This is a genomic window from Nonomuraea muscovyensis (assembly GCF_014207745.1).
GTDB lineage: Bacteria > Actinomycetota > Actinomycetes > Streptosporangiales > Streptosporangiaceae > Nonomuraea > Nonomuraea muscovyensis.
On sequence record NZ_JACHJB010000004.1, the window covers coordinates 849,304 to 906,344 of the forward strand.

The 57,041-nt window shown below is 72.3% G+C and carries 53 protein-coding genes, 1 tRNA gene and 2 riboswitches (2 of these 56 only partly in view); of the genes, 28 read left to right on the plus strand and 26 right to left on the minus strand.

Going from position 1 to position 57,041, the window contains the following annotated elements; translation table 11 throughout:
* Together FHU36_RS41710 and FHU36_RS41715 are read right to left on the minus strand one after the other, a co-directional pair.
* Positions 1-84 carry the start of a DUF742 domain-containing protein gene (locus FHU36_RS41710; RefSeq protein WP_185089596.1) on the minus strand. 285 nt of this gene lie to the left of the window's left edge, so 84 of the gene's 369 nt are visible here — the first part of the coding sequence; its start codon is at positions 82-84; its stop codon lies beyond the left edge, outside the window.
* 12 nt (positions 85-96) lie between these two features.
* Positions 97-2,757 carry a sensor histidine kinase gene (locus tag FHU36_RS41715; protein WP_185089597.1) on the minus strand — a complete coding sequence of 887 codons (2,661 nt, stop codon included), beginning with the start codon at positions 2,755-2,757 and terminating at the stop codon, positions 97-99.
* Positions 2,758-3,100: 343 nt separating this feature from the next.
* On the opposite strand from FHU36_RS41715, the gene FHU36_RS41720 reads away from it, so the two are divergent.
* From FHU36_RS41720 to FHU36_RS41740, 5 genes are read left to right on the plus strand one after another with little or no spacing between them, the layout of a single operon-like run.
* Positions 3,101-4,174 carry a quaternary amine ABC transporter ATP-binding protein gene (locus FHU36_RS41720; RefSeq protein WP_312892203.1) on the plus strand — a complete coding sequence of 358 codons (1,074 nt, stop codon included), beginning with the start codon at positions 3,101-3,103 and terminating at the stop codon, positions 4,172-4,174.
* Entirely contained in the window at positions 4,171-6,102 is a 1,932-nt protein-coding gene (locus FHU36_RS41725) for an ABC transporter permease (protein ID WP_185089598.1), read from the plus strand. The genes FHU36_RS41720 and FHU36_RS41725 overlap by 4 nt, the downstream gene beginning before the upstream one ends.
* Positions 6,102-7,067, plus strand: a complete 966-nt coding sequence (locus tag FHU36_RS41730) for an ABC transporter substrate-binding protein (RefSeq protein ID WP_185089599.1) — start codon at positions 6,102-6,104, stop codon at positions 7,065-7,067. The genes FHU36_RS41725 and FHU36_RS41730 overlap by 1 nt, the downstream gene beginning before the upstream one ends.
* A gap of 51 nt (positions 7,068-7,118) precedes the next feature.
* The gene (locus FHU36_RS41735; RefSeq protein WP_185089600.1) at positions 7,119-8,051 is read left to right on the plus strand and encodes an ABC transporter substrate-binding protein; all 933 of its coding nucleotides are present in this window, start codon (positions 7,119-7,121) and stop codon (positions 8,049-8,051) included.
* A gap of 32 nt (positions 8,052-8,083) precedes the next feature.
* A complete protein-coding gene (locus FHU36_RS41740) occupies positions 8,084-8,881 on the plus strand; it encodes a TetR/AcrR family transcriptional regulator (protein ID WP_312892204.1) in 798 nt (265 codons plus the stop codon).
* A gap of 49 nt (positions 8,882-8,930) precedes the next feature.
* On the opposite strand, the gene FHU36_RS41745 is transcribed toward FHU36_RS41740, so the two are convergent.
* The 10 genes from FHU36_RS41745 to FHU36_RS41790 form a co-directional block, all read right to left on the minus strand.
* A complete protein-coding gene (locus FHU36_RS41745; RefSeq protein WP_185089602.1) occupies positions 8,931-9,785 on the minus strand; it encodes a hypothetical protein in 855 nt (284 codons plus the stop codon).
* Positions 9,786-9,899: 114 nt separating this feature from the next.
* Positions 9,900-10,478: a GTP-binding protein gene (locus FHU36_RS41750; RefSeq protein ID WP_185089603.1), complete on the minus strand. Its 579-nt coding sequence runs from the start codon at positions 10,476-10,478 to the stop codon at positions 9,900-9,902.
* Entirely contained in the window at positions 10,459-10,821 is a 363-nt protein-coding gene (locus FHU36_RS41755; RefSeq protein WP_101790383.1) for a DUF742 domain-containing protein, read from the minus strand. Before FHU36_RS41755 ends, FHU36_RS41750 begins: the two co-directional genes overlap by 20 nt.
* A 26-nt stretch (positions 10,822-10,847) precedes the next feature.
* Positions 10,848-11,270, minus strand: coding sequence for a roadblock/LC7 domain-containing protein (locus tag FHU36_RS41760; RefSeq protein ID WP_113700549.1), 423 nt, complete (start codon positions 11,268-11,270; stop codon positions 10,848-10,850).
* A 25-nt stretch (positions 11,271-11,295) separates the two neighbouring features.
* Entirely contained in the window at positions 11,296-14,295 is a 3,000-nt protein-coding gene (locus tag FHU36_RS41765; RefSeq protein ID WP_185089604.1) for a sensor histidine kinase, read from the minus strand.
* A gap of 135 nt (positions 14,296-14,430) precedes the next feature.
* Entirely contained in the window at positions 14,431-16,680 is a 2,250-nt protein-coding gene (locus FHU36_RS41770) for a [protein-PII] uridylyltransferase (RefSeq protein WP_185089761.1), read from the minus strand.
* A gap of 13 nt (positions 16,681-16,693) precedes the next feature.
* Positions 16,694-17,032 (minus strand): P-II family nitrogen regulator, encoded by a 339-nt coding sequence (locus tag FHU36_RS41775; protein WP_185089605.1) that lies wholly within the window; start codon positions 17,030-17,032, stop codon positions 16,694-16,696.
* Positions 17,029-18,339: an ammonium transporter gene (locus FHU36_RS41780; protein ID WP_185089606.1), complete on the minus strand. Its 1,311-nt coding sequence runs from the start codon at positions 18,337-18,339 to the stop codon at positions 17,029-17,031. The genes FHU36_RS41775 and FHU36_RS41780 overlap by 4 nt, the downstream gene beginning before the upstream one ends.
* A 338-nt stretch (positions 18,340-18,677) precedes the next feature.
* The gene (locus FHU36_RS41785) at positions 18,678-19,619 is read right to left on the minus strand and encodes a sigma-70 family RNA polymerase sigma factor (RefSeq protein ID WP_185089607.1); all 942 of its coding nucleotides are present in this window, start codon (positions 19,617-19,619) and stop codon (positions 18,678-18,680) included.
* A 151-nt stretch (positions 19,620-19,770) separates the two neighbouring features.
* A complete protein-coding gene (locus FHU36_RS41790; RefSeq protein WP_185089608.1) occupies positions 19,771-20,457 on the minus strand; it encodes an SDR family oxidoreductase in 687 nt (228 codons plus the stop codon).
* A 54-nt stretch (positions 20,458-20,511) separates the two neighbouring features.
* On the opposite strand from FHU36_RS41790, the gene FHU36_RS41795 reads away from it, so the two are divergent.
* From FHU36_RS41795 to FHU36_RS41805, 3 genes are read left to right on the plus strand one after another with little or no spacing between them, the layout of a single operon-like run.
* Complete coding sequence (locus FHU36_RS41795) at positions 20,512-21,045, plus strand: PadR family transcriptional regulator (RefSeq protein WP_185089609.1); 534 nt, start codon at positions 20,512-20,514, stop codon at positions 21,043-21,045.
* A gap of 11 nt (positions 21,046-21,056) precedes the next feature.
* The gene (locus FHU36_RS41800; RefSeq protein ID WP_221497317.1) at positions 21,057-22,010 is read left to right on the plus strand and encodes an ATP-binding cassette domain-containing protein; all 954 of its coding nucleotides are present in this window, start codon (positions 21,057-21,059) and stop codon (positions 22,008-22,010) included.
* Positions 22,007-22,753: an ABC transporter permease gene (locus tag FHU36_RS41805; RefSeq protein WP_185089610.1), complete on the plus strand. Its 747-nt coding sequence runs from the start codon at positions 22,007-22,009 to the stop codon at positions 22,751-22,753. Before FHU36_RS41800 ends, FHU36_RS41805 begins: the two co-directional genes overlap by 4 nt.
* Positions 22,754-22,755: 2 nt before the next feature.
* Here the strand turns inward: FHU36_RS41805 and FHU36_RS41810 are convergent, their stop codons facing one another.
* Positions 22,756-23,589 (minus strand): MurR/RpiR family transcriptional regulator, encoded by an 834-nt coding sequence (locus tag FHU36_RS41810; protein WP_185089611.1) that lies wholly within the window; start codon positions 23,587-23,589, stop codon positions 22,756-22,758.
* Positions 23,590-23,638: 49 nt separating this feature from the next.
* On the minus strand, positions 23,639-25,345 hold the full coding sequence (locus tag FHU36_RS41815; RefSeq protein WP_312892205.1) for an ABC transporter ATP-binding protein: 1,707 nt from the start codon (positions 25,343-25,345) through the stop codon (positions 23,639-23,641).
* A gap of 187 nt (positions 25,346-25,532) precedes the next feature.
* On the opposite strand from FHU36_RS41815, the gene FHU36_RS41820 reads away from it, so the two are divergent.
* Both FHU36_RS41820 and FHU36_RS41825 read left to right on the plus strand, forming a co-directional pair.
* Positions 25,533-26,108, plus strand: coding sequence for a PadR family transcriptional regulator (locus FHU36_RS41820; protein ID WP_185089612.1), 576 nt, complete (start codon positions 25,533-25,535; stop codon positions 26,106-26,108).
* The gene (locus FHU36_RS41825; protein ID WP_185089613.1) at positions 26,105-26,881 is read left to right on the plus strand and encodes an SGNH/GDSL hydrolase family protein; all 777 of its coding nucleotides are present in this window, start codon (positions 26,105-26,107) and stop codon (positions 26,879-26,881) included. The genes FHU36_RS41820 and FHU36_RS41825 overlap by 4 nt, the downstream gene beginning before the upstream one ends.
* A 26-nt stretch (positions 26,882-26,907) precedes the next feature.
* Here the strand turns inward: FHU36_RS41825 and FHU36_RS41830 are convergent, their stop codons facing one another.
* Complete coding sequence (locus tag FHU36_RS41830) at positions 26,908-27,642, minus strand: nucleotidyl transferase AbiEii/AbiGii toxin family protein (protein ID WP_246503248.1); 735 nt, start codon at positions 27,640-27,642, stop codon at positions 26,908-26,910.
* A gap of 3 nt (positions 27,643-27,645) precedes the next feature.
* On the minus strand, positions 27,646-28,401 hold the full coding sequence (locus FHU36_RS41835) for a hypothetical protein (protein ID WP_185089614.1): 756 nt from the start codon (positions 28,399-28,401) through the stop codon (positions 27,646-27,648).
* 121 nt (positions 28,402-28,522) lie between these two features.
* On the opposite strand from FHU36_RS41835, the gene FHU36_RS41840 reads away from it, so the two are divergent.
* On the plus strand, positions 28,523-30,544 hold the full coding sequence (locus FHU36_RS41840) for a DUF2264 domain-containing protein (protein ID WP_221497318.1): 2,022 nt from the start codon (positions 28,523-28,525) through the stop codon (positions 30,542-30,544).
* Between the two features lie 106 nt (positions 30,545-30,650).
* Here FHU36_RS41840 and FHU36_RS41845 read toward each other — a convergent pair whose 3' ends face one another.
* Positions 30,651-31,355 carry a FadR/GntR family transcriptional regulator gene (locus tag FHU36_RS41845; protein WP_185089765.1) on the minus strand — a complete coding sequence of 235 codons (705 nt, stop codon included), beginning with the start codon at positions 31,353-31,355 and terminating at the stop codon, positions 30,651-30,653.
* 146 nt (positions 31,356-31,501) lie between these two features.
* Positions 31,502-32,947, minus strand: coding sequence for an ethanolamine permease (gene eat, locus FHU36_RS41850; RefSeq protein WP_185089615.1), 1,446 nt, complete (start codon positions 32,945-32,947; stop codon positions 31,502-31,504).
* Between the two features lie 237 nt (positions 32,948-33,184).
* On the opposite strand from eat, the gene FHU36_RS41855 reads away from it, so the two are divergent.
* From FHU36_RS41855 to FHU36_RS41885, 7 genes are all read left to right on the plus strand, one after another.
* Positions 33,185-34,528: a glutamine synthetase family protein gene (locus FHU36_RS41855; protein ID WP_185089766.1), complete on the plus strand. Its 1,344-nt coding sequence runs from the start codon at positions 33,185-33,187 to the stop codon at positions 34,526-34,528.
* A gap of 9 nt (positions 34,529-34,537) precedes the next feature.
* Positions 34,538-35,881, plus strand: coding sequence for an aldehyde dehydrogenase family protein (locus FHU36_RS41860; protein ID WP_185089616.1), 1,344 nt, complete (start codon positions 34,538-34,540; stop codon positions 35,879-35,881).
* Between the two features lie 5 nt (positions 35,882-35,886).
* On the plus strand, positions 35,887-36,651 hold the full coding sequence (locus tag FHU36_RS41865; RefSeq protein WP_185089617.1) for a 3-oxoacyl-ACP reductase: 765 nt from the start codon (positions 35,887-35,889) through the stop codon (positions 36,649-36,651).
* Positions 36,652-36,667: 16 nt separating this feature from the next.
* A complete protein-coding gene (locus FHU36_RS41870) occupies positions 36,668-37,357 on the plus strand; it encodes a gamma-glutamyl-gamma-aminobutyrate hydrolase family protein (protein WP_185089618.1) in 690 nt (229 codons plus the stop codon).
* A gap of 75 nt (positions 37,358-37,432) precedes the next feature.
* A riboswitch (glycine riboswitch) is annotated at positions 37,433-37,530 on the plus strand.
* Positions 37,531-37,626, plus strand: a riboswitch (glycine riboswitch).
* A 34-nt stretch (positions 37,627-37,660) separates the two neighbouring features.
* Entirely contained in the window at positions 37,661-38,746 is a 1,086-nt protein-coding gene (gcvT, locus tag FHU36_RS41875; RefSeq protein WP_185089619.1) for a glycine cleavage system aminomethyltransferase GcvT, read from the plus strand.
* Positions 38,743-39,132: a glycine cleavage system protein GcvH gene (gene gcvH / locus FHU36_RS41880; protein ID WP_185089620.1), complete on the plus strand. Its 390-nt coding sequence runs from the start codon at positions 38,743-38,745 to the stop codon at positions 39,130-39,132. The genes gcvT and gcvH overlap by 4 nt, the downstream gene beginning before the upstream one ends.
* A gap of 52 nt (positions 39,133-39,184) precedes the next feature.
* Positions 39,185-40,561, plus strand: a complete 1,377-nt coding sequence (locus tag FHU36_RS41885) for an L-serine ammonia-lyase (protein ID WP_185089621.1) — start codon at positions 39,185-39,187, stop codon at positions 40,559-40,561.
* On the opposite strand, the gene FHU36_RS41890 is transcribed toward FHU36_RS41885, so the two are convergent.
* Both FHU36_RS41890 and FHU36_RS41895 read right to left on the minus strand, forming a co-directional pair.
* Positions 40,548-41,093 (minus strand): hypothetical protein, encoded by a 546-nt coding sequence (locus tag FHU36_RS41890; RefSeq protein WP_185089622.1) that lies wholly within the window; start codon positions 41,091-41,093, stop codon positions 40,548-40,550. The genes FHU36_RS41885 and FHU36_RS41890 overlap by 14 nt on opposite strands.
* A gap of 118 nt (positions 41,094-41,211) precedes the next feature.
* Positions 41,212-41,811: a DUF6286 domain-containing protein gene (locus tag FHU36_RS41895; RefSeq protein ID WP_185089623.1), complete on the minus strand. Its 600-nt coding sequence runs from the start codon at positions 41,809-41,811 to the stop codon at positions 41,212-41,214.
* Positions 41,812-41,948: 137 nt separating this feature from the next.
* On the opposite strand from FHU36_RS41895, the gene FHU36_RS41900 reads away from it, so the two are divergent.
* Positions 41,949-43,142 (plus strand): amino acid deaminase/aldolase, encoded by a 1,194-nt coding sequence (locus FHU36_RS41900; protein WP_185089624.1) that lies wholly within the window; start codon positions 41,949-41,951, stop codon positions 43,140-43,142.
* Between the two features lie 39 nt (positions 43,143-43,181).
* Here FHU36_RS41900 and FHU36_RS41905 read toward each other — a convergent pair whose 3' ends face one another.
* Positions 43,182-43,523, minus strand: a complete 342-nt coding sequence (locus tag FHU36_RS41905; protein WP_185089625.1) for a DUF3618 domain-containing protein — start codon at positions 43,521-43,523, stop codon at positions 43,182-43,184.
* Positions 43,524-43,675: 152 nt separating this feature from the next.
* Between FHU36_RS41905 and bcp the strand changes: the two genes are divergently transcribed.
* The 7 genes from bcp to FHU36_RS41940 all read left to right on the plus strand — a co-directional run bounded on the left by bcp (position 43,676) and on the right by FHU36_RS41940 (position 50,395).
* The gene (gene bcp / locus FHU36_RS41910) at positions 43,676-44,149 is read left to right on the plus strand and encodes a thioredoxin-dependent thiol peroxidase (protein ID WP_185089626.1); all 474 of its coding nucleotides are present in this window, start codon (positions 43,676-43,678) and stop codon (positions 44,147-44,149) included.
* A 110-nt stretch (positions 44,150-44,259) separates the two neighbouring features.
* Complete coding sequence (locus tag FHU36_RS47015) at positions 44,260-44,781, plus strand: HNH endonuclease (RefSeq protein WP_185089767.1); 522 nt, start codon at positions 44,260-44,262, stop codon at positions 44,779-44,781.
* A tRNA-Leu gene (locus FHU36_RS41920) sits at positions 44,735-44,807 on the plus strand. Before FHU36_RS47015 ends, FHU36_RS41920 begins: the two co-directional genes overlap by 47 nt.
* Before the next feature lie 358 nt (positions 44,808-45,165).
* The gene (locus FHU36_RS41925; protein ID WP_312892207.1) at positions 45,166-46,347 is read left to right on the plus strand and encodes a sensor histidine kinase; all 1,182 of its coding nucleotides are present in this window, start codon (positions 45,166-45,168) and stop codon (positions 46,345-46,347) included.
* Positions 46,348-46,378: 31 nt separating this feature from the next.
* Entirely contained in the window at positions 46,379-47,029 is a 651-nt protein-coding gene (locus tag FHU36_RS41930; RefSeq protein WP_312892208.1) for a response regulator, read from the plus strand.
* A gap of 107 nt (positions 47,030-47,136) precedes the next feature.
* Positions 47,137-47,889 (plus strand): ABC transporter ATP-binding protein, encoded by a 753-nt coding sequence (locus FHU36_RS41935; protein WP_312892209.1) that lies wholly within the window; start codon positions 47,137-47,139, stop codon positions 47,887-47,889.
* Position 47,890: 1 nt separating this feature from the next.
* A complete protein-coding gene (locus FHU36_RS41940) occupies positions 47,891-50,395 on the plus strand; it encodes an ABC transporter permease (protein WP_185089629.1) in 2,505 nt (834 codons plus the stop codon).
* Positions 50,396-50,554: 159 nt separating this feature from the next.
* Here the strand turns inward: FHU36_RS41940 and FHU36_RS41945 are convergent, their stop codons facing one another.
* Both FHU36_RS41945 and FHU36_RS41950 read right to left on the minus strand, forming a co-directional pair.
* The gene (locus FHU36_RS41945; RefSeq protein WP_185089630.1) at positions 50,555-50,824 is read right to left on the minus strand and encodes an SUKH-4 family immunity protein; all 270 of its coding nucleotides are present in this window, start codon (positions 50,822-50,824) and stop codon (positions 50,555-50,557) included.
* Entirely contained in the window at positions 50,821-51,471 is a 651-nt protein-coding gene (locus FHU36_RS41950) for a toxin glutamine deamidase domain-containing protein (RefSeq protein WP_312892210.1), read from the minus strand. Before FHU36_RS41950 ends, FHU36_RS41945 begins: the two co-directional genes overlap by 4 nt.
* Positions 51,472-51,790: 319 nt before the next feature.
* Between FHU36_RS41950 and FHU36_RS41955 the strand changes: the two genes are divergently transcribed.
* Positions 51,791-52,090, plus strand: coding sequence for a hypothetical protein (locus FHU36_RS41955; protein ID WP_185089773.1), 300 nt, complete (start codon positions 51,791-51,793; stop codon positions 52,088-52,090).
* Between the two features lie 1,122 nt (positions 52,091-53,212).
* On the opposite strand, the gene FHU36_RS41960 is transcribed toward FHU36_RS41955, so the two are convergent.
* The 3 genes from FHU36_RS41960 to rph form a co-directional block, all read right to left on the minus strand.
* Complete coding sequence (locus tag FHU36_RS41960) at positions 53,213-54,964, minus strand: molybdopterin-dependent oxidoreductase (protein WP_312892211.1); 1,752 nt, start codon at positions 54,962-54,964, stop codon at positions 53,213-53,215.
* 71 nt (positions 54,965-55,035) lie between these two features.
* The gene (rdgB, locus tag FHU36_RS41965; RefSeq protein WP_185089631.1) at positions 55,036-55,629 is read right to left on the minus strand and encodes an RdgB/HAM1 family non-canonical purine NTP pyrophosphatase; all 594 of its coding nucleotides are present in this window, start codon (positions 55,627-55,629) and stop codon (positions 55,036-55,038) included.
* On the minus strand, positions 55,626-56,345 hold the full coding sequence (gene rph / locus FHU36_RS41970) for a ribonuclease PH (RefSeq protein ID WP_185089632.1): 720 nt from the start codon (positions 56,343-56,345) through the stop codon (positions 55,626-55,628). Before rph ends, rdgB begins: the two co-directional genes overlap by 4 nt.
* Positions 56,346-56,413: 68 nt before the next feature.
* Here rph and FHU36_RS41975 point away from each other — a divergent pair, with 68 nt between their 5' ends.
* Positions 56,414-57,041: the 5' portion of an MFS transporter gene (locus FHU36_RS41975; protein ID WP_185089633.1), read on the plus strand. It continues 614 nt past the right edge of the window; 628 of the gene's 1,242 nt are visible here — the first part of the coding sequence; the start codon lies at positions 56,414-56,416; its stop codon lies beyond the right edge, outside the window.

Below are 57,041 nucleotides of genomic sequence, written 5' to 3' on the forward strand. Positions count from 1 at the left end.
CGCCGTGCGCCCCCCGGTGACGGCGTACATCCGGACCAGCGAGCTGCGCTCGGGCTCCGGCTCGCCGTCATGCCATGATGCCAACGTCCCCTCCTCTCACGCGTCCTCCTGCAGCTCGGCACGGCCCTTGCGGACGCCCTGCTGGTAGCTGGCCAGCCTGCTGCGCAGCCGGTCCGGCGACACCAGGGGCGGTCCGGCGGGCGCGGCGGGCGCGGCGGACCCAGCGGGCGCCGCCGAACCGGGCACCAGGTTGGCCTTCGGCGTCCGCTTGGGCAGCCCGGAGGACGTGGTGCCACCGCGCACCGGCTCGCCGGCCGCGTCGGCGGCCTGCCACCCGCTGTCGGCCGGCGACGACCAGGTCTGGTCGCGCTGGTCGGGGGTGGCCGACGGCTTGCTGAACCAACTGCTCGACTCCATGGAGGAGTAGACCGGCAGGAAGTCGTCCGTCGCCTCGGGGGCGGGCATCGGCAGCTCGACCGAGTGCGTGTGGTCCGTGGTGAACCAGGACGACTCCTCGCCGGGGGCGACGCCGTCGAACGACGGGTGCCCGTAGCCGGGCATCGACGGGGTGGGGACCAGCGCCATGGGCGCGTAGGGCGAGGTCTCGGAGGGGCTGCTCACCAGGTCGGGCGCGCCGCCGTGCTCGGGGGCGTACGGCGGCCCCTGCCTCGGGCCGTCGACGGGCCCGTGCGGCGAACCGTGCCTGGGGCCGTGCCGGGGACCCTGCATCGGGACCTGCACCGAACTTTGCATCGGGACCTGTGCCGGGCCTTGGGCGGCCGCCGGGGGCATGGCCCCGGGCATCGGCGTGAGCAGCGTCTCCGGCAGGAGCACCATCGCGGTCAGCCCGCCCACGTCCTGGCGGCGGAGCTGGACCCGGATGCTGTGCCGCAGCGCCAGCCGGCCGACCACGAACAGGCCCATCCGGCGGGACACGGACACGTCCACGACGGGCGGGTTCGCCAGGCGGTGGTTGGCCTGGGCGAGCTCCTCCGGCGTCATCCCGATGCCGTGGTCGGTGACCGCGAGCATCAGCCCGCCGCCGTCGATGTGGTTGCTGGAGACGATGACCTTGGTGTCGCTGGAGGAGAACGAGACGGCGTTCTCCACCAGCTCGGCGAGCAGGTGCACGACGTCCGTGACCGCCTGGCCGACGATGGCGGCCTCCGAGCGCACCTGGATGCTCACGCGGTCGTAGCTCTCGACCTCGCCGAGCGCCGCGCGGACGACGTCGTGCAGCTCGACCGGCTGGCTCCACTTGCGCGCGGCCTCCTGGCCGGCGAGGACCAGGAGGTTCTCGCTGTTGCGGCGCATGCGGGTGGCCAGGTGGTCGAGCTTGAACAGGTCGCCCAGCCTGGTGTCGTCGCGCTCGCCGCGCTCCAGCCGTTCGATGAGCGTGAGCTGCCGCTCGACCAGGGTCTGGCTGCGCCGTGACAGGTTGACGAACATCGCGTTGACGTTCGAGCGGAGCCTGGCCTCGTCGCCCGCCAGCCGTACGGCCTCGCGGTGGACCTCGTCGAAGGCGCGCGCCACCTCGCCGACCTCGTCCCGGGAGAAGATGCCGATCGGCGGGATCTCCACCTCCACCGCGCCGTCGCGGGCCTCGCGCAGCCGCTGGACGAACTGCGGCAGCCGGTGCCCGGCGATCTCCAGGGCCTCGCCGCGCAGCCGTCGCAGGGGGCGTACCAGCGACCTGGCCACGCCGGTCGTGATCAGCAGGACGGCCACGAGGAGCGCGAGCACGGCCGCGGCGATGACGTAGGCGCGCTGCTGCTCGGCCGCGCTGAGCGCCTGGCTGCGGGCGACGATGCCGGCGGCCTGGCGACGCTCGACCGTCCGCATCGCGTCGACGATCACGCCGGCCGCGTCGGACCATTCGCGCGCGTCGTCGCGCTTGGCGAGGTCGAGGCCGCGCAGCGGCTGCCCGGCCGTGGCCCGGATCAGCACCAGCTCGCGCAGGAACAGCATGCGGTCGGCGGAGCGGCCGTTGACGGTCTCGTCGAAGAAGCGGCGCTCGGCGGCGGTGGCCTCGGCGGCGAAGCGCCTGCGCTCGGCCTGCTCGCGCGAGATCTCGCCGAGGAAGCCCTGGAGCTGCTGGGCGTCGAAGGCGCCCGCCACCAGGACGGTGGCGACCAGGGCCTGCTGCACCGAGACGCTCTCCTTGGCGCGGGCGAGCGCGTCGAGCATGCGGGTCTGGCGGAACAGCTCGTCGTCCTGGCTGCCCTTGACCAGCTCGGTGTGGATGGACAGCAGGTCGCGGAGGATCGTCGTGTACAGGTCCACGGCCGCCGCGGGCAGCAGGTCGCCGTCGAGCGCCTGGTCGCGCAGGCCGCCGAGGTCGCCGAACCTGCTGACCATGGCCTCGAGCTGGTCGGCGGTGCGGCCCGTGACCGCGCCCCGCAACTGGTCGGCGCCGTTTCTGACCTGCTGGATCGACTCGTCCACCTCGGACGTGCGCTCGCGCACGGCGCGCAGCCCGCCGGCGGGACGACCCCGGGCGATGTACCAGGCGACCTGGGCCCGCTCCGCCGACAGCGCGTGGGTGAGCCCGCCCACCTGCTCCGACAGCCGGGCGAGCTGGTTGGTGCGGTCGTAGTCGGCCGCGGCGCCGATCGAGGCGAAGACCTGCGCGCCGCCGAGCAGGACGGCCGCGGCGGTCGGGACGAGGATGAGGGCGACGAGGCGGGCGCGGACCCGCCAGTTGCGCAGGCGCCAGCTCCCCCCGTGCGCCTGCCGCACGTCTGATTGTGTACTCACCGAACGCAACCCCTCGCCCGATATGGCGTATGTGAAGGCCCTGGGACTCCTGAGAAAAAAGCAACAGGTCCGGGCAATTGGAGCACATTCCTCCCGCTTCAGCCAAGGATCAAAAAGTGACAAAAGTTAACTGGCGTCTCGCAGGCATCCAAGGTTGGAGCTCCACCTTCTTGATCACTTTGCCGCTGGGAGCGGCGAGGAAAGCCGTTGCCCTCCCTCTCTGGGCGGATAAATACGGTTGTCCGATAACACGGGTGAAGCGGGAGGGTCGCGGGAGAGTCACGGCGTTGAGATTTGCGTTATCCACCCCATATGTTGAGCCCCGATCAACGAGGAGGCGAGTGTGGGGGATTCTCCCGACAGTGCGGCCATCGAGGTCGACGGGCTGTGGAAGATCTTCGGCCCGAAGGCGGAACGGGTGCTGGAACGCGAGGACAGGTTCCTCGACCCCGCCGCGCTGCGCGAGAGGACCGGCTGCACCGCCGCCGTCAGGGACGTCGGCTTCACCGTGCGGCCCGGCGAGGTGTTCGTGGTCATGGGCCTGTCGGGCAGCGGCAAGTCGACCCTGGTCCGCTGCCTCATCCGGCTGATCGAGCCGACGGCCGGGCGGATCAGGATCGACGGCGAGGACATCGGCCAGGCCTCCCCCGCGCGGTTACGCGACATCCGGCGCCACCAGGTCAGCATGGTGTTCCAGCACTTCGGCCTGCTGCCGCACCGGCGGGTGATCGACAACGTCGCCTACGGCCTGGAGATCCAGGGCATGGCCAGGGCGGCCCGGCACGCCAGGGCCGCGGAGATCCTGTCGCTCGTCGGCCTCGACGGCCACGCCGGGTCCTACCCCGACCAGCTCTCCGGCGGCATGCAGCAGCGGGTCGGCCTGGCCAGGGCGCTGGCCGTCGATCCCCGCGTCATGCTGTTCGACGAGCCGTTCAGCGCGCTCGACCCGCTGATCCGCCGCGACATGCAGGCCGAGGTGATCCGGCTGCACCGCGAGGTCGGCAAGACCATGGTCTTCATCACCCATGACCTGTCGGAGGCGCTCAAGCTGGGCGAGCGCATCGCGATCATGCGGGACGGGCGGATCGTGCAGGTCGGCACCCCGGAGGAGCTCGTCGGCGCCCCCGCCGACGACTACGTGGCCGACTTCGTCCGCGACGTGCCCCGCAGCCACGTGCTGACGCTGCGCTGGATCTGCCGCGACCCCGAGCCCGGCGAACCGCTCGACGGCCCCGAACTGCCCGCCGCCACGCTGGTCAAGGACGCCATCGCCGCGGCCTCGGCCTCCTCCCGCCCCATCAGGGTCGTCGACGGCGACCGGCTGGCGGGGGTGGTGGACCGGGTGGACCTGCTCACCTTCCTGTCAGGCGTCTCGGACCACGGCACGGACACCGGTCAGGTCCGGGCGAGCGCATGAGCACCGCGGCCGTCTCCACCCCCTCCCGCCCGCACCTGCCGAGGTGGGCCGCACCCGCCGGGGTCGCCGTCCTGTTCGCCGTCGCCTACCTGGCCTTCCGCGGCACGGCGACGCTGCCCCACGACGACGAGGCCGCGCCGTTCGTGGCGATCACCGAGCTGCGCGAGAGGGTGGACGCCAACAAGAACTCCAGCCCGCTCTTCCTCTACTTCGTCAACTACGTCCGCCTGCTGGTCGGCTCGATCTACGTCGCCTTCGCCGGAGCGCTGCACGGGCTCGGCTGGCCGGGACTGATCGGTCTCATGGGCGCCGTGGGCTGGGCGGCCGGCGGCTGGCGGGTCGGCCTGCTGGGCGTGGCCGGCTTCGCCGGGTTCGGCATGCTGGGCGTGTGGGAGTCGAGCGTGGACACGCTCGCCCTGGTCGGCACGGCGGTGCTGCTGTCGCTGCTGGCCGGTCTGCCGCTGGGCGTGTGGGCGGGGCGCTCGCCCCGGCTGCGCCGGGCGCTCAACCCGGTGCTGGACGTCATGCAGATCATGCCGACGTTCGCCTACCTGGCGCCGATGGTGCTGTTCTTCCAGATCGGCGCGCCCGCGGGCGCGATCGCCACCATGATCTACGCGATCCCGCCGGCCATCCGCATCACGGCGCTGGCCATCGACCAGGTCTCCCCCACCGCCGTCGAGGCGTCCGCCTCGCTCGGCGCGACAGGCTGGCAGACGCTGCGCAAGGTGCACCTGCCGCTGGCCCGCTCGACGATGACGCTGGCGGTCAACCAGACCATCATGATGGCGCTGTCGATGGTGGTCATCGCCAACCTCATCTCCGCGCCCGGCCTGGGCTCCGACATCATCCGCGGCCTGTCGCGCCAGAACGTCGGCATCATGCTCCCCGCCGGGCTGGCGATCGTCGTCATGGCGGTGGTGTTGGACCGGACCACGATGGCCGCGGCGCGGGGGCGGGGCGGCGACGGGCGGCTCCCGTCCGGGCGGGGCCTCGGCCGTGCGCGGGTGGCGGGCGCCACCGTGCTCGCGGCGGCGGGGGTCGGGCTGACGTACGTCCTGCCCGCCCAGTGGCCGGCCGGCTGGGTGCTGCCGATGGCCGGCCCGGTCAACGACGCGGTGCGGTGGGCCGAGACCACCTGGTACGACGTCACCGAGTCGGTCAAGAACGTGACGAGCGAGATCGTGCTCAACCCGCTGCAGGGCCTGCTCACCTCGGCGCCGTGGTGGCTGGTGGCCGCCGCCGTCGCGCTGGTCGCCTGGTGGGCGAGCGGGCTGCGGCCGGCGCTCACGGCGCTCGGCTGCCTGCTGGCGATCGCGCTGCTGGGCCTGTGGGAGCACAGCATGGTCACGCTGTCCATGGTGGTCGTCGCCGTGCTGGCCGTGCTCGGCGTCGGCCTCGTGCTGGGCGTGGCGGCGGCCCGCTCGCCGCGCTTCTCGGCCGTGCAGCGGCCGCTGCTGGACGCGGCCCAGACCCTGCCGTCGTTCGTCTACCTGCTGCCCGCGTTGGCGCTGTTCGGGCCCACCAAGTTCACCGCGATCTTCGCCTCGGTGATCTACGCGGCGCCGCCCGTGGTCCGGCTGGTCGAGGAGGGCATCCGCGGGGTGCCGCCCACGGTGGTCGAGGCCGCGCTGTCGGCGGGCTCCACGCCCGGCCAGCTGCTGCGCAAGGTGCAGCTCCCGATGGCCCGCGAGTCGATCCTGCTGGCCGCCAACCAGGGCATCGTGCTCACCCTCGCCATGGTCGTGCTCGGCGCGCTCGTCGGCGGCGGGGCGCTCGGCTACGACGTGGTCTCCGGTTTCTCCCAGCGCACCGACTTCGGCATGGGCTTCGCCGCGGGAGTGGCGATCGTCCTGCTCGGCATCATGCTCGACCGCATCACGCAGGGCGCCGACAGGCGTCCCTCCCCCCACCGAAGGATGTCCTGATGAAGATTCGCCTGCTCGCAGGCCTGCTCGCCCTTGGACTCGCCGCCGGATGCGGCGGCGCCAAGGTGGAGGACACGCCCACGTCCGCCGCCTCGCCGCCCGCCGCGAGCGCGTCCGGAGGCGGGACCGTGAAGATCGCGATCAACCCCTGGGTCGGGTACGAGGCCAGCGCCAACGTGGTGGCCTACCTGCTGAAGAACGAGCTCGGCTACACCGTGGAGTTACCCGAGATCAAGGAACAGCTCGCCTGGGAGGGCTTCGAGACCGGCGACGTGGACGTCATCATCGAGAACTGGGGTCACCCCGACCTGAAGAAGACGTTCATCGAGGAGAAGAAGACCGCCCAGGAGGCGGGCTCGACCGGCAACAAGGGCGTCATCGGCTGGTACATCCCCAAGTGGATGGCCGACGAGTATCCCGGCATCACCGACCACAAGAACCTCAACAAGTACGCCCACCTGTTCAAAACCTCGGAGTCGGGAGACAAGGGTCAGCTCCTGTTCGGCGACCCGTCGTACGTGAGCAACGAGGACGCGCTGATCAAGAACCTGAAGCTGGACCTCAAGGTCGTCACCGGCGGCAGCGAGGCTGCGCTGATCAAGGCGGCGCAGCAGGCGCAGGAGCAGAAGAAGCCGCTGCTGTTCTACTTCTGGGACCCGCACTGGCTCTTCAGCAAGACCGAGCTGGTCCGGGTCAACCTGCCCCCGTACACCGAGGGCTGCGACGCCGACCCCAAGAAGGTAGCCTGCGACTACGCCGAGATGGACCTCGACAAGATCGTGAGCACGAAGTTCGCGCAGAGCGGCGGCAAGGCCTACGAGCTGGTGAAGAACTTCAGCTGGACCAACGAGGACCAGAACGCGGTCGCCGACGACATGACCAACAACGGCATGACCGGTGAGCAGGCCGCGAAGAAGTGGGTCGAGGCCAACCCCGCCACATGGCAGGCCTGGATCCCGAAGTAACCCCCCTCGACCGGGCTCCGCTGGGGCGGGGCCCGGCCCCCGGAGACCCCCATGCGAAAGACACTCCTGGCACCGCTCGCGGCGGTCCTCATGCTGACGGCCTGCTCCGGCGAGGAGCCCGCGCCCGTCCCCCGGACCACGAAGGTGGTCAAGATCGACGTGCACGCCTGGGACGGCTACGCCGCCCAGGCCGCCGTGCTGGCCCACCTGCTGGAGCGCGAGCTCGGCTACGAGGTGCGCAAGCGGGAGATGAAGGAGGACGACTCCTGGGCGGACTTCGAGAGCGGCGACGTCGACGTCATCGTCGAGAACTGGGGTCATCCCGCGCTCAAACAGAAGTTCATCGAGGAGAAGAAGGTCGCGCTCTCGGCGGGTCTCACCGGGAACAAAGGCGTGATCGGCTGGTACGTCCCGGAGTGGATGGTCAAGAAATATCCGGACATCACCAACTGGCGGAACCTGAATAAGTACGCCGCGCTGTTCCGCACCGACAAGTCCGGGCAGGCCGGCCAGTTCCTTGCCGGCGACCCCACGTTCGTGACCAACGACGAGACCCTCGTCAAGAACCTCGGCCTCGATTACAAGGTCGTCTACTCCGGCAGCGAAGCCGCGTTGATCAAGGCCGCGCAGGACGCGACCAAGAACAAGAAGCCCCTGCTGATGTATTTCTACGAGCCGCAGTGGCTGTTCGCGAAGGTCAGACTCGTCAAGATCAACCTTCCGCCGTACGCCGTCGGCTGTGACGCCCAGCCGGCGAAGATCGCCTGCGACTACCCACCCTACCTTCTCGACAAGATCGTGAGCCGGTCGTTCGCCGAGAAGGGCGGCAAGGCCTACGAGCTGGTCCGCAACTTCACCTGGACCAACGACAACCAGAACGCGGTCGCCAGCGACATGGTCAACAACAACCTCACCCCCGAGCAGGCCGCCGAGCGATGGGTCAACGAGAACAAGATCGTGTGGAAGGACTGGATCCCACGCTGACCCCACCTGACCGTACGGTGTACCGTACGAGGGTGACCATCGAGTACAGCGGCAAGGGGGACCCCGCCCGCAGCCTGGCGCTGCTCTGGCGCACCAGGGAGCGGACCAGCCGCAAGGGCAAACCGGATCTCAGCGTCGACCGCATCGTGCGCGCCGCGATCGAGGTGGCCGACGCCGACGGGCTCCAGGCGCTGTCCATGCGCCGCGTGGCCGAGCGGCTCGGCGTGGGCACGATGTCGCTCTACACGTACGTGCCCGGCAAGCCGGAGCTGCTCGACGTCATGCTCGACACCGTCTACGGCACCGTCTACGGCACCGTCGACGGTGAGCAGGACGAGCCGGAGGAGGTGTCCGGCGACTGGCGCGAACGGCTGAGGCACATCGCCCGCGCGAACTGGGCTCTCTACCGGCGCCACCCGTGGCTGTTGCAGGTCGCGACGAGCCGGCCGGTGCTGGGGCCGAACGTCACGGCCAAGTACGACGCCGAGCTGCGGGCGATCGACGGCATCGGGCTGACCGACGTGGAGATGGACCAGGTGATCACCCTGGTGACCGGGTTCGTGCACGGCACGGCCCGGGGGGCGGTGGAGGCGTCGCAGGCCGAGAGCCAGACCGGGATGTCCGACGAGCAGTGGTGGGCCGCGCACGCGCCGTTCCTCGGCCGGATCGGCGACACCGCCCGCTATCCCACGGCCTCCCGGGTGGGCCAGGCCGCCGGCGAGGCCCTCGGCGGCGCCTACAGCGCCGAGCGCACCTTCGAGTTCGGCCTGGAACGCCTCCTGGACGGCATCGAGGCCCTCATACACCGCCGCACCGGGCATTCGGGGTAGACGGGGGCCCGCGTGGCGGCCTGTGCCTCCTGAACGCGCCTGTGGCGGCTCAGCGGGGCTCTGGGGAGGTGGCCGCCATGAGCGCGGTGCGGTGCTGCCGGGGGCTGGGCGGGTAGGCCCAGGTCACGCCGGGGCCGCCGCCCGCGATCACGTGCGAGACCACGGTCCGCAGCAGCGCCTCCGCCGTCGCCCCCGGCTGCTCGGCCCGCGCCTCCCGGTAGCGGTCCAGGATGCGCGCCAGGTCCAGCATCATCGTGTTGGCCTCCTCCCCCTCGGCCCCCGGGGTGACGACCCTGCCGGAGGCGGGCTCATCGGACGCGGGCTCGGCGGAGGCGGGCTCGGCGGACGCGGGCTCGGCGGCGGGTGCGGGCGCGATCGTGAGCCGCAGCGCGCCGATCCGCTCGTCCACCGTCCACGCGCCGAGGCCGGTCGCCTGCTCCGGGCAGACGATCCCCCGTACGGCCTCGGCGAAGTGCGGCTGGTCCATGCCGTCGACCATGCCGGTCAGCCAGTCCGTGCGCAGGTGGAGCACCCCCGGCTGTTCCACGGCCGCGCACTTGGCGATCAGCTCCGTGAGCGTGCCCTCGGGATCGTGCAGCCCCTCCTCGCCCCGGGCCGCGAAACGGTCGGCCAGCAGGTGCAGCGAGATGAGGCGCGGCGGGTCGTAGGTGGTCAGCACACCCTGTTCCCGGCCGGCGCGCACCGGCCCGGTGTCGTCGGAGCAGGCCCGCAGGCCCTCCATGAACGCGATCCTGGCCTCGGGCGCGAGGCGGGCGTCCCAGCCCCACTCCGCCGGGGCCTCGGCGCGTTCCTCCGCCGCCCCTGCACGGCGCGGGCCACGGCGCAACCACCACACGAGCACGCCGACGACGACGGCGGCGGACACGGCAAGTGCGATCACCACGATGCGGCTACTCCCCTCATCACGGGCAGGGCCTAGCAGCGTAGTGTGATCATCCTCGCCAATCCGCCCATTTCCCGAGATTCGCCCGCCTCTCAGGACATAGGTGACTAAGTGCTACGAAACGGGCGCGGCGCGCAGCCGGACGACGTGCTCGACCAGCGAGATCAGCGTCGCCTTCACCGACTCGCGGTTGCGCGCGTCGGTCTGCACGATCGGCACGTGCGCCGGCAGGGCCAGCGCCTCGCGCACCTCGTTCTCCGAGTGCGGGAACTGCCCGTCCCAGCCGTTCACGCCGACCACGAACGGCAGCTTGGCCTCCTCGAAGTAGTCGATCGCGGGGAAGCTGTCGGCCAGCCGCCGCGTGTCGAGCAGCACCACGGCGCCGATCGCGCCGCGGACGAGGTCGTCCCACATGAACCAGAACCGGTGCTGCCCGGGCGTGCCGAACAGGTAGAGGATCAGGTCACGGTCCAGGGACAGCCGGCCGAAGTCCATGGCGACGGTCGTCGTCTGCTTGTTGGGAGTCATGCCGAGATCGTCGATGCCCGCGGACGCGTCGGTCATGACGGCCTCCGTGGTCAGCGGCAGGATCTCCGACACCGCCCCCACGAACGTCGTCTTGCCGACGCCGAACCCGCCCGCGACGACGATCTTCGTCGACGTGAGGCCGGCGCTAGAGCCTGCGAAGTCCACTGAGCACCCTTTCGAGCATGTTGAGGTCTGGCTGTCCCTGGCTGAGGCGTGGCTGGTGCAGGCGGACAAGCCCTTCGTCGGACATGTCCGCCACCAGCACCCGCGCCACGCCCAGCGGGACACGGAGCAAGGCCGAGATCTCGGCGACCGACCGGAACGTGCGGCAGAGCTGCATGATGGCCTCCTGCTCGGGGGTGAGCAGGGCCATCTCGTCGTCCGGGATCGACATGGACGAGATCAGCGTCTCCATCGCCAGGTGGTAGCGCGGCTCGGATCGGCCGCCGGTCACCGCGTACGGACGGAACAGGGGCTCGTCGTCCCCGGTCCCGTCAACGCCGTACACGACCCACTCCCATCAGTGTCATTGCATCACCGAGTCCTTGCCGCCTGCAGCTCCGCCCGCAGGGCGGGCGTCAAGACCTGCCCGGCACGGTCCACCAGCAGGGTCATCTGGTAGGCCACGAGGCCCATGTCGCAGTCGGGCGCGGCCAGCACGGTGATCACCGAGCCGTCGCTGATCGCCATCACGATGAGCAGACCGCGCTGCATCTCGACGACGGTCTGCGTCACGGCGCCGCCCTCGAACACGCGGGACGCGCCCACGGTCAGGCTCAGCAGACCGGCCGACACCGCGGCGAGCTGGTCGGCCCGGTCCGGCGGGAAGCCCTCGGAGCTCGCCAGGCACAGGCCATCGGCGGAGACGACGACCGCGTGCGCGACCCCGGGCGTGTTGCGCACGAAGTCGGTGATCAGCCAGTCGAACCGATGCGCCTCGTGGCTAAGGGTTGTCACTCGCCCTCCCTGGCAGGACGCTCGCTCACTCTCGTTCCTCCTGTTCGCGTACTTCCGCACGCCCGCGCCGCACTCCCTGCTGGTAGCTGGCCATCCTGCTGCGCATGCGCTCGGCGGACACCGGCGGAGCCGGAGCCCGCTGCGCCTGCCGCTGCGGCTGGGCGCTCGACGGGCTCGCCGTGCCGGGCACCAGGTTGGCCTTGGGGGTGCGCTTGGGCAGCCCGGCGGCGGTGATGCCGCCGAGACTGGGGTCGCTGGCGGCCGCCGCCGCACGCCAGCCGGCGTCAGCGGCGGTTCGCCATGCTTCCTCCCCAGAGGGTACGGCTTGCGCGGGCGTGGCCTCACCCTGGTTCGCGGCCGACGCGGCCGGGGCGGGCGCCTGCTCGCCGGGTGGCCTGCGGAACCACGCCGACTCCACCGAGGCGAAGATCGGCAGATACTCCTCACCGGAGTCCATGGGCGAGACGTCCACCGACGGGTGCGGGTCGGGCCGGCGCACCTCGGCCGTGCTGAACGACGGCGTGGGGGGCCCGGCGGGCGGCGAGGCGGGCGGCGGGGTCTGGAAGCCGCCGGACTCGGTGCTCGGGTACGACGGGAAGCCGGGGCGGTCCGTGCTGGGGTAGGACGGGCTCGGGTACGACGGGTAGCCGCCGGTGTCGAGCGACTGCTGCCGGAAGGCGCCGCCGTCCGTGTCGGCCGTGAAGCGCGGCGCGCCGTTGCGTCCGGGTCCCGGCCCGTTGGCGCCGCCGACGCCGTTCGCGCCGCCGGTCCCGCCGGCGCCGTTCGCCCCGGCGCCGGGCGCGACCGCCGGACCGGTGGCAGGGCCGATGGCGGGACCGTTGAGCGGATCGGCGGCGGATCCCGTGCCGGCACCGGCGGCGGGCGGGCCGCCGCGGGCGGCGCCGCGGGACCCGAAGGAGTCGAGGCTGTTGAACGAGCGGAACGTGCCGTTCTGCACCGGCACCCCACCGGGCCCGCCCGCCTGCGGCGTGGCCGCGGCCGAACCGCCGAAGGCGGGCCGCTGCGGCAGCGGCTTCTGGCTCCCGTCGGTGACGAGCGCCGGAGGCAGCAGCACCATGGCGACCAGGCCGTTGGCGTTGCCCTTGCGGAGCTGGACGCGGATGCCATGGCGCAGCGCCAGGCGGCCGACCACGAACAGGCCCATCCGGCGGGAGACGGAGACGTCGACCACGGGCGGCTCGGCCAGGCGGCGGTTGGCCTCGCCCAGCTCCTCCTCGGTCATGCTGATGCCCGCGTCGGTCACCGACAGCAGCGCGCCGCCCCCGTCGACGAGGCTGCTCGTCACCACGACGGGCGCGTTGCTCGGGGAGAACTGCAGGGCGTTCTCGACCAGCTCGGCCACCAGGTGCACGAGGTCGTTGGCGACGCTGCCGAGCACCGAGGTGCCACGGTGCACCTTGACCTGGACGCGCTCGTAGCCCTCGACCTCCGACAGGGAGGCGCGCACCACGTCGACGAGCTTGGCGGGCTGGCTGCGCCGGCGGGAGGGCTCGTGCCCGGCGAGGACCAGGAGGTTCTCGGAGTTGCGGCGCATGCGGGTGGCCAGGTGGTCGAGCTTGAACAGGTCGGCCAGCCGGCCGCCGTCCTGCTCGCCCTTCTCCAGGCCGTCGATGAGCGAGATCTGCCGTTCCACCAGCGTCTGGGTGCGCCGCGAGAGGTTGACGAACATGGAGCTGATGTTGCTGCGCAGCTCCGCCTCCTCGCCGGCGAGCCGGACGGCCTGCCGGTGCACCTGGTCGAAGGCGCGGGCGACCTCGCCGATCTCGTCGTTGCCCTCGACGTCGATGGGCCGGATCTCGGGCACCGAGTCGCCGGACAGGCGCAGCTGGCGCACCACGTCGGGCAGGCGGAACCCGGCGACCTCCAGAGCCTCGGTGCGCAGGCGGCGCAGCGGCGTGACCATGGAGCGGGCGATGGCGACGGTCAGCAGCAGCACGAGGAGCAGCAGCGCCAGGATCAGGGCTCCGGCGATGACCGCGGCGCGGATCTCGGCGTCGCGCAGCTCGCCGCCGCGCAGGGCCAGGGCGCCGCTGATCTCCCTCTCGACCTTGTGCAGGGCGTTGATGGTGGTGGCGTTGTCGGTGAACCACTGATCGGGCGGGGTGACCTTGGCGTCGGTGCTGGCGAGCAGGTCCTGCCTCAGCCGGACGCCGGGCGCCTTGCCGCTGGCCAGCGTGATGGCGCGCGACTTGGTCAGCTCGGTGTTGTAGTACTGCGGGATGGTCAGCTCCTTCTGGAGCTTCATGCCGACCTGCGGGCCGGCCTCCAGGCCGACGGTGGCGATCGCGGCGCGCTGGGAGGCGTTGGAGGCGATGAAGCGCTCCACCTCCTTGGCGTCCACGCTGGCGGAGTTGTAGTAGCCCTTGAGCAGCTGGACGCGCTGCCGGGACACCTCCTCCTTCGCGCGGGCGATCGCGCTCAGCGCCCTGAACTGGCCGATGATCTGCGGGTCCTCGCTGAGGAGGCCCAGCTCGTCGTGCAGCCGGAGCAGCGTGTCGAGCACGGAGTCGTAGCGGGTGGTGTCGCGCTGGCCCTCGCCGCGGGTCCTGCCGAGCTGGTTGAGGTCGAGCCGCGTCCGCTTGACGACCTCCTGCACGCGCGAGCCGTAGGACTCGTCCATCGTGTCGAGGTCGGCCCGCACCTTCGTGGCCAGCTCGTCCACCGCGGCCTTGCGCTCGGCGTAGGGCTTGGCGAGCCGCTTGCGCAGGTTGCGCGCGGCATCGAGCCAGCCGCCGGTGTCGCGCTCCAGGCCGAGCGCCTGGACCAGGTCGCGGATCCGCTCCGCCTGCTGGGCGGCGCGCGTCGTGCGGTCGTAGTCCTCGATGCTCTGCACCGAGCCGACCACGCGCGCTCCCCCGAGCGCGACGCAAACGACGGTGGGAACGAGGATGAGCGCGGTCAGGCGCCACCTTACGCGCCAGTTGCGCAGCCCCAGCCGTGACAGTGACCGCTTCGCACGGTCCCGCTCGGCGGGTGTGCCGCTCTCCGAGATCCCCGTTGTCACTGCTCCCGCTACCCCTCAATCATCCCGATTCGTCCCATCAGACCCAAGGACGTCCACAAGGTACTCGCAGCGTCAGACTAATTACGCCAAACCGGGCACAATCGTTACATATGCCACCGCCCGTCGTGTGTTGGGCTACCGCAACGCTGCAAGAACCTGATCGCGGACCTGGGCCCGCTGCGCGTCGTCGCTGAGGGGGCGTCCGGCGCGGTCCACCACGTAGAAGACGTCCACCGCCTCCGCGCCGAGAGTCTCCACGCGAGCAGCTCTCACGTCAAGACCGCACTCGCCGAACGCCCGTCCGATGCGCCACAGCAGCCCCGGCCTGTCATGGGCCCTGACTTCGACCACGGTGGCGGTGGCCGAGGCGTCATCCACCAACGTCACACGGGGTGGAGCGACCGGTACGCGAGGGGGCCTGGCGGACCTCGCGCGCCGCGCCAGGCGCTGCTCGATGTCAAGACGTCCAGCAAGGACCAGGCGCAGGTCCGCCTCCAGCGTGGCGGGATCCGGCGGCGAACCGTACTCGGGGACGACCGAGAACTCGATCACCGCCGTGGAACCGGCCGAGGCCGACGCCGCGGAGCGGACGATCAGCCGGTGGGCGGCCAGCACCCCGGCGGCGCTCCACAGCAGGCCGATCCGGTCGGGGGCGACGACCGTGACCGCTCCGCCGTTGACGCGCACGGCGCCGCCGCCGTGCCGGGCCAGCGCGGCCTGCTCCGGCGAGAGCGTGGGCGGTCTGGGCGGCGGCGAGCCGGACAGCACGGACCGCACACGGCGCACCAGGTCGGCGACGAGCCCGGCCTTCCAGGCGTTCCACGCGGCCGGGCCGGTGGCGTTGCCGTCGGCGACGGCCAGGGCCGCCAGCAGGTCGAGCACCTCGCGCGAGCCGACCGTGCCGGCGACCTTCTCGATGGTGACCGGGTCGTCCAGGTCGCGGCGGGTCGCCGTCTCGGGCAGCAGGAGGTGGTGGCGGACGACCGTGGCCAGGACCTCCACGTCCGCGGGAGACAGGCCGATGCGGACGCCGATGTCGCGGACCACGACCTCGCCCGTGGCCGAGTGGTCGCCGGGCCAGCCCTTGCCGATGTCGTGCAGCAGCGCGCCGATCAGCAGCAGGTCGGGGCGCGAGACGTCGCGGGTGTGGCCGGCGGCGTTCGCGGCGGCCTCGACCAGGTGCCGGTCGACGGTGAAACGGTGGATCGGGTTGCGCTGCGGGCGGTGCCGTACGCGCTCCCAGTCAGGGAGCAACTTGACAAGGATGCCCGCCTGGTCGAGCTCCTCCCACACCGGCACGGCGGCGCGGCCGGCGCCGAGGATCGACACCAGCAGGCCGCGGGCCTCGTCGGGCCACGGCACGGGCAGCGGGGGCGACTGAGCAGCGAGGACGGACACCGTGGCGGGCGCGAGAGGCAGCCCCGACTCGGCCGCGGCCGCGGCGGCGCGCAGCACCAGCAGTGGGTCCTTGCGGGGGTCGGCACCGCGGGCGAGCACCACCTCGCCGCCGTGCTCGACGATCCCGTCGGCCAGCGGACGACGCCCTCGGGGGGCCGGTCCTGACACGAGCCTGTCAACCGTGCGCCAGGTGGCGTCGAACGCGTGGGAGATCGTCCGGCCGGCCTCGGCGAGCCGGCGCATCAGCGCCTCGGCGTCGAGCAGCCCGAGCAGGCCGGCGACCGCGTCCTGCTCCTGCAGGACGAGCCGGTCGGTGCCCCGGCCGGTGACGACGTGCAGGGCGTGCCGCACGTCGAGGATGAACTCGTAGGCCTCACGGGCCCGCGGGCCGGGCGCCGAGGCCACCCAGGCCGCCGCCACCGCCTGCATGGCCTGCACGTCGCGCAGGCCGCCACGGCCGTCCTTGAGGTCGGGTTCGAGGAGGAAGGCCAGCTCGCCGCTGGTCTGCGCCCGCTTGTCGGCCGCGTCGCGCAGCTCGCCGAGCCGGCGCCGGGAGTCGGCCCGCCACTCGGCGAGCACCGCTTCCCTGGCCTTGCGGGTCAGATCGGGATCGCCCGCCACGTGCCTGGCCTGGATGAGGCCGAGCACCGCCTTGAGGTCGTCGCGGGCGACCGTCACGGCCTCGTCCACGGTCCGCACCGAGTGGTCGAGGCCGACTCCGGAGTCCCAGACGGGGTACCAGATGCGATCGGCGATCCTGCCCACGTCGTCACGGCCGTTGTGGAGCAGGACCAGGTCAAGGTCGCTGCCGGGGGCGAGTTCGCCGCGCCCCAGGCTGCCGACGGCGACCAGGGAGACGTGGTCGCCGTCGCTCGCCGTGCGGAAGAGGTCCTTGAGCCACCGGTCGGTGTCCGCCGCCCGCTCCTTCCGGGCGGCGGCGTACGAGCGTGATTCTCCCCTCAAGGCTTCCCCTCGCCTCGATGTGATCTGACGTCTTCGGCTACAGGGCGTCGGGGCCGCGTTCGCCGGTGCGGACCCGGACCACGGAGTCCACCGGCACCGACCAGACCTTGCCGTCGCCGATCTTGCCGGTCTGGGCGGCCTTGACGATGACGTCGATGACGTCCTCGGCGTCGTCCTCCTCCGCCAGGACCTCCAGCCGGACCTTGGGCACCAGGTCCACCTGGTACTCGGCGCCCCGGTAGACCTCGGTGTGGCCGCGCTGGCGGCCGTAGCCGCTGGCCTCGCTGACGGTCATGCCCTTGATGCCGAACTGTTCGAGCGCTGCCTTGACGTCATCGAGCTTGAAGGGCTTGATGACCGCGGTGATGAGCCTCATGCGTCCACCTTCTTGGCTGCCGGGGCGACGGAACCGTTCGCGGAGGTCACGCCGGAGGCGTGCACCGTGCCGAGGTCGTAACCGGTCTCGGCGTGGGTGGTGATGTCGACGCCGGTGACCTCTTCCTCGGCCGGGATCCGGAAGCCCATCACCTTGTCGATGATCTTGGCGATCACCCAGGTCACGACGAACGAATAGACGCCCACCGCGACCGGACCGAGCACCTGCAGACCGAGCTGGGTGAACCCGCCGCCGTAGAACAGGCCCTCGTTCTGCTGCTCGAGGAACGGGTAGCGGGCGAGGAAGCCCAGCGCCACCGCACCGACGAGACCGCCGACCATGTGGACGCCGACCACGTCGAGCGAGTCGTCGTAGTCGAACTTGTACTTCAGGCCGACGGCGTAGGCACAGGCCACACCGGCGAGCAGGCCGATGACGATGGCCGCCCAGGGGTCGACGAAGCCACAGGCCGGGGTGATGGCGACCAGACCGGCGACCGCGCCGGAGGCGACGCCGAGGGTGGTGGCGTGGCCGTCGCGCATCTTCTCGACCAGGAGCCAGGCGCCGGCCGCAGCGGCGGTGGCGATCTGCGTGTTCATGAACGCCAGGGCCGCCGTGCCGTCGACCGCCAGCTCCGAGCCGGCGTTGAAGCCGAACCAGCCGAACCACAGCAGACCGGCGCCGAGCAGGACCAGGGTGAGGTTGTGCGGCCGCATCGGCTCCTTGCGCCAGCCCTGCCGCTTGCCCAGCACGAGCGCCAGGGCGAGCGCGGCGGCGCCGGCGTTGATGTGGACCACCGTGCCGCCGGCGAAGTCCTCGATGCCGAGGGTGTTCAGCCAGCCGGTGCCCCAGACCCAGTGGGCGACCGGGAAGTAGACGAGCGTCGCCCAGACGACGGTGAACAGCACCCAGGCGCCGAACTTGGCCCGGTCCGCGATCGCGCCGCTGATCAGGGCGACGGTGATGATGGCGAACGTCAGCTGGAAGGCCGAGAAGATCAGGCTGGGCATGCCCGTGCCGTCGTCCTTCGTGGCCGTGTCCACCAGGCTCTGGAGCCCGAAGTGCTCGAAGCCGCCGACGAAGTTGTTGAGCCAGGACATCGGGTTGTCGCTGAACGTGAGCGAGTGCCCGTACAGGACCCAGGTGATGGACACCGTGATGATGGCGACGAACGACATCATCATCATGTTCAGGACGCTCTTGGCCCTGGTCATGCCCCCGTAGAAGAACGCGAGGCCCGGAGTCATCAACAGCACCAACGCGGTGGCCGTGAGCATCCAGGCAGTCGTGCCGCTATCGATCTTCACGACGCGACCCTCCTTACATATGACGTGTGGCCACAGCGTGTTCGCCCACGGTTTCGTGGCTCGACCAGGTGTGTTTCACGTTGGTGAATCTCGCCGGGCAGGTGTTTCGCCGGTGTTTCGGACCATTCACACCTTGTATTCCGGACACGAGAGACCGCCGTGGCCATGGTCCCGGAGGGGGGTTACGAGCGGCGCGCGCACGTCCTGTGCGGGCGGCCGGACCGGCTCCAGATCACGTCGGGCCCCCTGAACGACCGATCCGCCGCCCGGCCGCGGGAAGCGGTCGGACGGCGGAGGCGTCGTTCGGGGGGCCCGAAGCGGTCAGGAACCCGAAGCGGTCAGGCGGCGGCGGTGGCCATGCGGCGCAGCCGCGCCAGCGCGTCACGCTCGATGCGGCGGGCCCGGTCGCGGCCGATGCCGTAGCGCTCGCCCACCTCCGTGAGCGTGTGCTCGCGCCCGTCCACCAGCCCGTAGCGCCAGCGCAACATGTCGCGGGTGTCGCCCTCCAGGTCGGTGAGCCACTCGTCGAGCCGCTCGCGCTCCAGGATGTCGATCGCCTGCTGCTCCGGGTCGGCCCAGGTCTCGTCGGCGATCATGTCGCCCAGCTCGGTCTCGTCCTCGTCGCCCACGCCGAGCTGCAGTGACACCGGGTCGGAGGCCCAGCGGCGCAGCTCGCGCACCCGCTCGATCGGCAGCTCGAGAATCGCCGCGAGGTCGTGGTCGGTGGGCTCGGCGTCGAACTCGGCCAGCAGGTCGCGGCGCACCCGCATCAGCCTGGTCATCTGCTCACCGGCATGGGTGGGCAGCCGCACCGGCCGCGCCTGCTCGTGGATGGCCCGGCCGACCGACTGCCTGATCCACCACGTGGCGTACGTCGAGAACTTGTAACCCCGCTTGTAGTCGAACTTCTCCACGGCCCGGACCAGCCCCAGGTTGCCCTCCTGGACCAGGTCGATCAGCGGCATCCCCCGGCCGGAGTACTTCCGTGCCACCGCCACGACCAGGCGCAGGTTGGCCTGGATGAACTCGTCCTTCGCCCGCCGGCCGGAGACGGCCAGGCGTTCCAGCTCCTCGTCGGCCGCGTCACCGAAGCGCGGCTCGGAGCCGCCGCGGTCGAGAAGCTGCTCGGCGAAGAGCCCGGCCTCTATCCGCTTGGCCAGCTCGACTTCTTCCTCCGCCGTGAGCAGCGGGACCCTGCCGATCTCGGCCAGATAGGTCCCCAGCAGATCGCGCTCGGCGACGTGCTGCTCCTGCGCGCGACTCCCCGTAGGCCTTGCCATCCCCAGCGCACCTCGTTCCGCAGCTGCGTTCTATATCCGGCCAACGTCCGGACCGATGCAAAGATTCCCTAAAGGGGTACGACCAGCGGACGGTTCTGGAGGTCCTCCTCAAGGAGGAGGCCGGGGTGAAGCCGCAGGCGGCGGCGCCGGATCAGCTGACGGGACCCTCTGCGGGCCGCAGGGTGAGCTCGGTCAGGTGGGCGTCGGGGCCGGCGTTGACGGCCGCCAGCACGGCGCGGGCGACGCTCTCGGACCGCAGATAGCGGTCGGGTTCGTACGCCCCGCCCTCGTGCTCGCGCACCCCGCGCTGCATGTCGGTGCCGATCCGGCCGGGGTAGAGGCTCGTCACCCGGAGCCGGGGCTCCTCCAGGCGCAGCGCGTCGGCGAAGGCGCGCAGCGCGAACTTGCTGGCCGAGTAGGGGCCCCAGCCGGCGCCGGCGCGCTGCCCCTGGCCCGAGTTGACGCACACCACGTGGCCGCCGGCCGTCCGCAGCGCGGGCAGCAGCAACCGGGTGAGCTCGGCGACCGCGACGACGTTGACCTCCATCGCCGTGCGCCACGCCGCGGCCGTGGAGTCGGCGATCCGGCCGAGCGGGGCCACCCCCGCGCTGTGCACCAGCACGTCGAGCCGATCGACGCCTTCGACGTCGGCCTCGGTGACCCCGGTCAGCTCGACCGGCCAGGGCCGGGCGCCGGGCAGCTCGCCCGCCAGGCGGGTCAGGGCACTTTCGTCGCGGCCGCCGAGCAGGACGTCGTGGGTCGGCGCCAGCGCTCGCGCGACGGCCTCGCCCACGCCCCTGGAAGCTCCGGTGATCAACGCGGTGGGCCGTGCGGTCATGAGATCAGTGTAGGACCTTGACGGCTGCACTCAAGTTTGAGTACAAATTTGACTATGTCTTCCTCGACCAGGCTTCTCATCCTCGGCACGCTGCTCGACGGGCCGATGAACGGTTATCAGGTGCGCAGGCGGCTGGAGGTGATGGGCGCCGACGGCTGGGCCAGCGTGGCCTTCGGCTCGATCTACCACGGGCTGTCCAAGATGGCCGACGAGGGCCTGCTCACCGTGGTCGAGAGCGGCAAGGGCGGCAAGACCGTCTACGAGATCACCGAGACGGGCCGCGAGGAGTTCCACCGCAACCTGCTGATCTCCTGGCACGAGGTCAGGCCCGTCGTCGACCCCTTCCAGGTCGCGCTCACGTACATGGACCGGCTGAGCTCCGAGGAGCTCGTCCCGGCGCTGTACGGCAGGATCCAGGAGCTCCGGCGGCAGATCACCCTGATCGAGCACGCCTACGGCGCCAAGCAGCGCTACGGCGCCCCCCGGCACATCGACGAGAACCTCCGCCTGATGGCCGCCATGTTCGCCGCCCAGCTCGCCTGGGCGGAGCACGCGGTCACCCAGGTGGAGGCAGGCGAACTCCCCTGAAGGAGCACACATTGATCATCGACGCCCATGGCTTACGCAAGACGTTCACCACCCGCGGCAGGAAGGGCACGCAGACCGTCGAGGCCGTGCGCGGCGTGGACCTGGAGGTGGACAAGGGCGAGATCTTCGGCGTCCTCGGCCCGAACGGCGCCGGCAAGACCACCACGATCAGGATGCTCGCCACGCTGATCGTCCCCGACGCCGGCACGGCCACCGTCGCCGGCCACGACCTGCTGAAAGACCCGGGCGGGGTGCGCCGCCACCTCGGCTACGTCAGCCAGGCCGGCGGGGTCGAGGAGAACACCACGCCCCGCGCCCAGGTCACCATGGCCGCCCGCATCCACGGCGTGGCCGACCCCGCGCGGGCCACGGCCGAGGTGCTGGAGCGGTTCGAGCTGACCGAGATGGCCGACCGGCCGGGCCGCACGCTGTCGGGCGGCCAGAAACGGCGGGTGGCCATCGCGCTCGGCCTGGTGCACAGCCCGCCGCTGCTGTTCCTCGACGAGCCGACCACCGGCCTCGACCCGCAGAACCGGGCCAACCTCTGGAACCGCATCCGGCAGTTGCGCGAGCTGGGCACCAGCGTGCTGCTCAGCACCCACTACCTCGACGAGGCCGACGCGCTGTGCGACCGGCTGGCGATCGTGGACCACGGCCAGGTGGTGGCCCAGGGCACTGCGGGCGAGCTCAAGCGCGAGGTCTCGGGCGACGTGGTCACGCTCCGGGTGGACGAGCCCGTCCGGGCCGCCGAGACGCTCAAACCGTACGCGCGGGAGACCCGCCTCGACGACGAGGTGCTGCGCGTGTACGTGGACGACGGGGAACGGACGCTGCCCGCGCTGCTGCGGGCGCTGGAGGAGGAGGGCCTCTCGCTCACCTCGATCGCGCTCGACCGGTCCACGCTCGACGACGTCTTCCTGGCCAAGACCGGCCGGTCCCTTCGCGACGCGGGAGCCGCCGCGTGATCGGCCACACGGCCCTCTTCCTGGGCTACGAGCTGCGCAACACCTTCCGCAACCCCGTCTGGCCGCTGTTCGGCATCGTCCAGCCGGTGGTCTACCTCCTGCTGTTCGGCCCGCTGGTGGCCGGGTCGGCGGGGCAGTCGACGGCCGACATGCTGACGGCGTTCACGCCGGGCATGCTGGTGATCACCGCCCTGTTCGGCTCGATCGGCGTCGGCTACGGCATGATCTACGAGCTGCGCAGCGGTGTGCTGGAGCGCGTCGCGGTCAGCCCGGCCTGGCGCCCGTCGATCGTGCTCGGGCGCACCCTGCGCGACGGCGTCGTGCTGGTGCTCCAGTCGGTCGCGGTGGTGCTCATCGCGCTGGCGATGGGCATGCGGGCCAGCCTGCCGGGAGTCGCGATCACGGTGCTGCTCATCGCCGTGACCGGCCTGTTCGCCTCCGGCATCGGCTACGGCCTGGCGCTGTCGCTGCGCGACGAGAACGGCATGGCGCAGATCATGCAGTTCTTCGCCCTGCCGATCATGCTGCTGTCGGGCGCCCTGCTGCCGATGACGCTGGCTCCGGAGTGGATGCAGCGGGTGGCCGTCCTCAACCCGATGTACCACCCGGTGGTGGCGGGTCGGGCGCTGTTCGCCGGCGACCTGACCGACTCCTCGATCCCGGTGGCGTTCGCCGTCATGCTGGTGCTGGCCGCGCTGACGGTGACCTGGTCGGTGCGCTCGCTGCGCCGGCTGGCCGGGTAGGGCTACCGGCGGTCCACGGGCGCGAACGTCCCGGTCTCACCGGTCATCCGTTCCCACTCCTCCAGCCGCGCCCGGGTGCGCAGCGGCGCCGCCTCGGCCATGGCCTCCACCAGCGCCATGGCCAGGACCAGCGGCGCCGCCTGCGCGGTCGACACCGGCCGGTCGCCGACGGGCGCGTCGAGCACCACCTCCGCCGGGAAGTCGGGCCGATCGGTGATGACCGCCGTCTTCAGCCCCAGCTTCGCGGCGTACTCCAGGGCGCGCACCGCGTCGGCGGGGTAGCGGGGCAGCACCACCGCCACCACCCACTCGGCCCCCGACCGGCGGGCCGCGTGCAGCGCGTCGGACAGCTCGCAGCCGCCGTGGGTCAGCAGCCGCACGTCGGGATGGATGCGCCGGGCGAAGTGGGCGAGGGTGGTCGCCAGCCCGCTGGAGGCCAGCAGCCCGATCACGGGCAGCGGCTCGGTGGCGGCCAGCGCCTCGCCCAGTTCCTTCAGCGGCAGCGCCGCCAGCCGCTCGCGCAGCCGGGTCAGGCCGCGGATCTCGTCGTCCACGGCGCCCCGCAGCAGGCTCTCGTGCGACCTGTCGGGCGCGCCGCCCAGCACCAGCGGCCGCAGCGCCTGCCGCAGCTCGGGGTAGCCGGCGAAGCCCAGCACGACCGCGAACCGGGTCACCGACGGCTGGCTCACGCCGGCCCGTTCGGCCAGCTCGACGCTGGACAGGAAGATGGCCTCGTCGAGGTGGTCGGACAGGTAGCCGGCGATCCGCCGCTGCACGGGCGACAACCTCCGGCCGTCGAGCAACCCGTCGAGCCCGCTGTGGTATCCGCCTGTCACGCCACATCTAACGTCCCTCCCCCCGCTTCGTCATCCCCCGTCCCACATGTCAGGACACGAGGAACTGGGTGGCGGCCAGCTCACGGTAGAGGTCGTCGTGCCCGACCAGCTCGTCGTGCGTGCCCACGGCGCGCACGCCGCCCCCTTCCATGACGACGATGCGGTCGGCGTTCGTCACGGTCGACAGGCGGTGGGCGATGACCAGCACGGTCGTCTCGGTGGCCACCTCGGCGATCACCTCGCGCAGCCGCAGCTCGTTGACCGCGTCGAGCTGCGAGGTCGCCTCGTCCAGCAGCAGCAGCCGGGGCTTGCGCAGCAACGCCCTGGCGATGGCGACCCGCTGCCGCTCACCGCCCGACAGCAGCACGCCGCGGTGGCCGACGGCCGTGTCGAGCCCCTCGGGCAGCCGGGCCACGAGGTCGTCGAGGCGGGTGCGGGTGATGGCGCGCCGCAGGTCCTCCTCGGTGGCGTCCTGGGCGGCGAACAGGAGGTTCTCCCGCAGGGTGCCGGCGAGCACGGGCGCGTCCTGCTCGACGTAGCCGAGCGCGGCGCGCAGGTCGCCGAGCGGCCAGTCGCGGATGTCGCGGCCGCCGACCGTGATCGTGCCCTCCTGGTGCTCGTAGAAGCGTTCGAGCAGGGCGAACACGGTGGACTTGCCGGCGCCGGACGGGCCCACGAGGGCGGTCAGGCCGCCGGGCGGCACCTCGAAGCTCACCCCGTGGTGGACGGCCGGCCGGTCGTCGCCGTACCGGAAGGCCACGTCCTCGAACCGCACGCCGACCGGCTCGGCGGTGGAGGAGGCCGGGACCGCGACGGGCTCGGCGGGCAGGTCCTCGATCTCCTTGATGCGCTTGACGGCGGCCAGGCCCTGCTGGAGCTGGACGGCGCCCTCGACGAGCTGCCCGATGGGCGCGACCAGGTAGAACAGGTACAGCAGGAACGCGATGAGCGACGAGACCTCCAGCGTGCCGGAGGCGACGCGCGCGCCGCCCACGCCCAGCACGCACAGGAACGCGATCTGCACCGCCATCCACGTCGCCACCCCGGCCAGCGACGTCCAGCCGGCGACCTGCAGGCCGCGGTCGCGGGCGCGCTCGGCCGCGCCGGCGACGACGCCGATCTCGCGCTCCTCGGCCCCGCTCGCCTTGACCGTCCGGTACGCCTGCAGGGCCCGGTCGAGCACCGCGCCCATCTCGCCCACGGCCTCCTGGGCGTCCTGCTGGGCCCGCTGGATCCGCGGCATGATCAGCCCGGTCATACCGCCGATGACGACCACCACGAGCAGCGTGACCAGCAGCAGCACGCCGTCCATGGTGGCCATCATGACGATGGCGCCGACCAGCATGAACGCCGAGCCGATCGAGTTGACGATGCCGTTGGTGAGCACGGAGCGCAGCAGGGTAGTGTCGCCGGTGACCCGGGACATCAGGTCGCCGGGCTTGAGCCGGTCCACGTCCGCCACCTTGAGCCGGAGCATGCGGTCCACCAGCCTGCGCCGGGCGCCGAGCACGATGCCCTCGCCGGTGCGCTCCATCAGATAGTTGCCGCCGGCCGAGACCACCGCGCCGACCAGGACGGCCACGCTGAGCCCGATGAGCGGCCCGGCCATCGACCGGTCCTGGCCGAAGGCGTCCACGACGTACTTGGCCAGCAGCGGCATCGCGAGCCCCGCGATGGACCCGATCAGGCCCAGCAGCCCACCGATCACCAGGATCCGCCGGTGCGGGCGGATGTAGGCGAGTAAGTCCTTGATCACCAGTTTTCCTCTCCAGAGGTGCTCCGACAACGCCAACGAACGGCGGCGCGCGATCCGCACCCGTCAACCTAAATTGACGACTGAAGTATGTCAACTTTGATTGACGCCTCCTCCCTGAGGAGGAGGCGACGGCTCAACGGCTATAGTCATGACCATGACTAGTCATCTCCATGAGCAGGGATAGCCGGTGGCGCTCCGGCACGCCGTGCTCGCCGCGCTGCTCGACGGCGAGTACAGCGGCTACCAGCTCACCAAGGTCTTCGACGTGGGCGTCGCCAACTTCTGGTACGCCGCGCCGCAGCAGCTCTACAGCGAGCTGACCAGGTTGGAGGGCGAAGGCCTGATCAGCGGCCGGGAGGTCGTCCAGCACGGCCGCCCCAACAAGCGGGTCTTCACCGTCACGCCGGCCGGCTTCGACGAGCTGGCCGCCTTCGCCGCCACCCCCGTCAGGCCGCTGCTGCTCCGCGACGAGCTGGCCGTCAAGGTGCACGCCGTGGACGTGCTCGACCCGGCACCCGTCGTCGCCCAGCTCCGGGAGCGGGCCGACCAGGCGGCGGCCAGGCTGACGCTGTTCGAGCGGACGCTGACGCGCCTGCGTGGTGACCTGGACGAGGAGTCGTTCCTGCGGCACGGCGAGCGTGTCGGCCCGTACCTGTCCTGCCTGGCCGGCTGCCGGCTGGAGCGGGAGACGCGCGACTGGTGCCTGGCCACCGCGCGAACGCTGAGCGAGCGCGCCGCCCGCGCCGGAAGGGAGATCCGATGACCTACACCCGCTACGTCGCCCTCGGCGACAGCCAGACCGAGGGCCTGGGCGACGGCGACGACCTGCGCGGCCACCGCGGCTGGGCCGACCGGCTGGCCGAGCACCTGGCGCGGTGCGAGCCCGGCCTGCTGTACGCCAACCTCGCCGTGCGGGGCCGCCTGGCCGCCGAGGTCCGCGACGAGCAGCTCGGCCCCGCCCTGGCGCTGCGGCCCGACCTGGCGAGCGTCATGGCCGGCATGAACGACCTCATCCGCCCCGGCTTCGACGCCGCGAAGGTCGTCGAGACGCTGGAGGAGATGTTCGCCGCGCTCACCGGCGCGGGGGCGCACGTGGTCACGGTCACCTTCCCCGACCTCGGCAGGATCGCCCCGCTGGCCCGCCCGCTGTTGCCGCGGGTGCTGGCCTACAACGCCGGCGTCCGCTCCGCCGCCGCCCGTCACGGCGTCACGGTGGTCGACACCTTCCCGTACGGGTTCTTCACCGACGCGCGCATGTGGAGCAGTGACCGGCTGCACGCCAGCCCGATGGGTCACGCCCGCTTCGCGGCCGCCGTGGCCCACACGCTGGGCGTGCCGGGCAGCGACGACACCTGGACACTCCCCCTGCCGGCGCTGCCGCGCCCCACCGCCTGGCAGGCCACGGCCACGGAGCTGCGCTGGATCGCGGGGTTCGCCGCCCCGTGGATCCACCGCCGCCTGCGCGGCCTGTCCTCCGGCGACGGCCGCACGGCCAAACGCCCCGCGCTCTCCCCGGTCACCCCCCTACCGGACTGACGGCCGGGCGGTGCGGGCCGGCGGGATCAGTCGACGGCGGGCAGGTCGGGGTCGTCGTAGTCGGCGTCGCCGTCCTCGGAGCGCCGCAGCTTGACGTCCTCCACCCACGCGCGGGCGAACGCCCGCACGCGCGCGGCGCCCGCCCCGTCCAGCCCGCACGCCCGGAAGGCCTCGTCGGGCATCAGCTCGGCGAACTCCAGCCGCATGACCAGCTCGGGCAGCGCGAAGTCGTCATGGTACGGCCTGGCCAGGGCCTCAAGGTCGCGAAAGGTGCGCGTCTCGCCCGCCCGGACCGCCACGGCGAGGTCACCGGCGAGCCCCCGGTCGTGCAGCGCCCGCATGGCGAGCCCGACCGCGTCGTCCACGTCGAGCACCCGCAGCCCGCCCCACGTGACGGCCGGCCGTTGCGGCGCCTCCCGGTGCAGGACTACCTCCCGGCGCTCACCCGTCACCGGCTCGCGCACCGCCAGCCCGGCCACCCTCGGCGCCACCGCACCGAGCGACGCCTCCAGCCCCGCCTCCAGGAACCCGCGCCACACCGCCTCGGCCACCTCCGCCGCCGACCGGCAGGGGTCGGTGACGAGGTCGATGTCCTCACCCGGCCGGTCGGCCAGGCCGTGGAGCGCCAGGGCGTGTCCGCCCGCGAGCACCAGCCCGTACCGGCAGGCGACGGGCAGCACGGCGGCCAGCAGCGGGCCGTCCGCTCCCGGCGACGTCCATCCGTCCGGCGCCCGTCCTGGCGGGATCTCCCCTGGTGACATGGATCAAGTATGCCGACGGGCGCGGCGGGTGGAGGGCAGGTCGTGCCGCCCCGACAGGAACTCCTGGAAAGCGATCTTCGCGGCGATCACCGGCCGCCGCCAGCGCTCCTCCCGGTGGATGGCCGTGGCCATCTTGCGCGGCGAGCGCTTGGCGAAGAACCAGTGGGCCCACGGCGACCCCGGCCGCGCCAGCCGGATCGCGCCCACGACGAGCAGCACCGGCACGAACAGCCCGACCAGCCCCGTCCAGATCTTGCCCTTGAGCAGGGTGATCACCGCGAGCGCCAGGTTGGCCACGATGAGCGCGGCCGGGTTGACGAGCGTGCCGTAGTCCCAGGTGAGCGGGCGCAGGCCGATGAGCAGCAGGCCGGTGACGGCGACCGCGACGAACACGGCGTCGACCGAGGTGCGCCCCTCCTCCTCCCAATAGACGTCGTGCAGGTGCAGGATCAGCGCGAACTCGTCCAGCACCAGTGCCGAGCCGACCCCGAACACCGAGGCCGCGACGGCGTAGCCGACCTGCGAGGCGGAGGAGACGATTAATCCGGTGACGCCGCCGACGAGCATGAGCACCACGCCGAAGACGACGTGGTGGATGTGCATCTCGCCGACGTTCACGTTGCGGAACCAGCCGACCTTCGCCCTGATCAGGCGGACGTTGATGCGGGTGGCGATGAAGGCCACGATGAGCGCGACGAAGTAGCAGAACAGCGGTAGCCGCCCCGTCGCGATGATGCTCTGCTCGAACCAGTGGGCCATGTCTCAGCTCGATGCTACGACCAGGCCGGAGTGACGCGGCCTCCCGGCGGCCCCTGTTTCGCCGGCCCCTCGGTGGGCCATAATGACGGAAAGCGCTTTCCTAGCTTGGAGTGTGGCCCGCATGTTCCCCTTGCCGCCCGAGGATCGCTCGCTCAGCCCGTACACCGGCTGGACCCGTGCCCACTGGGAGGCCGTCGCCGACGGGCTGCTGGCGGCCGTCGAGCCGTACCGCTCCCCCGACGGGGCGGAGGTGGACCTGCCGGGCAGGGAGAGCTGGTCGCGCTGCGACGGCATGGAGGGGTACGCGCGCACATTCCTGCTCGCGGCCTTCCGCGTGGCCGGCGGCGGCGATCCCGGGCTGCTGGCCCCGTACGCGCGGGGCCTGGAGGCGGGGCCGCGCGTGTGGCAGCCGGTCGGGGACCGCACGCAGTCCATGGTGGAGGCCGCCTCGATCGCGCTGGGCCTCTGGCTGACCCGCCCGTACCTGTGGGACCGGCTGGAGGAGAAGGTCCAGGCGGAGGCGGCCGGCTACCTGGCCGCCACGCTGCGCCACGAGCCGGCCGACAGCAACTGGGTGATGTTCCCCGCCACTGTGGGCGGCTTCCTGAACGCCGTGGGGCTGCACACCGGGGAGGCCGGGGCGGCGGTGGAGCGCGGGCTGGCGCGCGTCGAGCCCTGGTACGCGGGCGACGGGTGGTACTCCGACGGCCCCGGCCGAGCCTTCGACCACTACAACGGCTGGGCCCTGCACCTCTACCCCGCGCTGCTGGCCCACCTGTCGGGCCGGGAGGCCGGCGTGCACGGCGAGCGGCTGCGGGAGTTCCTGGCAGGATACGCGCTGACGTTCGACGCCGACGGCGGCATGCTGTACCACGGCCGCTCTCTCACCTACCGGTTCGGCGCCGTGACGTCGCTGTTCGCCGGGGCGCTGCTGGACGCGACCCCGCTCGCGCCGGGGCGGACGCGGCGGATCGCCTCGGGCGTCCTGCGCCGCTTCCTCGACCGCGGGGCGCTGTCGCCGGACGGCCTGCTCACCCTCGGCTGGTACGGCCCGTACGAGCCCACGCTGCAGCCCTACTCCGGCTGGGCGTCGCCGTACTGGGCCTCGAAGGCGTTCCTCGGCCTGCTGCTGCCGCCGGACCACCCGGTGTGGACCGCGCCCGAGGAGCCGGGGCCGTCGGGGACCGCCGCCCTGCCCGGCCCCGGCTTCCTGGTGCAGAACTCGGGCGGCATCGCCCGGGTGCTCAACCACGGCAGCGAGAAGTACGCCGACGACCCCCTCTACGACCGCTACGCCTACTCCACGCGTACCGCCCCCACCACGCCGGGCGCCGTCCCGGACAACCACTTCGGCCTGGTGTCCGAGGACGGCACTCTCGCCGCGCGCGGCCCGCTCACCCCCGCGGGCGCGGGGACGCTCGGCGACACCGCCTGGGCGGCCTCCCGCAGCGCGGGCGTCGAGAGCGTGAGCGTGGTGCGCGGCCCCGTCGAGGTGCGGATCCATCGGGTCGCGCCGGGCTCGCGCGTCCGCCAGACGGGCTGGGCCCTCCACCACGCCACCGCCACACCCGCTCCCCCAGCCACACCCACCCTGCCCACCACACCCGCCGCGCCCACCGCAGCCGAGATCGCCACACCCGCCACAGGCGCCGGCGCCACACCTACCGTGCCCGCCACATCCGAGATGACCGCAGCCGCCGCAGCCGCGCCCGGCGGCGGCCCCGCCGTCGTCCTGCGTTCCCCGGACGGGCTGGGCACGCTGCTCGCGGGCCTGCACGGTTACGAGCGGGCGGAGGCTGTCGAGGCCCCGGACGGGACCGCCTTCGGTGCCCCGGCCCTGGTGCCCGCGCTGGACGGCGTCGCGGAGGACGGCTGGGCCGTCGCCGTGGCCGTCCTCGCGGGCGAGGACGAACCGGCCGTCCTGTCCGGCGCGGACTGTCCCGACGGGCGTCCCGACGGGCGTCTCAACGGGCGGGCCGACGAGCGGGCGGACGGGCGGGCCGACGGGCGGGCCGGCGCGGGCGTGCCCGGCACCGGCGCAGCGGGCCTGCCCACGGTGCGGGCGGACGGCGGGCAGGTGGTGGTGACCTGGCCGGGCGGCACGGCACACGCTTTCACCCCGGACGGCCCCGTCACCACCTGACCCACGCGGCCCCGTCACCACCTGACCCACGCGGCCCCGTCACCACCTGACCCGCACGGCCCCGTCACCACCTGCGGACAGCCGGCCGGGCCGCCAGCCGAGGTCGCTAGCCGAGGAAGGCGCGCAGGAGCGCGGCCGTGCCCTCCAGGTGCTCGGCCACGGCGCGGCGGGCCGCCTCCGGGTCGCCCGCCAGGATGGCCGCCACGATGGCCTGGTGCTGGCTGGCGGCGTGATCGAGGTTCACCTGCAGCATGGGGATGGCGTTCAGCAGGTCGCTGACCCGCAGCCGGGCGTCGGCGCAGGCCGAGGCCAGCAGCGAGGAGCCCGTCAGCTCGGCGATGGACAGGTGGAAGGCCGTGTCGAGGCGGCGGTAGTCCTCGACACGGGCCTCCTCCAGGTCCATCAGCCGGCCGCGCAACAGCGCCCGCTGCTCGGCGGTGAGCGTGGTGGCGGCCAGCGCCTGGGCCGCGCCGCACTCCACGGCCATCCGGAACGTCAGCGCGTCGTTGAGGTCGGCGGTGCCCATGTCGGTCACCACCTTGCGCAGCACGCCGGTGCCGGGCGCGGGCGGGGTGTAGGTGACGAACGCGCCGCCGTAGCGGCCCCGCCGTACGTCGAGGTAGCCCGCGTCCTGCAGGGCTCGGATGGCCTCGCGCAGGGTGACGCGGCTGATGCCGAGCCGGACGGCGAGCTCCCGCTCCGGCGGGAGCTTCTCGCCCGGCGCCACGGCGCCCAGCTTGATCACCTGCAGGAGGCGTTCGACGGTCTCCTCGAAGGCGTTGCCGGCCCGCACGGGGCGCAGCACCGTCAACGGGCCCAGGCCCGTCAGGGGGCGCCGGCCGTCGCCTCCTGGCGTGTCCGGCCGTGCCCCCCGCTCCTGCCGCGCTGGCTGCTCCACGTCATCCTCTGGGTCGGGTCACTGGTGCCGTCACTGGCCGACCCTAACCCGAACGCGCGTCAGGCCAACTCGGACTCGGCCCGCTCGATCGCCTCGAACTCCTCCTCCGGGGCGTTGGCGACCAGGCGGTGCCGGCTGTAGAACCAGAAGTACGCCAGGTGGGCGACGAAGATGCCCGCCACCCACAGCGCGGCGACGACGTCGACCAGGAAGACCGCGACGACCGCGGCCAGGGCCAGCACCAGCGCGATGCCGGTGGTGACGACGCCGCCCGGTGTCCGGTACGGCCGCTCCAGGTTCGGCTCGCGCCTGCGGAGCACGATGTGCGACAGCATCATCAGCACGTACGAGATCGTCGCCCCGAAGACCGCGATCTGGATCATGAGGTCGCCCGCCCGGGTGATCGCCGCGAGCAGGAAGCCGACCGTGCCGGGCACGATCAGCGCCAGGTACGGCGTGCGCCGCTTGCCGGTGACCGAGAGCCACCGGGGCAGGTAGCCGGCCCGCGACAAGGCGAAGAGCTGCCGCGAGTAGGCGTAGATGATCGAGAAGAAGCTGGCGACCAGGCCGGCCAGGCCGACGTAGTTGACGAAGTCGGCGAGGAAGTTGTCGCCCCCGTAGGCGATCCTGACGGCGTCGGGCAGCGGGCTGTCGCTGGTGGAGATGGCCTTGGAGCCACCGCCGCCGGGCACGAGCAGCAGCATCAACGCCGCCGTCACCAGCAGCACCATCATGCCGACGATGATGCCCCTGGGCATGTCGCGCCTGGGGTCGCGGGCCTCCTCGGCCGCCAGCGGCACGCCCTCGATGGCCAGGAAGAACCAGATGGCGTAGACGATCGCGGCCCAGACGCCGACGGCGCCGAACGGCAGGAACGTGCTGGCCCCGGGCGCGTCGGTGGGCGCGATGTCGAACAGCCGGGCCGCGTCGAACTTGGGGATCATCCCGACCGTGAACGCGACCAGCGCCACGAGCGCGATGCCGGTGATCACGAACATCACCTTGAGCGCCTCGCCGACGCCCCACAGGTGCAGGCCGACGAAGATGATGTAGGCCACCAGGTAGACCGGCCAGGCGTTGGTGAGCCCGAACAGGCCGAGCGCCTCGACGTAGCCCCCGATGAACACGGCGATCGCGGCGGGCGCCACGGCGTACTCGATGAGGATGGCCACCCCGGTGGCGAAGCCGCCGAGCGGGCCGAGGGCGCGGCGGGCGAAACCGTAGCCGGCTCCGGCGACCGGGATGCTGGACGACATCTCCGCCAGCCCCAGCACCATGCAGGTGTACATGATCGCCATCAGGACGGTGGCGATCAGCAGGCCGCCCCAGCCGCCCTGTTCCAGGCCGAAGTTCCAGCCCGCGAAGTCCCCCGAGATGACGTAGGCCACGCCGAGCCCCGCGAGCAGCACCCACCCCGCTGCGCCCTTCTGGAGCTTGCGCTTTTCCAGATAGTCGGCTGACACCTTCTCGTAGTCGACCCCATGGATGTGTCGTTTGCTGTGCACCACGGTTCTGCCACCTCCGGCGCGGGCCGGGCCGCTGCCCGTTCAATGGGCTACGGTCGGACCAATAGCTCTTTGCGGTGATGTTTCGCTTCTCCGGCCCGCCCGTCAAGCCCCAGACTGTGACGATCAGGTAAAAAGCACCCTTCGAGGCAGGGGATTGACAGCGGCCACCGCACAGTGTTTGCATGCCTTCAATGGTCTGTTTCCAGACTTTTCGCGGAAGGGACGCCCGTGAGCCTGACAGTCGAGGAACTGAGGTCCGACATCGAGGCCGGCCGGATCGACACGGTCCTGCTGGCGCTGTGCGACATGCAGGGCCGGCTGCAGGGCAAGCGGCTCTCAGCCCGCTTCTTCCTCGACGAGGTGCTCCACCACGGCTCCGAGGGCTGCAACTACCTGCTCGCCGTGGACGTCGACATGAACACCGTCGAGGGCTACGCCATGTCGTCGTGGGAGCGCGGCTACGGCGACTTCGTGATGAAGCCCGACCTGTCGACCCTGCGCAAAGTGCCCTGGCAGGAGGGCACCGCCATGCTCATGGCCGACCTGACCTGGGTGGACGGCGCAGAGGTCGCCGCCTCCCCGCGGCAGATCCTGCGCCGCCAGCTCGCCCGGCTGGCCGAGCGCGGCCTGGCCGCCTACGTCGGCACCGAGCTGGAGTTCGTCGTCTACGACGACAGCTACGAGGACGCCTGGAAGCGCGGCTACCGCGACCTGACCCCCGCCAACCTCTACAACGTCGACTACTCCCTGCTCGGCACGGCCCGCATCGAGCCGCTGCTGCGCCGCATCCGCCTCGAGATGGAGGGCGCCGGCCTGTACGTCGAGTCGGCCAAGGGCGAGTGCAACCTCGGCCAGCACGAGATCGCCTTCCGCTACGACGAGGCGCTGAAGACGTGCGACAACCACGTCGTCTACAAGAACGGCGCCAAGGAGATCGCCGCCCAGGAGGGCAAGTCGATCACCTTCATGGCCAAGCCCAACCAGCGGGAGGGCAACTCCTGCCACATCCACATCTCGCTGCGCGGCCTCGACGGCGAGCCCGTGATGGCCGGCGACGGGCCGCACGGGCTGTCGGAGCTGGGCGCCCGCTTCATCGCCGGACAGCTCGCCTGCATGCGCGAGCTGACCCTGCTGTACGCGCCCAACATCAACTCCTACAAGCGCTACGTCCCGGGCAGCTTCGCCCCCACCGCGGTCAAGTGGGGCGTGGACAACCGCACCTGCTCGCTTCGCCTGGTGGGCCACGGGGAGTCGCTGCGGATCGAGAACAGGGTGCCGGGCGGCGACGTCAACCCGTACCTGGCGGTGTCGGCGCTGGTGGCGGCGGGACTGCGCGGCATCGACGAGGAGCTGGCGCTGGAGGAGGCGTTCACCGGCAACGCCTACACCTCGGGCGCCGAGACCGTGCCGCACACGCTGCGTGACGCGCTGGAGCTGTTCGAGCGCTCGAAGCTGGCCCGCGCGACGTTCGGCGACGACGTGGTCGAGCACTACGCCAACAACGCCCGTGTCGAGCTGACGGCCTTCGACGCGGCGGTGACCGACTGGGAGCTGTTCCGCAGCTTCGAACGGATGTGACGGAAGGGCATGAAGATCATTAATCCGGCGACCGAAGAGGTCGTCGCCGACGTGGAGCTGGCCGACGCGGCCGAGGTCGACCGGGCCGTGGAGCGTGCCAGGAAGGCGTTCCCGGCCTGGCGCGAGGTGTCGCCCGGTGACCGGGCGCGGCTGCTGCGCAGGTTCGCCGACCTGGTCGGCGAGCACGGCGAGGAGCTGGCCCGGCTGGAGACGGCCAACGCCGGCCACCCGATCGGCAACGCCCGCTGGGAGGCGGGCAGCGTGCGCGACGTCCTCCACTTCTACGCCGGGGCGCCCGAGCGCAACCACGGCAAGCAGATCCCGGTGCCCGGGGGCGTGGACGTCACGTTCCAGGAGCCGCTGGGCGTGGTGGGCGTCATCGTGCCCTGGAACTTCCCGATGCTGATCGCGAGCTGGGGCCTCGCCCCGGCGCTCGCGGCGGGCAACACGGTCATCGTCAAGCCCGCCGAGTGGACCCCGCTGACCGCGCTGAGGCTGGCCGAGCTGGCCCTGGCGGCGGGCCTCCCCGAGGGGGTGCTCCAGGTCCTGCCCGGGGCAGGGGAGGTCGCGGGCGCCCGGCTGGTCGAGCACCCCGGCGTGGCCAAGATCGTGTTCACCGGGTCGACCGAGGTGGGCAAGGAGATCGCGGCCAAGGCCGCAGCCCAGGTCAAGCGCATCACGCTGGAGCTCGGCGGCAAGTCGGCGAACATCGTCTTCGCCGACTCCGACCTCGACAAGGCGGCGCGGACCGCCCCGTACGCGGTCTTCGACAACTCGGGACAAGACTGCTGCGCCCGCTCGCGGCTGCTCGTCCAGGCCGAGGTCTACGACGAGTTCCTCGACCGGCTCGGACAGGCCGTGCGCGGGGTCAAGGTCGGCGACCCGCTCGACGAGAACACCGAGATGGGGCCGCTGGTCAGCGCCGAGCATCTCGACCGGGTGCGGGGCTTCGTCGACGACGCCCCCTATCTGCAGGGCGCGTGCCCGTCCGGCAAGGGCTACTGGTTCCCGCCGACCGTGCTGACCTCCAAGGTCACCGACCGCGCCTTCACCGAGGAGATCTTCGGCCCGGTCGTGTCCGTGGTTCCGTTCGCGGACGAGGCGGAGGCCGTGCGGATCGCCAACGACACCCGCTACGGCCTGAGCGGCTCCATCTGGACGCGTGACGTCGGCCGGGCCCTGCGGGTGGCCAGGGCGGTCGAGGCCGGCGCCCTGTCGGTCAACTCGCACTCGTCGGTGCGCTACTGGACGCCGTTCGGCGGCTTCAAGGAGTCGGGACTCGGCCGCGAGCTCGGCCCCGACGCCCTGGCGGCGTTCACCGAGACCAAGAACGTCTTCATCTCATCGGAGTGACTCACATGCAGCGTTTGCAGGAGCGCGTCGCCGTCATCACCGGCGCGGGCAGCGGCATCGGGCTCGCCACGGCGCGCCGTTTCGCCGAGGAGGGCGCCCGGGTGGTGTGCGTCGACGTCGACGAGGAGGCCGGCACCAAGGCCGCCGCCGAGGTCGGCGGCCGCTACATCAAGGCCGACGTGACCAGCGAGGCCGACGTCGCCCGGATGTACCAGACGGCGTTCGACTCCTACGGCAGCGTCGACATCGCCTTCAACAACGCCGGCATCTCGCCGCCCGACGACGACTCCATCCTGGAGACCGGGATCGAGGCGTGGCGCCGCGTCCAGGAGGTGAACCTGACGAGCGTCTACCTGTGCTGCAAGCACGTCATCCCGTACATGCAGCGGCAGGGCAAGGGCTCGATCATCAACACGGCGTCGTTCGTGGCCGTCATGGGATCGGCCACCTCGCAGATCTCCTACACCGCGTCCAAGGGCGGCGTCCTCGCCATGTCGCGCGAGCTCGGCGTGCAGTTCGCGCGCGAGGGCATCCGGGTGAACGCCCTGTGCCCCGGCCCGGTCAACACGCCGCTGCTGCAGGAGCTGTTCGCCAAGGACCCGGAGCGCGCGCAGCGCCGCCTGGTGCACGTGCCGATGGGCCGCTTCGCCGAGGCCACGGAGATCGCCGCCGCGGTGGCGTTCCTGGCCAGCGACGACTCGTCGTTCATCACGGGGTCGGAGTTCCTGGTGGACGGCGGGATCTCCGGCGCGTACGTGACACCCCTGTGAGAGTCCTGGAGTCATCGTGAGTCGTCCCGTCATCGGCATCACCACCTACGTCGAGCCCGCCCGGTTCACCGTGTGGGACATGACCGTCGCGCTCCTGCCGTACACGTACGTGGAGCAGGTGGAGCGGGCGGGCGGCCAGCCGGTGCTGCTGCCGCCCGCCGGCCGGCCGGCCGAGTTGGTGGGGCGGCTCGACGGGCTCATCGTGGCCGGCGGGGGCGACATCGACCCCCGCCGGTACGGTGCCGAGCAGCACGAGAGCACCGGCTACCTCCGCCCGGCGCGCGACACGACCGAGTTCGACCTGCTGTCGGCCGCGCTCGACGCGGAGCTGCCCTACCTGGGCATCTGCCGGGGGCTCCAGGTGCTCAACGTGACTCTCGGCGGCAGCCTGCACCAGCATCTGCCCGAGGTGGTCCGCCACACCGAGCACGCCCCGGCCCCCGGCCGCTTCGGCCACCTGCCCGTCTGCGCCACGCCGGGCTCGCGGGTGGCCAAGGCGCTGGGCGCCGAGCCCGTGGAGGTGCCGCACTACCACCACCAGGCCGTCGACCGGCTCGCGCTGGGCCTGACCGTCACGGCCGTGGCCGACGACGGCACGATCGAGGCCGTGGAGCTGGAGTCGCGGCACTTCGCCGTGGGGGTCCAGTGGCATCCGGAGGCCGCCACCGACTGCGCGCTGTTCGAGGCGCTGGTCGCCGCCTGCTGACCGTCGCGGCCGCCCTGGTGGAAGCCGCCGCGCGACAACGACCCCGTCCCGGCACTAGGCTGGCGGCATCACCGGCGACACCGTGCGGGAGAGCGCCCTGGTAGCCATCCAGAGCCCCTGAAGGAGCAAGCCCTCCCCGCAAACCTCTCAAGGCAAAGGACCGCACGGCCGAGGTGACCTCTGGAAAGCAGGCCCGCGGGCCTCGCCGAAGGTGAAAGTCCGGCAAAACTCGGGCGAAGCTCTCAGGCATCCATGACAGAGGGGGAGGATGCTGGCATCCGACCCTGCCCAGAGGTGCGCTTCATGTCACGACCCACACCGCTGCGAGACGTCCACGAGAGTCTCGGCGCCACGCTGACCGACTTCGCCGGCTGGCTCATGCCGCTGCGCTACGGCAGCGAGTCGGCCGAGCACAACGCCGTGCGCAAGGCCGCCGGCCTGTTCGACCTCTCACACATGGGCGAGATCTTCGTGACCGGGCCGCAGGCGGCCGAGGCGCTCGACTACGCCCTGGTGGGTCACCTGTCGGCGGTGGCCGTCGGCCGCGCCCGCTACACCATGATCGTCAACGAGCGCGGCGGCGTGCTCGACGACCTCATCGTCTACCGGCTGGGCGAGGAGGAGTTCATGGTCGTGGCCAACGCCTCCAACTACGAGCTGGTGGCCCGTGAGCTGACCGGGCGCGCCGAGGCGTACGACGCGGTGGTGGACGACCGGTCCGAGCAGTACGCCCTGATCGCCGTGCAGGGGCCGCGCGCCCAGGAGATCCTCGCCACGCTCACCGACGCCGACCTGGCCGGGCTGAAGTACTACGCCGGCCTGCCCGGCCTCGTCGACGGGCGGCAGGCGCTCATCGCGCGCACCGGCTACACCGGCGAGGACGGGTTCGAGCTGTTCGTGGCCGCCGAGGACGCGGTGCCGCTCTGGCACGCCCTGACCGCGGCCGGCGAGTCCGCCGGGCTCATTCCCGCGGGACTGTCCAGCCGCGACACGCTCCGGCTGGAGGCGGGCATGCCGCTGTACGGCAACGAGCTGAACGCGGACCTGACCCCGTTCGACGCGGGGCTGGGCAGGGTGGTGAAATTCGACAAGCCCGGCGACTTCGTCGGCAGGGCGGCGCTCGAGGCGGTCAAGGACGTGCCGCCGCGGCGCCGGCTGGCCGGCCTGGTCGCGCGGGGTCGCCGGGTGCCCCGTCACGGGTACCCGGTCACCAAGGACGGTGCCGTCGTCGGCGAGGTCACCAGCGGGGCCCCTTCCCAGACCCTGGGCAAGCCCATCGCGATGGCCTATGTCGACGCCGGCGCCGGTGAAGGTCTGACCGTGGACATCCGGGGCAGCCACGAACCAGTGGACGTCGTCGAGCTGCCCTTCTACAGGAGGAACAAGTGAGCAACATCCCCGACGAGCTGAGCTACACCAAGGAACACGAGTGGGTGGCCGGGCTCGACGAGTCCGTCAACGTGACCGTGGGCATCACGGCGTACGCGGCCGAGGCCCTGGGCGACGTGGTCTACGTGCAGCTTCCCGAGGCCGGCACGACCGTCCAGGCCGGTGACTCGGTCGGCGAAGTGGAGTCCACCAAGTCGGTGAGCGAGATCTACGCCCCGCTCGGCGGCGAGGTCGTCGAGGTCAACCAGGCCGTCGTGGACGACCCCTCGCTGGTCAACAACGACCCCTACGGCGAGGGCTGGATGTTCCGCGTACGCGTGGAGGGCGACCCCGAGGACCTGCTCTCGGCCGAGGAGTACAAGGCACTCACTTCGGGCGAGTCCTGACCGAACCGCCGGGGCCCGGCCGGGCCCCGGCCCTCATGAAGGGCGCACATCAATGGCGATCAGCGTCTTCGACCTCTTCAAGATCGGGATCGGCCCGTCCAGTTCCCACACCGGCGGGCCGATGGCCGCCGCGCACAGGTTCGCGCGCGGCCTGCACGAGGACGGCCTGCTCGACCGGGTGGCCCGCGTCGAGGCCATCCTGTACGGCTCGCTCGGGCTGACCGGCAAGGGCCACGGCAGCGACAAGGCCGTCCTGCTGGGCCTGTCGGGCGACAAGCCCGAACTCGTGGACGTGGACGGCATCGACGCCCGGCTGGCCGAGATGCGCGCCTCCAGCACGCTCCGGCTGTTCGGCCACCAGGAGATCCCGTTCGTCGTCGGGGAGGACCTCGTCTTCGAGCGGAAGATCTCGCTGCCCGGCCACCCCAACGGCATGCGCTTCACCGCCCGCTCCGGCGACGGCACGGTGGTGCGGGAGAAGGTCTACTACTCCGTCGGAGGCGGCTTCGTGGTGGACGAGAACGCCACCGGGGCCGACCGCATCAAGCCCGACGACACCGTGCTGCCCCACCCGTTCACCACCGCCGAGGAACTACTCAAGCACTGCTCCAACACCGGGCTGTCCATCTCGGCGCTGATGCTGGAGAACGAGAAGGCGTTCGGCCGCACCGAGGCCGAGATCCGCGCCGGTATCCTCAACCTGTGGCGCGTCATGTCCGAGTGCGTCCAGCGGGGCATCGGCAAGGAGGGCGTCCTGCCCGGCGGCCTGAAGGTCAAGCGCCGGGCCAACCAGCTCCACCGCAGGCTCCAGAGCGAGACCGCCGGCACCGATCCGTTGCAGGCGATGGACTGGGTGTCGCTGTTCGCCCTGGCGGTCAACGAGGAGAACGCGGCCGGCGGGCGGATCGTCACCGCCCCGACGAACGGCGCGGCGGGCATCATCCCGGCCGTGCTCACCTACTACTCGCGGTTCGTGCCGCACGCCGACGACGAGGGCGTGATCCGCTTCATGCTGACGGCGGCGGCGATCGGGGTGCTGTTCAAGGAGAACGCCTCCATCTCCGGGGCCGAGGTCGGCTGCCAGGGCGAGGTCGGCTCGGCCTGCTCGATGGCCGCGGCCGGGCTGACCGAGGTGCTGGGCGGCACCCCGGAGCAGGTGGAGAACGCCGCGGAGATCGGCATCGAGCACAACCTGGGCCTGACCTGCGACCCGATCGGCGGCCTGGTGCAGATCCCGTGCATCGAGCGCAACGCGGTCGCCTCCATCAAGGCCATCACCGCCGCCCGCATCGCCCTGCGCGGCGACGGCCGCCACTTCGTCGCCCTGGACAAGGCCATCAAGACCATGCGCGACACCGGCCGCGACATGCTCGACAAGTACAAGGAGACCTCACGCGGCGGCCTCGCCGTCAACGTCATCGAGTGCTAGCGGACGCCTGCCGGGAGGACTGGCGGGAGGACTGCCGGCGGACGTGCAGGCGGACGATCGTGCCGACCTCGTCGTCGCAGACCTCCCGGCGGATGCGGCCCACGATGTCGCGGTCGAGCTTGCCCGCCATCGCGCCGACGTCGGCCGACGGCGGACAGGTGACGGCGACGCGCAGCCGGACACCGTCGCCCACCACGCGCACCCCGGCCCGGCTGAGCCCCTCGACGTCCTTGAGCCCGACGCACAGCATGGCCGTCCCCGTGCCCGACCGGAACCCCCGCCGGCCCCAGCCCAGGCAGATGAGCAGCCAGCGGAGTGTCACCAGGGCCAGCAGCACCATCCCGAGCGCCGCCGCCCACAGCGCCCACGGCTGGTCGGCGATGGCCTCGGCCGTGCGGTCGGGCAGCACCTTCGCCCGCGGCGGCAGCCCCGGCAGTTTGCCCTTGCCGCGCAGCCACATGTAGGCCGCGGCGAGGAGCAACAGCGCGCCCACGACGGCCAGGCCGATCCGGTTGCCCCCGTACTGCCGCATCACCGCTCCCTCCACCGTGACCGCTCGTCCCGCCGCGGCGACCGCCCGTCGGTCTCCCGCCGCATCACCGCGCCTTCCCGCATCACCGCGCCTTCCCGCATCGCCGCGCCTTCCCGCATCACCGCCCCTTCCTGCGCAGGCGCACCACGACCTCTCCCGCGGCGAGCGTGCCCACCCCGGCCAGGCGGTCGCCCACGGCGATACCGACCTGCCTGAGCATCGCGCCCGTGCTCTCCGCCCGGGTCACCACGGCGACCTCGATCGTGCGCCTGCGCAGCCGTACCCGGGCCCGGTCCACGCCCTCGACCTCCTCCGCGACGGCTCGCAGGGTGCGGCGCAGTCCCACCCGGGTGATCCCGATGACGATCTTCGGGTCGGACGTCTCGACCGGCACCAGCCTGCAGCGGCCCGGCAGGACGGCCAGCCCCAGCAGCGTCAGCCCCGCTCCCGCCACCCACAGCGCGGCGAACGGCAGCTCGCTCCACGTGTGCCGGCCCGCCAGTTCCAGGACGCGATCCACCGGCAGCCACCGCAGCGGGCTCCCCAGCAGCGCCGACACCACCTCGGCCGCGGTGCCCGCGAGCACGACGGTCAGGATGAACGCGACCACGGCCCCCGCGGGTGTGCGAGCAGGTCGCAGCGCCCGGGTGGACCGGCGGAGCGGGCTCTCGTCCGCGGCGACGCCGGCACCGGGGAGTATCTGCTGGAACGTGGTCATCACACCGATCAGAGGTACAGGGGCGAGGCGGCCGGGGGTCCCGCCCTCGCCGCCGGTTTGCAGGATCATTACGAGCCATCCGGACAACGTGAACTGCCCTCATGTTCATTTGCCGGATATGCGGATACGCTGCCGATATGGACGACCGCCCGCGCTACGACCGCGCCACAGCGGCTCTCGACCCGCCCTTCGCGATGCTCGACCTCGTCGCCCTGCGCGCCAACGCCGCGGATCTCGTCCGGCGGGCGGCGGGCAAGCCGATCCGGGTGGCGACCAAATCCATCCGCTCCCGGCCGGTGCTCGACCGGATCCTGGCCATGGACGGCTTCCGGGGCCTGATGGCGTTCACGCTGCCGGAGGCGCTCTGGCTGGTCGCCGAGGGGTTCACCGACGTACTGGTGGCGTATCCGACGGCGGACCGGCAGGCGATCACGGCCCTCGCCGGCGACCCCCGGGCGGCCCGGGAGATCACGCTGACCGTGGACTCCACCGAGCACCTCGACCACCTCGACCGCGTGCTGGCCCAGAGCCGGCCCCGCCAGGAGCTCCGCATCTGCCTGGACATCGATGCCGGATATGTGGCCCTCGGCGGGAAGTTCCGGGCAGGTGCGCTCCGCTCCCCCGTCCGCGAGCCCGAGCAGGCCGCCGAGATCGCCGCCGAGATCGCCAAGCGTCCCGGGTTCCGCCTGGTGGGGCTGCTCGCCTACGAGGCGCAGATCGCCGGCGTCGGCGACACGCCACCCGGCAACGCCCTCATCAGCCGGGCGATCCGGATCATGCAGGCCCGCTCGGCCCGCGACCTCATCCTGCGCCGCGGCCGCGTCGTGAACGCCGTCAGCGGGCTGTGCGACCTCGAGTTCGTCAACGGCGGCGGCACCGGCTCGGTCGAGCGCACCGTGCGCGAGAAGGCCGTCACCGAGGTGGCCGCCGGATCGGGGTTCTTCCATCCCCGCCTGTTCGACTTCTACAGCGGCTTCACCGGCCGGCCGGCCGCCCTGTTCGCCCTGCCGGTCGTCCGGCGGCCCGCCCCGGGCACGGTCACCGTGCTCGGCGGCGGCTACGTCGCCTCGGGCCCCGCCGACCCGATGCGCCTGCCGCAGCCGTACCTGCCCGCGGGCCTGCGCTACGCCCCCGACGAGGGCGCCGGCGAGGTGCAGACGCCTCTGCTCGGAGAGGCGGCCTACGACCTGCGGGTGGGCGACCGCGTGTGGTTCAGGCACGCCAAGGCCGGGGAGCTGTGCGAGCGGTTCGCCACGCTCCACCTGGTGGAGGGCGACACGCTCGTGGAGTCGGTGCCGACCTACCGCGGCGAGGGCAAGACCTTCCTCTGACCCGCCGCGACCGCCCGCCGGCCGTCCCCTGCGCCCGCCTCAGCGGCGGCGGCCGCGGCGGCGCAGGAGCGCGACGGCCGCGCCCACCACGAGCACGGCGCCCAGCCCGATCAGCACCGGCGCCAGGTTGGGCGGCTCCTCCTCCCAGAGCCGGTCGGCGTCGGCGCCGTCCCCGGCCCGAGGCAGCGACCGAGGCGCGACGCCCAGCGCGTCACCCACGGACGCCACGAAGTGTCCCGCCCGGGTCCGCACGTCGGCCACCGTGCGTTCGGCGACCCGCTTGGGGCTCACCCGGTCGGCGATGGCGTCGACCGTCTGCGCCAACTCGGCGCGCGTCCGCGCGATCCGCCGCTCCAGCTCGTCGGGATCGGTGTCAGCCATGGATCTCCTCTCGACCACGCTCATGGTCGTCCTCGTCCCCGAGATCGGGACGGGCACACCCGCTCTGGCCGTGATCAGTCTGTCAGGTCGGCACGCCGTACGGCACAGCAGGCGGGCCGGTAGGTTTTGCTGGAAGAACTCTGGAGGGCCCCATGACCGAAACCAAGCTCGCGCCCGGCGACGCCGCGCCCGAGTTCACGCTACCCGCCGCCGACGGAAAGACCGTCGCGCTCGACGACCTCCGCGGCAAGCGGGTGATCCTCTATTTCTACCCTGCCGCGATGACCCCGGGCTGCACCAAGCAGGCGTGCGACTTCCGCGACAACCTGAACCAGTTGACGGCGGAGGGTTTCGTCGTTCTCGGCGTGTCAAAGGACAAGACGGACAAGCTGCTTAAGTTCACCGAACGCGACGCCCTGACGTTCCCGCTCCTGTCGGACCCGGACCTCGATGTCCACAAGACCTACGGCGCGTACGGCACCAAGAAGCTCTACGGCAAGGAGGTCGTGGGCGTCATCCGCTCCACCTTCGTCATCGACGCCGACGGCAAGATCGAGCAGGCCCTCTACAACGTGAAGGCCACCGGCCACGTGGCCTCCCTGAAGAAGAAGCTCGGCCTCTCCTGACCCACCCGCGGGCCCCATTCGCACAAGGTCCACCGATCCGGAATCCCCCACACGGGGAAGGTGAATGAAGCACCGGAGAAATGTCAGTGGCATTTTCTACGATGGGGCCCATGGCGGCTTACCTCAAATACACGCCTGAAATCCTTGCCGAGGCCGCGGCCGGTGCACGTAGCGTGGCGGACATACTCCGCCATCTAGGCATTAAGTGGACAGGCGGCAGCCACGCTCACATCAGCCGGCGCCTGAAGCACTTCGGCATCGACACCTCCCACTTCGTGGGACAGGCTCACGGCAGGGGCAGACCCGCCGCCAACTCCCGGCCCTACCAGCAGATTCTGATCCAGCGTCCACCCGGCTCCATCCGCGAGAAGGCGCCCACGCTGCGCCGTGCATTGCGAGCGGCAGGGGTTCCCCACGCCTGCGCAGGCTGTAGTATTGACGGCACGTGGCAGGGAAAGCCGCTTACGCTCCATGTCGACCACATCAACGGTGACTGGCTCGACAATCGCCTGGAGAATCTGCGCTTCCTCTGCCCCAACTGCCATTCCCAGACCGAAAACTATGCCGGGAAGGGAAAGGCGAAAAGGGGTCGTAGCCCAATGGCAGAGGCGCAGTCTTTAGGTGGCTGTTAGTGTGGGTTCGAATCCCACCGACCCCACACACCCCATTTCCGCGTGACGACCTGCGGTCACGCCCACGGAGGCGAGGTCTCTCCCGACCAAGGAGAGCCGCAGCTGGTGAGGCTCAGAAAAGGCGTGGGCCGGGAGACTCAGGGGACGGGTCGCGCGGCGCTTCCTCTTCGCCGCGCGACCCGACGTCGCGATCATGATCCGCCATCACGATCTCCCTTTACTCGCCCCCCAGCGAGCGCTCCCAATGACAAGGATGCCCAAGGCACCGTAAAGGGCGCGTAAGAGCCGATCTCCCTCTGACGAGGTCACGTAAGACCTGGGTCGTACACCGACTTCCCCCTGAAGGCGGACAAAGCTCGGGCACCGGCTACGTATCGTGATGTTGTGTTCGGCAGGGTACATGAGTGGTCCAAGGGCCACGTCAAGCTGATGGACGCCCTGCGGGTGGCGCCGTTCGTCGGGCTCGTGGTGCTCACGGCCTGGCCGTACGCGGCGAACCCGGCGGCCGGGCCGCCGGGCATGCGGATCGGCCTGGCCGGCTACCTGGCGCTGTCGGCGGCCCTGCTGGCGCCGCTGCTGTGGCAGCGGCGGTGGCCGGTGGCCGCGTTCGCGGGCGTGGCGCTGGTGTGCTTCGGCCAGTGGCTGCTGGAGATCGACCTGGTGCCGGCCGATCTGGCGGTGCTGATGGCGCTCTGGTCCGTGGCGCGCACCCGCGCGTTCCCGTGGGCGCTCGCGGCGGGGCTGATCGCCGAGCTGGGAGTGTTCCTGGTCATCGTGCGCTGGGGCCAGGTGACGTTCAGCATGTTCTTCAGCGGCTCGATCTTCGTCGTGACGGTCTGGCTGACCGGCCTGTACGCCAGCACCCGCCGGCGCTACCTGGAGGGCCTGGAGGAGCGGGCCGAACGCGCCGAGCGCGAGCGCGACCAGCAGGCCAGGATGGCCGCCGCCGCCGAACGCACCCGGATCGCCAGGGAGCTGCACGACGTGGTCGCGCACAACGTCAGCGTGATCGTCGTCCAGGCCGACGGCGCGGGCTTCGCCATCGACCGCGACCCCGAGCAGGCCCGCCAGGCCGTCCGCGCCATCTCCAGGACCGGCCGGGAGGCGCTCGCCGAGATGCGCAGGCTGGTCGGCGTGCTGCGCGAGGGCGAGGCGGACGCCACCGACTACACCCCGCAGCCGGGCCTCGCGCAACTGGAGGAGCTCGTGCGCGGCGCGGGGGTGCCGGCCCGGCTGCGGGTGTCCGGCGCGGCGTGCGAGCTGCCGGAGGGGCAGCAGCTCGTCGTCTACCGGATCGTGCAGGAGGCGCTGACCAACGCGCTCAAGCACGGCGGGCCGGGCGTGCGCGCGCTGGTCGAGCTGGTGTACGGCGGGCCCGACCTGGTGGTGCGGGTCACCGACGACGGCCGCGGGGCCGCGGCGCCGCGCAGCCCCGACGGGCACGGGCTGATCGGGATGAGGGAGCGGGTGGCCATGTACGGCGGCGCCGTGTCGGCCGAGCCGCGGCCGGGCGGCGGGTTCGAGGTGCTGGCCCGGCTGCCGGTGCCCGTGACGAGGGCGGCGTAGTGGCGGGGACGTCCGGAAGCGGAGGCGCGTGGTGATCCGGGTGATGCTGGTCGACGACCAGGAGTTGCTGCGGGCGGGGTTCCGGATGGTGCTGGGGGCCCAGCCCGACATCGAGGTGGTGGCCGAGGCCGGCGACGGCGAGCAGGCGCTGGAGACCCTGCGCGGCACCGAGGTGGACGTGGTCCTCATGGACGTGCGCATGCCGCGCATGGACGGCGTCGAGGCGACGGTCCGGATCCGCGGGCCCAGGGTGCTCATCCTGACCACGTTCGACCTGGACGAGTACGCCTTCGCCGCGGTCAAGGCGGGCGCGTCCGGCTTCCTGCTGAAGGACGTGCCGCCGGCCGACCTGGTCAACGCCATCAGGACCGTGCACGCGGGCGACGCCGTCGTGGCGCCGCGGACGCTGCGGCGGATGCTCGACAGGTTCGCCGCGCACCTGCCCGCCGAGAACCTGCCGGACGCGGCGGAGTTGACGCCGCGCGAGCGCGAGGTGCTGCTGATGGTGGCGCGCGGGCTGTCCAACCTGGAGATCGCAGCCGGGCTGGAGGTCGCGGAGGGCACGGTGAAGACGCATCTGGGCCGGGTGCTGGCCAAACTGGGGCTGCGGGACCGGGCTCAGGTCGTGGCGTACGCGTACGAGGCGGGGCTGATCGTGCCGTTCCATCGGCCGAACGGCTGACCCCGGGTCATCTGGCGTCCTACCCGAAGTCCCTCCTCAGGGCCCAGGGATCGGGCGAAAGCCGCCCCTAGCGTGGTTCGCGTTCCACAAGCACCCAAGGAGTGAACGTGACCCTCACCGAGACGCGGCGCCATGCCCCTCCGGCCGTGGCGGCCAAGGGCCTGACCAAGGTGTACGGCCAGGGCGATGCCCGGGTCCACGCCCTGCGCGGAGTGGACGTGGCCTTCGCCACCGGCGCCTTCACCGCGATCATGGGTCCGTCGGGCTCGGGCAAGTCCACGCTGATGCACTGCCTGGCGGGGCTGGACACCGCGACGTCCGGCACCGTGCACATCGGCGACGTCGAGCTGACCGGGCTGGCCGACAAACAGCTGACGCTGCTGCGCCGCGACCGGATCGGCTTCATCTTCCAGGCGTTCAACCTGCTGCCGACGCTCACCGCCGAGCAGAACATCCGCCTGCCGCTGGAGATCGCGGCCCGCCAGGCGGACCAGGTGCTGTTCGACCGGGTCATCGAGACGGTCGGCCTGAAGGACCGGCTCGGACACCGGCCCACCGAGCTGTCCGGTGGCCAGCAGCAGCGCGTGGCCGTGGCCAGGGCGCTCATCAGCAAGCCACAGGTGATCTTCGCGGACGAGCCGACGGGCAACCTCGACTCGCGCAGCGGCGCGGAGGTTCTGTCGTTCCTGCGCACGTCCGTGCGCGAACTCGGGCAGACGATCGTCATGGTGACGCACGACCCGATGGCGGCCGCGTACGCCGATCGGGTGGTGTTCCTGCACGACGGCGAGCTGGTGTCCGAGCTCGCCGCGCCCACCCCGCAGGGAGTGCTCGACACGCTGATGCGGCTGGAGGGCTGAGGTGCTGAAGACGGCTCTCGCGGGTCTGCGCGCGCACACGCTGCGGCTGCTGCTGACCTCGCTCGCGATCACGCTCGGGGTGGGCTTCATCGCGGGCACGTTCGTGCTGACCGACACCATGAAGGCGGGGTTCGGGCAGCGGGTCACGGCCGAGGCCGACAAGGTCGCCGTGGCCGTGCTGCCGAAGCCGGGCCGGCCCGGCGCCGAGCCGGCCACGCTCCCGGCGAGCCTGCTGCAACGGCTGCGCGCGCTGCCCGGCGTGACCGACGCGCAGGGCCTGACACACGGGCAGGCGCCGCTGCTGGGCAAGGACGGCAAGGCGGCCGGTGACGTGCCGACCTCGGGCGTCTCCGTCGTCCCCGGCGCGCTGAACCGCACCACGATCGTCGCCGGCACCGGCCCCGGCTCCGACGACGCGGCCGCCGTGCTCGACGAGAACACCGCCAAGGCCCAGGGGTTCCAGGTCGGCGACACCATCACCGTGCTCGACCCCGAGGGCGGCAGGCACCCGTTCAAGCTCGTCGGCCTGTTCGACCCCGGCGTGGACCAGAAGCTGGCCTACACCGGCGCCGTCGGGTTCACCCCGGCGACGGCTCAGCGGATGACCGGCACGAAGGGCTTCCACGAGATCGACCTGGCCGGCGCGGACCCGGCCCGGCTCAAGCAGGCCGTGGCGGCCGCCGTGGGCAAGGGGGCCGAGGTGCGGACCGGCACCGAGCTGGCCGCCCTGCTGGCCGCCCAGGCCGGGGTCGAGATCGAGGCGCTGAGCCTCGGGCTGCTGATGTTCGGCCTGGTGGCCATGATGGTGGCCACGCTGGTGATCTACAACACGTTCAACATCCTCGTCGCGCAGCGTACGAAGGAGCTGGCGCTGCTGCGCTGCGTCGGCGCGACCCGCGGGCAGGTGTTCGGTTCGATCCTCATCGAGTCGGCGGTGGTCGGGCTGCTGTCGTCCGCGCTGGGCCTGCTCACCGGTTACGGCCTCGGTGTCGTCACCATGCTGGTCCTGGAGGCGTTCGACGCGCCGCTGCCGACCGGTGCCGGGGTGACGCTGTCGCCGGCGACGATCGTCATCGGGCTGGTGCTCGGCCTGGTGGTGACCGTGGGCGCGGCCCTGCTCCCGGCGCGGACCGCCACGCGGGTCGCCCCCGTCGCGGCGCTGCGCACGCAGGCGGAGGAGCAGACGTTCCGCACCGGCGCGCCGCGGGTGCTGTTCGCCGGGTTCTTCCTGCTGGCGGGTCTGGGCACGACCGGTGTGGGCGCGCTGGTGCTCGAACCCGGGCACCAGGTGTCGCTCTTCGTCGTCATGGGCGGCGGCGCGCTGACCTTCCTGGGCGTGCTGATCCTCGGCCCGGTGCTGGTCAGACCGCTCAGCGCGCTGGTCGGGTGGGTGCCGCGCAGGCTGTTCGGGGTGCCCGGACGGCTCGCCGTGGACAACGCCGGCCGCAACCCCAACCGGGCGGCCACCACGACGGTGGCGCTGACCATCGGCGTGACGCTGATGACGCTCATCTCGGTGGTCACCGCCTCGACCCGGGTGACGCTGGACGCGAAGCTCGACGAGCAGTTCCCCATCGACTACCTGCTGGCCGACCAGACCCGTGAGGCCGTCGTGCCCCGGACGGTCGGCGAGTCGCTGCGGCAGCGGCCGGAGCTGCGCCAGATCGTCCAGATCCGCGGGACGACGGCCACGACAGGCTCCCGGCGGGTGGAGGTGGGCGCCTTCGAGGGGCCCTTCGAGCCCGAGGTGACGGCGGGCTCGCTGCGGGGCCTCCGACCCGGCGAGGTCGCGGTGCGCGCCTCCACGGCCGAGGAACTCGGCTGGCGGGTGGGCGGCACCGTCCCGGTGAAGACCAAGCGGGCCGGCACGGTGTCGCTGGCCGTGGTGGCGCTGGTGGGCGACGACTCGCCGCTGCCGTCGCTCACCGTGGCCCCGGCGCAGTTCGACCGCTACTTCGGGGCGCTGCCCGACTCCAGCGTGCTGGTCAACGTCAGGGACGGCGTCGCCCCCGAGCAGGCGCGCAAGCTGGTGGACGCGGCCGTCGCGGCCCACCCGACGGTCAAGGTGTCGAGCTCGACCGTGGTGCGGGGCGAGTTCGACGAGGCCCTGGACATGTTGTTGATGATCGTCACCGGGCTGCTGGGGCTCGCCGTCCTCATCTCGCTGCTCGGCATCGCCAACACGCTGTCGCTGTCGGTGCACGAGCGGACCCGGGAGTCGGCGCTGCTGCGGGCGCTCGGGCTGACCCGGCCGCAACTGCGCCGGACGCTGTCGGTGGAGGCGCTGGTGCTGGGGCTGATCGGCGCGCTGATCGGCGCGGTGCTCGGCCTGGTGTTCGGCTGGGCGGCGGTGCGCGCCATGATCGACGGGGCTCGCTACGCGGTGCCCGGCGGGCAGATCGCCCTGCTGGTGGCGATGTCGGGGCTGGCGGGTGTGCTCGCCGCGGTGCTGCCGGCGCGCCGCGCGGCGCGGGCGTCCATCGTCGGCTCGCTCGCCACCGGGTGACGCACCCAGGTGCGGGCCGGTCCGCGCGCCCGGACGCCGCCGGGTCGCCCCGGCTGTGCGTGACACCTGAGCCGTGGCCGGGGTGGGGCGCCCCCGGCCTGCGAGCCCTGACCGGGGGCGCCCCGGGAGAAGCGTACGGGCAATCCCGCCCCCGTGGTGTCAGCGGGGGGTCCGACCGGGCCACAACTCGGCGACGGTTTCCGGGTCGAGGAGGGGGCGGCACACGACCTCGCCCGTGACCTTGTCGATCACGATGCACCCGCCGCCCACAGTGCTCGGCAGGGTGGCCGGGTCGTCGGGCTCGGGCTCGCGGACCCAGGCCACGTACCCCTGGTGGAACTGGTGCAGCCCCACGGTCACCGGGTCGTCCACCGGCCGCATGCCGTTGTAGTACTCCTCCGCCACCGCCCTGGCCTGTTCGAGGTTCACCGGGGTCGTCCCTCGCTGTCGATGATGATGCAGAACACGCCCGTCACCGTGGTGTAGGGCGGCTCCACCGCCATGTGCCCGCGCTGGGCGTCGATCCAGATCACCTCGCCACCGGAGTTGACGGCGTTCCAGGCGTGCGCGCCGCCGCCGGGCCAGCGGACGAGGAGGACGGCCGCGGCGCCGTGCCCGGCGTCGAGCAGTCGCCGCGCCAGCATGGGGTAGGCGTGCCGCCCGTGGCCGGCGAACTGGAACCGCTGCCCGATCCACCGCTCGATCCGCGCCGTGCCGCCGGCCTCGCCGCCGAGCAGCGGCCTGCCGATCCGGTCGTACTCGGGCTGTCTCGGCGCGGCGGTGGCGGGCTCGCCGTGCCAGGTGGACAGCACGGCCAGCGCGCAGTCGGCTGCGTTGGCGGCCCGGAACGGGTCGTCCGCCGGTCCCCCACCGTTCACCAGCCGCACCCAGGTGCCGCGCGGGTCGGGGAAGCGGGTGCCGGGCGGCACGGCCTGCGCGAGGTCGCGCTCCGCCTGCCGGTCCGGCCGCGCCAGCCCGCCCGGCACACCGTACGGCCTGCAGTGCGCCAGTCGCGGCGGCCGGTGCGGCAGGTCGAACCAGGTCCGTGCCCCAGCGTCCCGTGCGACCCCCGACACCGCCCCCGACACCGCCCCCGACGCTGTACCCCACGATGCGCCCAGCGCCGGACCCGGTCCTGCGCCCAGCGTCACGCTCGATCCGGTGTCCGGTGGTGCGCCCGGTCCCATGTCCGGCGGTACGCCTGATCCCATGTCCGGCGGTACGCCCGGTCCCATGTCCGGCGGTACGCCCGGTCCCATGTCCGGCGGTACGCCCGGTCCCATGTCCGGCGGTACGCCCGGTCCGGTGTCCGGCGGTGCGCCAGACGGTGCGGGCGCCGTGTCCCTGGCCCCCTGGCGCGACGCCAGGCCGTCCTGGTGAGAGGCGGAGCGCGGTGTGCCGTCATGGGGCCGGGGCGCCGCCGGACCCGGCTCGGAAAGGCTGACGGGCGCGGACGGCACCGCCACCTCGTTCGCACCGAACATGCCCGGACCCGGCCATCCCGGCGCAGCCCCCTGGGAGACCTGCGGCACCGCCGACCTCATCTGCCCCGACCGCTCGGTACGCACCTGCGCGCCGTGCCCCGCCTGGGAACGCGCCTCGGCCTCGCGCACCCGAGACCGCGTCTCAGCGCTGTGCGCCGCCTGTGAGCGCATCTCGGTGCCGTCCGCCGCGTCGGGCCCGTACGCCGCGTGAGGCACCTCGTAGCCGAGTGCCTCAGGTGAGCGCGCCGCCAGGCCGCTCGCCGCGTGCGGGCGCGCTTCGAGATCGTGCGCCATCACCGGACCGCCGGGCTCGAACGTGTGGGAACCGCGGGAAGCGGGCGGCGGGGGCGACACGGAACCGCGGGAAGCGGGCGGCGGGGGCGACACAGAGCCGCGATAGGCGGGTGGTGTCACCGGAGCCGCCGCGGCCCGGGTGTCCGTCGTCCCGGGGCGCGGTTCACCCCACGACTCACCCCACGACTCACCTCGCGTCCCGGTCCGCGCCTCGCCCCATGACGCGCCTCGTGTCTCACCCCATGACCCACCTGGTGTCTCACCCAGCGTCCCGGTCCGCGCCTCGCCCCATGACCCGCCTCGTGTCTCACCCCATGACCCACCTGGTGTCTCACCCGGCGGCTCGCCTCGTGCCTCGTCCCAGGGCGCGACCGGCCGGGCGCGGGTCTCGTCCCGCGCCTGCGCCTGTACGGGAGACGTGTCGCCGGGGAAGGCCGCCGGCCCGGACGGCACGCCGCCCCACGTCCTCGGCGTGGTGGGCGTCTCGCCGCGGCGAGCCTGCGCATCGGAGGGCGCCCCGTTCCGTGTGGCCGGAGCCGTCTCCCCCTGGCCGGTCGTCGCGCCGGAAGGGGTGCCGTCCCAGGGAGGCGGCCCGGAAGGCGGCCCGGAAGACGGATCGTCCCGGGGTGGCGCGGCTGCGAGAAGTGGTGCGGCCGCGAGGTGCGACTCCGGGGGTGTTTCGGCCCGCGGAGGGGCAGGAGGCTCCTGGGTCCGGGGAGGGTCCGCGACGGCGGCGTCCGCTCCGGACGGGGCCGCCGGTGGCGGGGCGGGGCGGGCGTCGGGCGGATCGGGTTCGGCGGCGCGCTCGTAGTCGCGCCAGCGCACGCCGTCACCGACCACAGGGTTGTAGTCCCCCTCGAGAAGGACCCGCCGGACGCCGGGCTTGCGGTCACGTGTCACGTGCTGCCTCCTGTCCTGCTCGACGACCGATCGTAGGGCCGCGTGCCCGTGCCAGGAGGGAGAGTCGGGAACTTTCGCGTCGCCGTCCACCGGCCGTACCAGCACAAACGCGGAGAACCATCCCGCGGGGGGCGACCCGTCAGGCGACCTCGACCGTGACGGCGTGCCAGCCGGTCGCCCCGTCCGGGGCCGTGGGCGTCCGCTGTTCGGGTTGGGTACGGCCGGCGGCGTCCGTGGCCCGTACCTCGATCGTGTGGCTGCCCGGAGCGGCGTCCCAGTCGAACGCCCACTGCCGCCAGGTGTCCGGCCCCGGCACCTGGGCCAGCCTCGCCTGCCGCCAGGGGCCCCGGTCCACGCGGACCTCCACGGCGTCGATCCCGGTGTGCTGGGCCCAGGCGACCCCGGCGACCGTGGTCGGCCCGGCCGCGAGCGAGGCGCCCGGCTTGGGCAGGTCGATGCGCGACTGCGTCTTGACCGGCCCCTTGGCGGCCCAGCCGCGTGGCGTCCAGTACGCCTCGTCCCGGTCGAACCGGGTCACCTTGACGTCCACCACCCACTTGGTCGCCGACACGTATCCGTACAGCCCCGGCACCACCTGCCGGACCGGGAAGCCGTGGTCCACGGGCAGCACCTCCCCGTTCATCGCCACGGCGAACAGCGCGGCACGGCCGTCCATGACCACGTCCACCGGGGTGCCACAGGTGAACCCGTCGTCGGAGGTGGACAGCAGCATGTCGGCGCCGGACTGGAGACCGGCTCCGCGCAACACGTCGGCCATCCGGACGCCGAGCCAGCGGGCGTTGCCCGCGTACGGGCCGCCGACCTCGTTGGACACGCAGGTCAGCGTGACGTCGGCCTCGGTGAGCGGCATCTTCAGCAGCTCGGCGTAGGTGATCTCGATCGGCCGGTCCACCATGCCGTGGATGCGCAGCCGCCACGCCCGGGGATCGACCTGGGGGACGACGAGCGCGGTGTCCACCCGGTAGAAGTCCCGATTTTTCGTGATGAAGGGGGTCAGACCGTTGATGCCGAGGTCCACCCCGGCGGGAAGGGGCGCGGCCGGGGTGGCCGGGCGGGGCAGCGCCAGCCCGGTCCGGGCGACGTCCACCGCCTGCCGTCCCGCCAGCATCCGGCCGAGCACGGTGCTCGCCCCCGCGACCACGACCCCACCCGCGACTCCGGTCAGCAGGCTCCGCCGGTCGAACCCGCGCAACTCCTCCCCCGCCCGCATGACCGCCGGCCGCTCCACCACTGGCAGGTCCGCCGGTGTCCCCGGCGATGGCAGGTCCGCCGCCGGCCGCTCCACCACCGGCCGTTCCGCCACCGGCAGGTCCGCCGGTGTCCCCGGCGATGGCGAGCCCGCCACTGGCGGGTCCATCGACGGCGACCCCGCCGAGGGGGAATCCGCCGCCCGGGTCTCCGCGAGGTCCTCGACCGGCGCGGCCGGGCCGCCCGATGCCCGCCGTACCAGCCACCGCAGGGCCCACGCCCCCGCCGTCATACCCACGACGGTCGGCAGGACGTCGGCGACGGTGCCGCCGGGCCGGGTGAGGACGGCGGCGAGGCCCACGGCCCCGAGCACGGCCAGCCCCGCGTATCCGTACGCCGCCCGCCGCAGGGCCAGCACGCCGACCGCGGCCGCCAGCACGGCGAGCACCGCCAGCGTGCCCCCGATGAGGACCGTCTTGTCGTTCTCCCCGAAGGCGGAGATCGCGAACTCCTTCAGGGGCGGCGGCGCCAGATCGACGGCGGCACCGCCCACCGCCACGACCGGGGACGCCTCGGGCCGGACGACCCCGGCGACGAGCTGGGCCACTCCGAGCGCCACGGCGCCGGCCACCACGCCCGCGAGCGCGCCCGCCCAGGCGGGCACCACGTCATTGCTCTGCACGTTCCCGACGCTACGCCCGCCGGGACGGTGTGGTTCTTACGCCCCGGTTACGGAGCCACCCGGGCGGGAGGTCAGGAGGACGACAGCACGTCGCGGACGATCGGGGCGAGGGCGCGGAACGCGCGGCCCCGGTGGCTGATCGCGTCCTTCTCCTCCGCCGACAGCTCCGCGGTGGTGCGCGTCTCCCCCTCGGGCACGAAGATCGGATCGTAGCCGAACCCGTTGGAGCCCCGCGGGGTGGCGACGAGGCCGCCCCGCAGCGTGCCGGCGACCGTCCGGGCCTCGCCCGACGGCAGCGCCAGCGCGGCCACACACGCGAACTGGGCCGTCAGCCGCTCGGCGGGCACGTCGGAGACCTGGGCCAGCAGCAGGTCGAGGTTGGCACGGTCGTCGCCGTGGCGACCGGACCAGCGGGCCGAGAAGACACCGGGCATGCCGTTGAGCACGTCGACGCAGAGCCCCGAGTCGTCGGCCACCGCGGGCAGCCCGGACCCCTGGGCGACGGCGTGCGCCTTGATCAGGGCGTTCTCCTCGAACGTGACCCCGGTCTCGGCGACCTCGCCGATCGACGGGAACTCCGCCAGCCCCACGATGTCGAACCCCGACAGGATCCGGCGCAGTTCGGCGATCTTGCCCTCGTTGCGGGTGGCCAGCACGATCTTCATCGGCCCAGCGCCTCCTCCTGGATGAGCGTCAACTCCTCGCAACCGGCCCCGGCCAGGTCCAGGAGCCGGTCGAGCGTGCCCCGGTCGAACGGCGCCCCCTCGGCGGTGCCCTGCACCTCGACGAAGCTGCCGGTGCCGGTCATGACGACGTTCATGTCGGTCTCGGCCGCGACATCCTCGGTGTAGCAGAGGTCGAGCATCGGCACCGAGCCGACGATGCCCACCGAGACGGCCGACACCGAGCCGACGAGCGGGTCTCCGGGGCACATCTTGCGCTCGCGCATCCAGGCGACCGCGTCGGCGAGCGCCACGTACGCGCCGGTGATCGCGGCGGTCCTGGTGCCGCCGTCGGCCTGCAGGACGTCGCAGTCGAGCAGGACGGAGTTCTCGCCCAGCGCCTTGTAGTCGACGCAGGCCCGCAGCGAGCGGCCGATCAGCCGGGAGATCTCGTGGGTACGGCCGCCGATCTTGCCGCGGACCGACTCGCGGTCGTTGCGGGTGTTGGTGGCGCGCGGCAGCATCGCGTACTCGGCGGTCACCCAGCCCTGGCCGCTGCCCCGCCGCCAGCGCGGCACGCTGTCCTGGACCGAGGCCGCGCACAGCACCTTGGTGCCGCCGAACTCCACGAGCACCGAGCCCTCCGCGTGGGCCTGCCACCCCCGGGTGATCGTGATCGGGCGGAGCTGGTCAGGCGTGCGGCCATCCTGTCGAGACATGCAGATCACCCTATCTCCGTGCCGTGACGGTCTTGACCGAATGTGTCCGACACATGGATCCTTACGCAATGACAACGGGGGTGTTGCGGAGCCCTGACTTCCTCCGCTTCCTGAGCTCGCATGTGGCCAACGAGATCGGGACGAACATCTCGCGCGTGGCGCTCCCACTGGTCGCCGTGCTGATCCTGAACGCGGGGGCGTTCGAGGTGGGCCTGCTGTCGGCCCTGCAGAGCGCGGCGTTCCTGATGATCGGGCTGCCGGCCGGCGTGTGGGTGGACCGGATGCGCAGGCGGCGCGTCATGGTGACCGCCGACCTGGTCAGGGGCGCGCTGCTGGCGAGCGTCCCGATCGCGCACGTCCTGGGGTTGCTGTCGATCGGGATGCTGCTCGCGGTGGCGTTGCTGGCCGGCGTGGCGCAGGTGTTCAACGACGTGGCCGACCAGACCTACCTGCCGGAGCTCGTCGGCAAGGAGCAGTTGAGCAGCGGCAACTCCAAGCTGGAGTTCGTGCGCTCGGGCGGCGCGCTGGCCGGGCCGAGCCTGGGCGGCGCGCTGGCGCAGGTGCTCGGCGCGCCGCTGGCCGTGCTCGCCACGGCCCTGACCTCGCTCGCCTCGGCGCTCGCGCTCCGCTCGATCAGGAGCCGCGACCGGCCGCCGGCCGCCCCGCGCGAGCGCGCCGGCATGGGGCGCGACATCC

Bases quoted from the DNA above. Each gene is read 5' to 3' on its own strand.
- FHU36_RS41725 (WP_185089598.1), top strand. From the start codon at position 4,171: ATGAGCACCGCGGCCGTCTCCACCCCCTCCCGCCCGCACCTGCCGAGG.
- FHU36_RS41730 (WP_185089599.1), top strand. From the start codon at position 6,102: ATGAAGATTCGCCTGCTCGCAGGCCTGCTCGCCCTTGGACTCGCCGCC.
- FHU36_RS41735 (WP_185089600.1), top strand. From the start codon at position 7,119: ATGCGAAAGACACTCCTGGCACCGCTCGCGGCGGTCCTCATGCTGACG.
- FHU36_RS41775 (WP_185089605.1), bottom strand. From the start codon at position 17,032: ATGAGGCTCATCACCGCGGTCATCAAGCCCTTCAAGCTCGATGACGTC.
- FHU36_RS41785 (WP_185089607.1), bottom strand. From the start codon at position 19,619: ATGGCAAGGCCTACGGGGAGTCGCGCGCAGGAGCAGCACGTCGCCGAG.
- FHU36_RS41790 (WP_185089608.1), bottom strand. From the start codon at position 20,457: ATGACCGCACGGCCCACCGCGTTGATCACCGGAGCTTCCAGGGGCGTG.
- FHU36_RS41795 (WP_185089609.1), top strand. From the start codon at position 20,512: ATGTCTTCCTCGACCAGGCTTCTCATCCTCGGCACGCTGCTCGACGGG.
- FHU36_RS41825 (WP_185089613.1), top strand. From the start codon at position 26,105: ATGACCTACACCCGCTACGTCGCCCTCGGCGACAGCCAGACCGAGGGC.
- FHU36_RS41830 (WP_246503248.1), bottom strand. From the start codon at position 27,642: ATGTCACCAGGGGAGATCCCGCCAGGACGGGCGCCGGACGGATGGACG.
- FHU36_RS41835 (WP_185089614.1), bottom strand. From the start codon at position 28,401: ATGGCCCACTGGTTCGAGCAGAGCATCATCGCGACGGGGCGGCTACCG.
- FHU36_RS41840 (WP_221497318.1), top strand. From the start codon at position 28,523: ATGTTCCCCTTGCCGCCCGAGGATCGCTCGCTCAGCCCGTACACCGGC.
- FHU36_RS41860 (WP_185089616.1), top strand. From the start codon at position 34,538: ATGAAGATCATTAATCCGGCGACCGAAGAGGTCGTCGCCGACGTGGAG.
- FHU36_RS41865 (WP_185089617.1), top strand. From the start codon at position 35,887: ATGCAGCGTTTGCAGGAGCGCGTCGCCGTCATCACCGGCGCGGGCAGC.
- gcvT (WP_185089619.1), top strand. From the start codon at position 37,661: ATGTCACGACCCACACCGCTGCGAGACGTCCACGAGAGTCTCGGCGCC.
- FHU36_RS41885 (WP_185089621.1), top strand. From the start codon at position 39,185: ATGGCGATCAGCGTCTTCGACCTCTTCAAGATCGGGATCGGCCCGTCC.
- FHU36_RS41890 (WP_185089622.1), bottom strand. From the start codon at position 41,093: ATGCGGCAGTACGGGGGCAACCGGATCGGCCTGGCCGTCGTGGGCGCG.
- FHU36_RS41895 (WP_185089623.1), bottom strand. From the start codon at position 41,811: ATGACCACGTTCCAGCAGATACTCCCCGGTGCCGGCGTCGCCGCGGAC.
- FHU36_RS41900 (WP_185089624.1), top strand. From the start codon at position 41,949: ATGGACGACCGCCCGCGCTACGACCGCGCCACAGCGGCTCTCGACCCG.
- FHU36_RS41905 (WP_185089625.1), bottom strand. From the start codon at position 43,523: ATGGCTGACACCGATCCCGACGAGCTGGAGCGGCGGATCGCGCGGACG.
- bcp (WP_185089626.1), top strand. From the start codon at position 43,676: ATGACCGAAACCAAGCTCGCGCCCGGCGACGCCGCGCCCGAGTTCACG.
- FHU36_RS47015 (WP_185089767.1), top strand. From the start codon at position 44,260: ATGGCGGCTTACCTCAAATACACGCCTGAAATCCTTGCCGAGGCCGCG.
- rdgB (WP_185089631.1), bottom strand. From the start codon at position 55,629: ATGAAGATCGTGCTGGCCACCCGCAACGAGGGCAAGATCGCCGAACTG.
- rph (WP_185089632.1), bottom strand. From the start codon at position 56,345: ATGTCTCGACAGGATGGCCGCACGCCTGACCAGCTCCGCCCGATCACG.